47 protein-coding genes and 1 pseudogene (2 of these 48 cut by a window edge) are annotated in these 57,671 nt (G+C 72.7%); 23 read left to right on the forward strand and 25 right to left on the reverse strand.

Going from position 1 to position 57,671, the window contains the following annotated elements; translation table 11 throughout:
• Positions 1-72, reverse strand: partial view of an alpha/beta fold hydrolase gene (locus tag ACIQMJ_RS26775; protein ID WP_499763741.1) — the 5' end (the start) only. 762 nt of this gene lie to the left of the window's left edge; the window shows 72 of its 834 coding nt (coding positions 1-72); its start codon is at positions 70-72; its stop codon lies beyond the left edge, outside the window.
• A gap of 80 nt (positions 73-152) precedes the next feature.
• The gene (locus ACIQMJ_RS26780) at positions 153-2,903 is read right to left on the reverse strand and encodes an ATP-binding protein (protein WP_499763742.1); all 2,751 of its coding nucleotides are present in this window, start codon (positions 2,901-2,903) and stop codon (positions 153-155) included.
• Positions 2,904-3,476: 573 nt separating this feature from the next.
• On the opposite strand from ACIQMJ_RS26780, the pseudogene ACIQMJ_RS26785 reads away from it, so the two are divergent.
• The 3 genes and pseudogenes from ACIQMJ_RS26785 to ACIQMJ_RS26795 form a co-directional block, all read left to right on the forward strand.
• Positions 3,477-3,569 (forward strand): annotated as a pseudogene (locus ACIQMJ_RS26785) (class III lanthionine synthetase LanKC N-terminal domain-containing protein); the annotation flags it as partial.
• A gap of 128 nt (positions 3,570-3,697) precedes the next feature.
• Positions 3,698-3,994 (forward strand): hypothetical protein, encoded by a 297-nt coding sequence (locus ACIQMJ_RS26790; protein WP_499763743.1) that lies wholly within the window; start codon positions 3,698-3,700, stop codon positions 3,992-3,994.
• A gap of 52 nt (positions 3,995-4,046) precedes the next feature.
• Entirely contained in the window at positions 4,047-4,172 is a 126-nt protein-coding gene (locus tag ACIQMJ_RS26795; protein ID WP_499763744.1) for a hypothetical protein, read from the forward strand.
• A gap of 46 nt (positions 4,173-4,218) precedes the next feature.
• Here ACIQMJ_RS26795 and ACIQMJ_RS26800 read toward each other — a convergent pair whose 3' ends face one another.
• On the reverse strand, positions 4,219-5,418 hold the full coding sequence (locus tag ACIQMJ_RS26800; protein WP_499763745.1) for a hypothetical protein: 1,200 nt from the start codon (positions 5,416-5,418) through the stop codon (positions 4,219-4,221).
• 148 nt (positions 5,419-5,566) lie between these two features.
• Between ACIQMJ_RS26800 and ACIQMJ_RS26805 the strand changes: the two genes are divergently transcribed.
• The 5 genes from ACIQMJ_RS26805 to ACIQMJ_RS26825 all read left to right on the forward strand — a co-directional run bounded on the left by ACIQMJ_RS26805 (position 5,567) and on the right by ACIQMJ_RS26825 (position 10,876).
• Positions 5,567-7,033, forward strand: coding sequence for an amidase (locus tag ACIQMJ_RS26805; RefSeq protein ID WP_499763746.1), 1,467 nt, complete (start codon positions 5,567-5,569; stop codon positions 7,031-7,033).
• A 113-nt stretch (positions 7,034-7,146) separates the two neighbouring features.
• Positions 7,147-8,040, forward strand: a complete 894-nt coding sequence (locus tag ACIQMJ_RS26810; protein WP_499763747.1) for a DUF6801 domain-containing protein — start codon at positions 7,147-7,149, stop codon at positions 8,038-8,040.
• Between the two features lie 193 nt (positions 8,041-8,233).
• Positions 8,234-8,971 carry an ATP-binding cassette domain-containing protein gene (locus ACIQMJ_RS26815; protein ID WP_499763748.1) on the forward strand — a complete coding sequence of 246 codons (738 nt, stop codon included), beginning with the start codon at positions 8,234-8,236 and terminating at the stop codon, positions 8,969-8,971.
• Complete coding sequence (locus tag ACIQMJ_RS26820; RefSeq protein ID WP_499763749.1) at positions 8,964-10,256, forward strand: hypothetical protein; 1,293 nt, start codon at positions 8,964-8,966, stop codon at positions 10,254-10,256. The genes ACIQMJ_RS26815 and ACIQMJ_RS26820 overlap by 8 nt, the downstream gene beginning before the upstream one ends.
• Positions 10,193-10,876, forward strand: coding sequence for a hypothetical protein (locus ACIQMJ_RS26825; RefSeq protein ID WP_499763750.1), 684 nt, complete (start codon positions 10,193-10,195; stop codon positions 10,874-10,876). The genes ACIQMJ_RS26820 and ACIQMJ_RS26825 overlap by 64 nt, the downstream gene beginning before the upstream one ends.
• Before the next feature lie 9 nt (positions 10,877-10,885).
• Here the strand turns inward: ACIQMJ_RS26825 and ACIQMJ_RS26830 are convergent, their stop codons facing one another.
• The 3 genes from ACIQMJ_RS26830 to ACIQMJ_RS26840 all read right to left on the reverse strand — a co-directional run bounded on the left by ACIQMJ_RS26830 (position 10,886) and on the right by ACIQMJ_RS26840 (position 13,436).
• On the reverse strand, positions 10,886-11,917 hold the full coding sequence (locus ACIQMJ_RS26830) for a hypothetical protein (RefSeq protein ID WP_499763751.1): 1,032 nt from the start codon (positions 11,915-11,917) through the stop codon (positions 10,886-10,888).
• Between the two features lie 172 nt (positions 11,918-12,089).
• Positions 12,090-12,857, reverse strand: coding sequence for an alpha/beta fold hydrolase (locus tag ACIQMJ_RS26835; protein WP_499763752.1), 768 nt, complete (start codon positions 12,855-12,857; stop codon positions 12,090-12,092).
• Between the two features lie 108 nt (positions 12,858-12,965).
• Positions 12,966-13,436, reverse strand: a complete 471-nt coding sequence (locus ACIQMJ_RS26840) for a MarR family winged helix-turn-helix transcriptional regulator (protein ID WP_499763753.1) — start codon at positions 13,434-13,436, stop codon at positions 12,966-12,968.
• A gap of 70 nt (positions 13,437-13,506) precedes the next feature.
• Between ACIQMJ_RS26840 and ACIQMJ_RS26845 the strand changes: the two genes are divergently transcribed.
• On the forward strand, positions 13,507-14,508 hold the full coding sequence (locus ACIQMJ_RS26845; protein ID WP_499763754.1) for a hypothetical protein: 1,002 nt from the start codon (positions 13,507-13,509) through the stop codon (positions 14,506-14,508).
• Positions 14,509-14,560: 52 nt separating this feature from the next.
• Here the strand turns inward: ACIQMJ_RS26845 and ACIQMJ_RS26850 are convergent, their stop codons facing one another.
• Positions 14,561-17,761 (reverse strand): S8 family serine peptidase, encoded by a 3,201-nt coding sequence (locus ACIQMJ_RS26850; protein ID WP_499763755.1) that lies wholly within the window; start codon positions 17,759-17,761, stop codon positions 14,561-14,563.
• Between the two features lie 239 nt (positions 17,762-18,000).
• Here ACIQMJ_RS26850 and ACIQMJ_RS26855 point away from each other — a divergent pair, with 239 nt between their 5' ends.
• A complete protein-coding gene (locus ACIQMJ_RS26855) occupies positions 18,001-18,489 on the forward strand; it encodes a DUF5980 family protein (protein WP_499763756.1) in 489 nt (162 codons plus the stop codon).
• A 146-nt stretch (positions 18,490-18,635) separates the two neighbouring features.
• Complete coding sequence (locus ACIQMJ_RS26860; protein ID WP_499763757.1) at positions 18,636-18,923, forward strand: hypothetical protein; 288 nt, start codon at positions 18,636-18,638, stop codon at positions 18,921-18,923.
• A gap of 52 nt (positions 18,924-18,975) precedes the next feature.
• On the opposite strand, the gene ACIQMJ_RS26865 is transcribed toward ACIQMJ_RS26860, so the two are convergent.
• Complete coding sequence (locus tag ACIQMJ_RS26865) at positions 18,976-20,313, reverse strand: hypothetical protein (RefSeq protein WP_499763758.1); 1,338 nt, start codon at positions 20,311-20,313, stop codon at positions 18,976-18,978.
• Positions 20,314-20,641: 328 nt separating this feature from the next.
• On the opposite strand from ACIQMJ_RS26865, the gene ACIQMJ_RS26870 reads away from it, so the two are divergent.
• Entirely contained in the window at positions 20,642-22,957 is a 2,316-nt protein-coding gene (locus ACIQMJ_RS26870) for an NACHT domain-containing protein (RefSeq protein ID WP_499763759.1), read from the forward strand.
• Here the strand turns inward: ACIQMJ_RS26870 and ACIQMJ_RS26875 are convergent.
• From ACIQMJ_RS26875 to ACIQMJ_RS26920, 10 genes are read right to left on the reverse strand one after another with little or no spacing between them, the layout of a single operon-like run.
• Entirely contained in the window at positions 22,917-23,609 is a 693-nt protein-coding gene (locus ACIQMJ_RS26875) for a hypothetical protein (RefSeq protein ID WP_499763760.1), read from the reverse strand. The genes ACIQMJ_RS26870 and ACIQMJ_RS26875 overlap by 41 nt on opposite strands.
• Positions 23,610-23,659: 50 nt before the next feature.
• Entirely contained in the window at positions 23,660-24,784 is a 1,125-nt protein-coding gene (locus tag ACIQMJ_RS26880) for a WXG100 family type VII secretion target (protein WP_499763761.1), read from the reverse strand.
• A 52-nt stretch (positions 24,785-24,836) separates the two neighbouring features.
• Positions 24,837-25,832: a hypothetical protein gene (locus ACIQMJ_RS26885; RefSeq protein ID WP_499763762.1), complete on the reverse strand. Its 996-nt coding sequence runs from the start codon at positions 25,830-25,832 to the stop codon at positions 24,837-24,839.
• A gap of 41 nt (positions 25,833-25,873) precedes the next feature.
• Entirely contained in the window at positions 25,874-26,218 is a 345-nt protein-coding gene (locus ACIQMJ_RS26890) for a hypothetical protein (protein WP_499763763.1), read from the reverse strand.
• A 25-nt stretch (positions 26,219-26,243) separates the two neighbouring features.
• Complete coding sequence (locus ACIQMJ_RS26895; protein ID WP_499763764.1) at positions 26,244-27,797, reverse strand: WXG100 family type VII secretion target; 1,554 nt, start codon at positions 27,795-27,797, stop codon at positions 26,244-26,246.
• Positions 27,794-28,099, reverse strand: a complete 306-nt coding sequence (locus ACIQMJ_RS26900) for a type VII secretion target (protein ID WP_499763765.1) — start codon at positions 28,097-28,099, stop codon at positions 27,794-27,796. The genes ACIQMJ_RS26895 and ACIQMJ_RS26900 overlap by 4 nt, the downstream gene beginning before the upstream one ends.
• Positions 28,096-28,515 (reverse strand): YbaB/EbfC family nucleoid-associated protein, encoded by a 420-nt coding sequence (locus ACIQMJ_RS26905; protein WP_499763766.1) that lies wholly within the window; start codon positions 28,513-28,515, stop codon positions 28,096-28,098. Before ACIQMJ_RS26905 ends, ACIQMJ_RS26900 begins: the two co-directional genes overlap by 4 nt.
• A complete protein-coding gene (locus ACIQMJ_RS26910) occupies positions 28,512-29,333 on the reverse strand; it encodes an ESX secretion-associated protein EspG (protein ID WP_499763767.1) in 822 nt (273 codons plus the stop codon). The genes ACIQMJ_RS26905 and ACIQMJ_RS26910 overlap by 4 nt, the downstream gene beginning before the upstream one ends.
• On the reverse strand, positions 29,330-29,707 hold the full coding sequence (locus ACIQMJ_RS26915) for a hypothetical protein (RefSeq protein WP_499763768.1): 378 nt from the start codon (positions 29,705-29,707) through the stop codon (positions 29,330-29,332). Before ACIQMJ_RS26915 ends, ACIQMJ_RS26910 begins: the two co-directional genes overlap by 4 nt.
• A gap of 35 nt (positions 29,708-29,742) precedes the next feature.
• Complete coding sequence (locus ACIQMJ_RS26920; protein ID WP_499763769.1) at positions 29,743-30,900, reverse strand: WXG100 family type VII secretion target; 1,158 nt, start codon at positions 30,898-30,900, stop codon at positions 29,743-29,745.
• Between the two features lie 382 nt (positions 30,901-31,282).
• Between ACIQMJ_RS26920 and ACIQMJ_RS26925 the strand changes: the two genes are divergently transcribed.
• The 4 genes from ACIQMJ_RS26925 (at position 31,283) to ACIQMJ_RS26940 (ending at position 33,094) form a co-directional block, all read left to right on the forward strand.
• Positions 31,283-31,777 (forward strand): RNA polymerase sigma factor, encoded by a 495-nt coding sequence (locus ACIQMJ_RS26925; protein WP_499763770.1) that lies wholly within the window; start codon positions 31,283-31,285, stop codon positions 31,775-31,777.
• Positions 31,778-32,076: 299 nt separating this feature from the next.
• Positions 32,077-32,382 carry a WhiB family transcriptional regulator gene (locus ACIQMJ_RS26930; RefSeq protein ID WP_499763920.1) on the forward strand — a complete coding sequence of 102 codons (306 nt, stop codon included), beginning with the start codon at positions 32,077-32,079 and terminating at the stop codon, positions 32,380-32,382.
• A 5-nt stretch (positions 32,383-32,387) separates the two neighbouring features.
• Entirely contained in the window at positions 32,388-32,660 is a 273-nt protein-coding gene (locus tag ACIQMJ_RS26935) for a hypothetical protein (protein ID WP_499763771.1), read from the forward strand.
• Between the two features lie 170 nt (positions 32,661-32,830).
• A complete protein-coding gene (locus ACIQMJ_RS26940; protein WP_499763772.1) occupies positions 32,831-33,094 on the forward strand; it encodes a hypothetical protein in 264 nt (87 codons plus the stop codon).
• 70 nt (positions 33,095-33,164) lie between these two features.
• Here ACIQMJ_RS26940 and ACIQMJ_RS26945 read toward each other — a convergent pair whose 3' ends face one another.
• The 4 genes from ACIQMJ_RS26945 to ACIQMJ_RS26960 form a co-directional block, all read right to left on the reverse strand.
• Positions 33,165-34,481, reverse strand: coding sequence for a family 2 encapsulin nanocompartment cargo protein terpene cyclase (locus tag ACIQMJ_RS26945; protein ID WP_499763773.1), 1,317 nt, complete (start codon positions 34,479-34,481; stop codon positions 33,165-33,167).
• Positions 34,478-35,338, reverse strand: a complete 861-nt coding sequence (locus tag ACIQMJ_RS26950; protein ID WP_499763774.1) for a geranyl diphosphate 2-C-methyltransferase — start codon at positions 35,336-35,338, stop codon at positions 34,478-34,480. Before ACIQMJ_RS26950 ends, ACIQMJ_RS26945 begins: the two co-directional genes overlap by 4 nt.
• Positions 35,335-36,093 carry a cyclic nucleotide-binding domain-containing protein gene (locus ACIQMJ_RS26955; RefSeq protein WP_499763775.1) on the reverse strand — a complete coding sequence of 253 codons (759 nt, stop codon included), beginning with the start codon at positions 36,091-36,093 and terminating at the stop codon, positions 35,335-35,337. The genes ACIQMJ_RS26950 and ACIQMJ_RS26955 overlap by 4 nt, the downstream gene beginning before the upstream one ends.
• Positions 36,094-37,038: 945 nt before the next feature.
• On the reverse strand, positions 37,039-38,064 hold the full coding sequence (locus ACIQMJ_RS26960) for a saccharopine dehydrogenase family protein (protein ID WP_499763776.1): 1,026 nt from the start codon (positions 38,062-38,064) through the stop codon (positions 37,039-37,041).
• Positions 38,065-38,135: 71 nt separating this feature from the next.
• Here ACIQMJ_RS26960 and ACIQMJ_RS26965 point away from each other — a divergent pair, with 71 nt between their 5' ends.
• From ACIQMJ_RS26965 to ACIQMJ_RS26990, 6 genes are all read left to right on the forward strand, one after another.
• Positions 38,136-39,080, forward strand: coding sequence for a GlxA family transcriptional regulator (locus tag ACIQMJ_RS26965; RefSeq protein ID WP_499763777.1), 945 nt, complete (start codon positions 38,136-38,138; stop codon positions 39,078-39,080).
• A gap of 188 nt (positions 39,081-39,268) precedes the next feature.
• Entirely contained in the window at positions 39,269-40,024 is a 756-nt protein-coding gene (locus ACIQMJ_RS26970; protein ID WP_499763778.1) for a class I SAM-dependent methyltransferase, read from the forward strand.
• A 273-nt stretch (positions 40,025-40,297) separates the two neighbouring features.
• The gene (locus tag ACIQMJ_RS26975; RefSeq protein WP_499763779.1) at positions 40,298-41,536 is read left to right on the forward strand and encodes a PQQ-dependent sugar dehydrogenase; all 1,239 of its coding nucleotides are present in this window, start codon (positions 40,298-40,300) and stop codon (positions 41,534-41,536) included.
• Positions 41,537-41,625: 89 nt separating this feature from the next.
• Entirely contained in the window at positions 41,626-42,426 is an 801-nt protein-coding gene (locus ACIQMJ_RS26980; protein WP_499763780.1) for an alpha/beta fold hydrolase, read from the forward strand.
• A gap of 462 nt (positions 42,427-42,888) precedes the next feature.
• Positions 42,889-44,946, forward strand: a complete 2,058-nt coding sequence (locus tag ACIQMJ_RS26985) for a PQQ-dependent sugar dehydrogenase (RefSeq protein ID WP_499763921.1) — start codon at positions 42,889-42,891, stop codon at positions 44,944-44,946.
• Between the two features lie 79 nt (positions 44,947-45,025).
• On the forward strand, positions 45,026-46,039 hold the full coding sequence (locus tag ACIQMJ_RS26990) for an SMP-30/gluconolactonase/LRE family protein (RefSeq protein ID WP_499763781.1): 1,014 nt from the start codon (positions 45,026-45,028) through the stop codon (positions 46,037-46,039).
• A gap of 49 nt (positions 46,040-46,088) precedes the next feature.
• Here ACIQMJ_RS26990 and ACIQMJ_RS26995 read toward each other — a convergent pair whose 3' ends face one another.
• Positions 46,089-46,655, reverse strand: a complete 567-nt coding sequence (locus ACIQMJ_RS26995; protein WP_499763782.1) for a hypothetical protein — start codon at positions 46,653-46,655, stop codon at positions 46,089-46,091.
• A 114-nt stretch (positions 46,656-46,769) separates the two neighbouring features.
• Here ACIQMJ_RS26995 and ACIQMJ_RS27000 point away from each other — a divergent pair, with 114 nt between their 5' ends.
• The gene (locus ACIQMJ_RS27000) at positions 46,770-47,357 is read left to right on the forward strand and encodes a TetR/AcrR family transcriptional regulator (protein WP_499763783.1); all 588 of its coding nucleotides are present in this window, start codon (positions 46,770-46,772) and stop codon (positions 47,355-47,357) included.
• Positions 47,358-47,445: 88 nt separating this feature from the next.
• Here the strand turns inward: ACIQMJ_RS27000 and ACIQMJ_RS27005 are convergent, their stop codons facing one another.
• Both ACIQMJ_RS27005 and ACIQMJ_RS27010 read right to left on the reverse strand, forming a co-directional pair.
• Positions 47,446-56,118 carry a hypothetical protein gene (locus ACIQMJ_RS27005; protein WP_499763784.1) on the reverse strand — a complete coding sequence of 2,891 codons (8,673 nt, stop codon included), beginning with the start codon at positions 56,116-56,118 and terminating at the stop codon, positions 47,446-47,448.
• 2 nt (positions 56,119-56,120) lie between these two features.
• Positions 56,121-57,671, reverse strand: partial view of a S1 family peptidase gene (locus ACIQMJ_RS27010; RefSeq protein WP_499763785.1) — the 3' portion only. Its footprint extends 399 nt past the window's final position; 1,551 of the gene's 1,950 nt are visible here — the last part of the coding sequence; its start codon lies off the right edge, out of view; it ends in the stop codon at positions 56,121-56,123.

Below are 57,671 nucleotides of genomic sequence, written 5' to 3' on the forward strand. Positions count from 1 at the left end.
GCCGGCGCCGTGGTCCTCGTAGTAGAGCTCGACGTCGGTCGAGCCCTCGGTGCCGACGGTGATGGTGCCCATGGTGTGCCTTCCCTCCCGTCCGCGGGGTGCGGACCGGGTACGGCACGAACCTAAGGAGCGGGCAGGGCCGCTCGCGTCCGTCAGACGACGTCTTCGGCGTACGTAACCGTGCTGCGCAGCACCGCGGCGAGCTCGCCGCGGGAGGTCACGCCGAGTTTGGGGAACATCCGCTGGAGGTGGGTGCTGACCGTCCTGGGCGAGACGTACAGCCGCTCGCCGATCTCCCGGTTCGTCAGTCCCTGCGCGGCGAGCTGGGCGACGTGCAGTTCGGTCGACGTGAGCCGGTCGACGGCGGCCGGGTCCCGGCGCGGGGAGGACGCGCCCGCCGCGCGCAGCTCCTGGCGTGCCCGCTCCGCCCAGGCGGACGCGCCGAGCGCGTCGAAGACCTCGCGCGCGGCTTGCAGGGCGACGCGGGACTCCGCGGGCCGCCGGTGACGCCGCAGCCACTCTCCCAGCGCGAGGTGCACCCGCGCCCGTTCGAACGGCCAGTCGACGGGAACGGCGTCGAGGGCCGCCCGGTAGAGCGGCTCGGCGGCGTGCGGCGGGCTGAGCAGGGCGCGACCCAGGCGCAACCCGCAGAGCAGCGCGGGGGACGGGGTCGGCTCTTCGAGCGGGCCCAGCTCCGCCAGCACGTCCCGCGCCGCCTCCGCGGACTCGCTGCGCACGGCCGCCTCGACCAGCTCGGCGACCCCGTAGAAGCGCAGCCAGGGGTGGAAGGCGGGGTCGGCCGGGTCGAAGACGCGGTGCAGGTGCCCGAAGGCGTCGCCGTAGCGCCCCTGGCAGAGGGCCGCCTGCCCGCGGGCCATCTGCACGATGGCCAGCGCCGGGCGCGCGCCACAGGGGAGGGCGACGCGCTCCGCCTCCGCCGCCCACGCCTCCGCTCGGGGATCGCCGCAGACGGCGGCGAGCTGCGCCCGGATGGCGTTCACCATCGCGTGCACGAGAGGTTGGCCGGTCTCGCGGGCCAGCTCGGCGGCCTCTTCGGCGGCGAGGTGACCGGCGCGCACGTCACCGAGCCGCGCGGCGCTCCCCGCCTGCACGCAGAGGGCGCGGGCCAGCATCGACAGGCGGCCCTGCGCGCGCAGGGCGTTCAGCGACCTCGTGGTCAGCCTGCCCGCCAGGGCGGGAGCGCCCACGGTGACGGCGGCGCCGCCCAGGAGCTGGTCCCCCTCGGCGTCCTCGGACGCACGTTCCAGCTGACCGGCCAGTGCCTCGATGACGGCTCGCCCGTGCTCGACCGGTGCGCAGTACGCCCGCAGGGCCACCACGTCGGCGTTGTCCGCGTCCACGGGCATCCGGTCGACGGCGGCGGCGACCCGTCGGCGGGCGGCCGGCCCCGGCTCTCCCCAGAAGCAGTGCAGGACCGCGCCCCACAGCATCCGCAGCCCCAGCACGGGCTCACCGCCGGCGGCGATCCCGACGGCCAGCTCGGCCAGCTCCGCGGTCGCGGCGCCCTCGCCCTGCGCCGCCCCCTCGACCAGGGCGATGCCGACCCAGGCCGCGCGGCCCTGGTCCCGGACCGAGAGGTCCAGCGAGCGCGCCCGGGCCAGCAGGTGCGCCGCCACGTCGGACCGGCCCGACTCCAGGGCGAGCTCGGCCGCGCGCAGCAGCCGGTCCGCGCGGGCGGTCGGGTCCGCGGTCAGCTCCGCCGCCCGCCGCAGCGCGGCCAGGGCCGCCGCGACACCGCCCCGCCGCAACGCCCGGTCGGCGGTGGAGTCCAGGTCCCGCGCCGCGTGCTCGTCGGGACCGGCGGTGGCGGCGGCGCGGTGCCACGCCTGCCGGTCGGGCTGCCCCTGGAGCTCGGAGGCGAGCGCGGCGTGCGCGGCCTGTCGTTCCGCGGCGGTGGCGGCGTGGTGCAGCGCCGAGCGGACGAGCGGGTGCCGGAAGACCATCCCCCACGCCTCCACCAGGCCCGCGTCGACGGCCGGTCCGAGGGCGGCGACGTCGACCGCCGTCCCGAGCATCCGGGAGGCGGCGGCGAGGCACTCGTCCACCGTCCCGTCACCGTTGAGGGCCGCGAGCAGCAGGACCGCCCGGGTGTCGGCGGGCAGGCGGGAGACCCGCGCCGTGAAGGTCCGCTCCAGCCGTTCGGTCAACGGCAGTGGACCCGGGGTGAGCGCGTACGCCCCACCGACCGACCGCAGCGCGACCGGCAGCTCGGTCAGCGCCAGCGGGTTCCCGGCCGCCTCCTCCAGCAGCCGCCGCCTGACCTGCTGCCCCAGGCCGGGTGCCACCGCGTCCAGCAGCTCGCCCGACACCTCGTCGGTCAGCGGGTGCAGGTGCAGCAGGGGCAGCCCGGCGCCGCCGAGCCGGTCGTCGAGGCCGCGGGTGACGGCGACGAGGGCGAGGGGGTCGGACTCGATCCGCCGCGCGACGAACCCGAGCACGTCCAGGCTGGCCCGGTCCATCCAGTGGGCGTCCTCGACGACCACCAGCAGCGGCGCCTTCACCGCCGCGTCCGACAGCAGGGTCAGCGCGGCCAGGCCGACGAGGTAGAGGTCGGGCACGGTCTCGTCGGCGAGGCCGACGGCCGCGCGCAGTGCGGCGCGTTGCGGTCCCGGCAGGTCGTCGATCCCGTCCCGCAACTGGTGGACCAGCTGGTGCAGGCCGGCGCAGGGCAGGTCCTCCTCCGACTCCACCCCCACCGCCGTGATCACCCGGGTCCCGCGGGAGGCGGCCCGCTGCGCCGCCTCGGCGACCAGCGTCGACTTGCCGATCCCGGGTGCGCCGACGACGACCATCGCGCCACCCGACCCGGAAGCGGCCTGCTCGACCAGGGCGGCCAGTGCGCGGCGCTCCTCCTCCCGACCCAGCAGCGCCCGTTGGTGCATGCCCCGCTCCGTCTCTCGTGCGACTCCCGCTGCTCGCGAGGCGCCGCGTCCTCGCCCGATCGGGCGAGCGCGGCCGTGACACCGCACGATGGCACGCGCGCCGCTCCGAGGAAAGCGAGGGCTCCGGTGCCTGCGCGCAATTTGAGCACCGGCGCGGACATCCCGGGAAATCACCGCTCGCGGAGGTGGTGGGCCTCACACCCCGGCCCGCTGTCGATCTACCGAGGACAGCGTTCCGTCCCCATCGGACCACGCGGGGTGACGAGGGGTCAACCCTTCGCACGTGCAGTAGCCGCTCCCGCTCCCTACGGTCACGTGGGCGTCCTCACCGGCCAGAGTGGACCGTCCACCTGATCGTGTTCTTCCGGACCGCCCGAGTTGGCCTGCGCGGCACTGCTTGTTTCGATCAACACGCAGACACCGGGGTCCGGGTGACGCGGATCGGGAACCACTGCACGGCGGACCCCCGTTCTTCGACACCCCGGCGACCGGTCGAGCGGGACCGACGACTTCTCCATCCGATTCCCCGCTCCCGCGCCCGACTGGACCGCCACGACGCACACCATCTGGAGAATCCTCCAACCCCGAGGTCGCACGCTGCGCAAGCAGGGCTGGAAGATCCACGTCTCCGCCACCGCGGGCAACGCCGAGCGGGTGCTGCGCACCGTGTACGACCACTGCGCCACCCACGCGATCCCCTTCAAGTTCCTGCGGTCCAGCCGCCGGCGTCGGTCGCGCGGCTGCCCGACCTGCTGCGCGCCTGCACCGCCGAGCCGATCATCCACCCCGGACTGGTGCAGGGCCGCGCCGGTCTGCTCGCGACCCTGGCCGCGGCCCGTCGCCACCTCCCCGGACCATGGGTCGAGCAGGCCCTCTCACGCCACCTGCGCATGCTGGGGCTGCACGCCGTGCCCCACGGCACGGGCACCGCGTTCCCCGGTCACCAACTGCTCAGGCTGTCCATGGACCTCGCCACCGGCAGCGCCGGTGTCCTGCCGGCCGTCACGGCCGCGGTGGACCGCGACGCCGCCGTGCTGCCCTTCCTCGGCGAACGCACCACCGCCGACGTCCTCGCCGCATCACCCCACTGACCGCCGGCACACCACCGGCGCACCGTGCAGGCACGAACGCGAAGGAGACACCATGAAGCACATCCTCGACCTCCAGGCCATCGACGCCGCCGAGCCGGCGGACGACGGCTTCGACTTCCGCAGCACCGATGACGACGAGGCCGAGAGCAGCTTCAGCCTCCTGCTCTGCCAGCCCTGACGCGCGGGCGCGACAGCTCCACCCGGAGCTGTCGCGCCACCTCCGCCTACTGCGGCGTCGCCGGCGGCTCGATCTCGGCGAGGTGGCGCCGGACGGCGGTGATGTAGTCGGCGGGCCCTTCGGCGTCGTACGCCAGCACGACGGAACGCCCGTCCTCCTTGAACGTCACCACGGCGCCGGGTCCCGGGTCCCGGCCGAGGCGGTACCCGGAGCCCTCACCCAGCCCGGCCCTGAAGTCGTCCCAGCCCTCGTTGCGAAAACCCCTCATCCGATTGGTCCACCGGACCTGCCGGTCCTTCTCGCCGGGCGGTGTGAAGACGAACAGCCTGCGGTGCGCGCCCAGCTTCCTGATCACCCGGAACTCGAAGCGCAGCTCCGGCCAGTCGCCCGGCGCCATGATCACGCACCGGGCCCCGGCGACCAGTTCGGCGAACTGGTCGCGCCACGAGTCGTCGGTGGCGTAGTGGCGTTCGATCCCGTCGGGCGGGAGGTAGTCGCGCGGGTTGCCCAGGCCGTACCCGCGTCCGAGGTCCGCGGCGATCGCCGGCGCGAAGTACTCCTCGAACGACATCGGATCCTTGCGGCGGCTGAAGATCTTCCGCAACTCCGGCCGCGAGCGCACCTCCTGCTCGTCGCGCCGCCGGACGCCGAACAACCGCCGTTCGTTGCCGAAACCCCTGATCCACACGACGGCCGGGCGCGGGTCGACCGGTGGCAGTGCGTCGATCCGGTCCGCGCGTCGCGCCGCGGCGTGGCACAGGACGAACGCGATCGACATCGGCGCCACCAACTGCGCACCGGCCGTAGCGGGTAGACCGTTCAGCGGCAGCACCACCATCACCACCGGTGGTGTCGCCACCGCCAGGTTGCCCAGCAGCCGGAACGGCGTCCGCGGTCGCCGTCGCCTGCCGGACCGGACGGGTCGTGGGGGCGCAAGGTGAACGGCCAGAGCCGGCCCGCCCACGGCCACCGCGACGCCGAACGCGATGGCGAAGCCGACGGCGGCGATCCCGGCGTCGTGATCCCCTTCGGGTCGGGTGAGGACGATCCCGAGGAACACCCCGCCGACCAGCCCGACGACGCAGCCCGTCCCGAGCACCACCGAGGTGACCGGGCCCGTGTAACCCTTCCCCTGCGCCCGTCGCCACACCCGCATGAAAGCCGCACCCGCGAAGAAGACCAGCACTACCGACACGGCCGCGCCGACTGCGACGGCAAGCAGTGCGAGCACCAGACGGATCTCCATCCGCCCACCCCCTCCCCACGCACACTACGACGGTGTCGTGGTCCGGCAGACCGCAGAACGGCGTAGAAGATGGCAGGGCTCTTGTGGCCTGTCTGTTGCGCAGAGCGGAGTTTTATGACCTCCGAGACAGGCCGCTAGCTTCGAATTCATGGAATGGAGCTTCAAGTCGGCCGAAGAGCTCGTTGCCGCGTTGCGCGCCGGTGCGGTGACATCGGTGGACCTGACCGACGAGGCGATTGCCCGGATCGAGCGCGAAGACGGGGTGGTCAACGCGGTCTGCGTGCCGGACTTCGACCGGGCGCGGGCCGCCGCACGCCGGGCCGACCGGGCACGGGCCCGTGGTGAGGACCGACCGCTGCTCGGCGTCCCGGTGACGGTCAAGGAGTCGTACGACGTCGCCGGGCTGCCCACGACCTGGGGCATGCCGCAGCACCGGAATCACGTGCCGGCCGAGGACGCGGTACAGGTGTCGCGGGTGAAGGCCGCGGGGGCGGTGGTGCTCGGCAAGACCAACGTTCCGCTGGGGTTGCAGGACATCCAGAGCTTCAACGAGATCTACGGCACCACCACCAACCCGTGGGACCACCGTCGCACCTCCGGTGGGTCCTCGGGCGGGTCGGCGGCGGCCCTGGCGTCCGGGTTCGGCGCGCTGTCCATCGGTTCCGACATCGCCGGCTCACTGCGCACCCCCGCGCACTTCTGCGGCGTCTACGCGCACAAGCCGACGCTCGGGCTGGCGGCCCACCGCGGCATGGTCCCGCCCACCGAACCGGCGCTGCCGACCGATCCCGACCTCGCCGTGGTCGGGCCGATGGCACGTACCGCCCGTGACCTCGCGCTCCTGCTCGACGTGATGGCCGGACCGGACCCGCTGACGCTCGGCGTGGCGCACCGGTTGGCGTTGCCACCCGCGCGCCACGGGCGGCTCCGCTACTTCCGGGTTCTGGTCCTCGACGAGCACCCGCTCATGCCCACCGGGTCCGCCGTGCGCGCGGGCGTGCACCGGGTGGCCGCCGCGCTCGTGGACGCCGGCGCCCACGTCGCACGGCACAGCCCGCTGCTGCCCGACCTGACCGAAGCCGCGACGCTCTACATGCAGTTGCTGGTGTCCGGCTCCGTGGCGCGGTTCCCCGTCGAGTCGCACGAGGAGCTGCGGGCCCGCGTCGCCGGGCTGGACGCGGACGACCGGAGCCTCGACGCCGTGCGGCTGCGCGCGATGCTGTTCAGCCACTCCGACTGGATGGGGGCGAACAACCGCCGCGAGGTCCACCGCCACGGCTGGCGGCGGTTCTTCGCCGAGTTCGACGCCGTGGTGTGCCCGATCACGCCGACGCCCGCGTTCCCGCACGACCACGCACCGAATCCGATGCGACGGCGCATCGACGTCGACGGCGTCGAGCACCCGTACTTCGACCAGCTCGTCTGGGCCGGCCTGGCCACCATGCCCGGCCTGCCCGCCACCGCCATACCGACGGGCCGCTCACCCGAGGGCCTGCCGGTCGGCGTGCAGCTCATCGGTCCGATGTTCGAGGACCGCACCCCCTTGCGGCTGGCTGAACTGCTCGAGCAGGAGATCGGCGGCTTCGAGGAACGACGCCCGGGGAACGGCCACTGATGTCGAGGGTTTCGCCGACATGCCACGTCGTTGCGACTGAATGGTCCACACGTGTAGGGGTTGGTCTGCGGAACACTGGATGGGGGCGAGGTAACACCGAGAGGACGCAAAACTTGCGCGCGAAGTGGAACAGATACCGCGTCACCGCCCTGTCCCTGGCCTCCGCCGTGGTGGCCGCCGGGACGTTGGCGGCGGCAGCGGGACCGGCGTCGGCCGCGACGACCGCGGTCCGGCTGGACTACACCTGCACGACGTCGTTGGGCCCGAGCGCCCAGATGACGGTCTGGGTCGTCGGCGGGCTGCCGGACGACGCCTCGGGGCCCAACAGCGTCGCCCGCCACGAACCCGCCTACATCGACGTGGACCTGGACCTGCGCGAGCTGCGGCCGGTGATCTCGTTGGCCGGCGGGGTGCGCGTGGACGGCGACAGCACCGCGGCGCTCGGCGCGAGGATCACCGGGCCGGACGGGACGCGGACCACCGAAGCCCCGTTCACCTTCGCCCCGGCGTGGGTGACGGACGTCCGAGGTGCCGCGCTGCGGGCCAGGGGCGCGTTCCCGGTGCAGTTCCTGAGCACGGCGGGCTACTACGACGTGCACGTGGACGACCTCACGCTGGCACTGCGCCCCGAGCGCGCCGACGGCACGCCCCTCGGCACGGTCACCGCCTCCTGCTCCCACGACCCGGCGCAGGGCGACCTGCTGGGCACCGTGTGGTCGCAGGGCATCATCATCGAGCGGCCGCTGCGCCCGACCGCGCTGCGGGTGGTCTCGTCGACCCCGACGTCCGTGACGCTGGCCTGGGAAGCGAACTCCTGGTGGACCCCGACCCTGGGCTACGAGGTGTACCTGGACGGCGGGCACACCGGCCTGGTCACGGAGAAGCAGGTGACGTTGACCGGGTTGACGCCCGACACGCAGCACCGGGCGAAGGTCGTCACCAAGGACGAGCGGGGCAACCGCTCACCCCAGAGCCAAGGCTTGATCTTCACCCTCCCGCGGGCCTGACCCGCGCGAGGTCGCCGGAGCACCGGGGTTCGCCGCTCGGCGGACCCCGGTGCTCCGGCGCAGACCCGAGGCATTCAGCATCCCCTGCGAGGTCGACGCCCACCGCTCACTCGGGCCCGCCGACCACAGGCTCCGACCGCACGTGAATGATCGTCTTCGTCTGGTCGCACCAACTGCGGGGATCGGTGACTTCGTGCGCGTCCTCATCGACGACGTCGGCTTCCGGTACGGCCGGAAAAGTGTGCTGACCGGCGTGAAGTGGTCCATAGGGCCCGGCGTCACCGGGCTTCTCGGCCCCAACGGCGCGGGCAAGACCACACTGCTGAACCTGCTGGTCGGTGTGACCAAGCCGCACTCCGGGCGGTTGCTCTTCGAAGGCCACGACCACCGACCGGGATCGATCGGATTCGTCCCGCAGCGCTTTTCGCTGGTCGGCGGCATGACCGTGCTGGACACCGTGTCCTATTCGGCCTGGGTCAACGGGATTGCCGAGAACCGGTGCGCCGCGGCCGCCGAAGCCGCCCTGCGGACTGTGCACCTGGAGGAACAGGCCCGCACGAAAGTCCGGTCGCTGTCGGGCGGCCAACGACAGCGCGTCGGTGTGGCGGCGGCTCTGGCGCACGAACCCGAGGTGCTCATCCTCGACGAGCCCACCGTGGGGCTCGATCCCGCCCAGCGGCTGCGGCTGCGCGAGGTCGTCGCGGACATCGGCCGGAGTCGCACCGTCCTGCTCTCGACCCACTTGATCGAGGACATCTCCCACCTGTGCGAGCGCGTCGGGGTGCTCGCGGAGGGCCGGTTGGTGTTCGACGGCACGGAAGCCGAGCTGACCGCCCTGATCGAGGACTCCGACTCGACCGGGGTGCTGGGGTCGCCGTTCGAGCGCGCCTACCGGGCGCTGGTCGACCGGCTGGGAGGCGCTCGTGACTGAACGCCGCCTGCCGTGGCTGTGGCCGTCCGGGCCCGTCGCGGTCCTCCTGCCCGCCGCGGCGATAGCCGTCGTCGTCCTCTGGGGTTCCGGCCCCATGCTGTCCTGGCCGTACCAGGAGTGGATCCGGACCTCGGCGGAGTTCCACCAGCAGAACGCCTTCGCCGCGCCCATCGCGGCTGCGGCGGCCACCTGCGTCGCAGGCCGCCTGACCCCGCCCACGCGCATCTTCGCGCTCCCCGTCGCAGCGCGCTCGGGAACACCGACCGTCCGGCGCCACCTCGCGGTGTTGGTGACGTCGTTCGTCGTCGCCTACCTGCTCGGCCTGCTCCCGCTGGTGGTGGCCACCATCCGCGACGCCGAGCACGGGGGGCCGTCGATCGGCGTCATGGTGACCGGTCTGCTCGGGATCGTCACGGCCACCGCCCTGGGCTACCTGATCGGCGTCCTCTGCCGCACCGCCCTCGCCGTGCCGCTGACGTTCGTCCTGGTGTTCGGCGTGACCCTGCTCGGCACCAGCGGCGACACCTTCGCCGCGCTGAGCCCCGTCCTCCAGCTCGAACCCGGCCTCGGTCGCACCGAAACGCTGCCGTTCGTCGCCTACCGGCTCGCTTTCCTGTCTTCGTTGGTGGTGACCACCGCGTGGGCCGCGGTGAAGGTGCTGCGGAACCACCGGGCGAATTCGCCGCTGCCTCCGCTGAAGACCCTGCTGCCGCTGGTGCTGCCGGTTCTGCTGATCGTTCCGCCGCTGGTCGACAAACCGGCGCTCTTCGCCTACGAGGCCGACCCGGCCCAGGTGTGCCGGACGGAGCGGGACGTGCGGTACTGCGTGCACGCCGGGCACCGGAGCCGCCTGGACCTGCTGGTCGAATCCACCGATGCGAAGCTCGTCCGGTACGGAGCACCGACGCCGAAGATCACCAAGGTGTACGACGAAGCGATTCGCGGCCACATCCCCGGCACCGGGGACGAATGGCGCAGGAACAACGAGGGAATCGTCTGGATCCCGATCCAACCGCAGTCCCCGGCGGAGGCGAACGCCACTCCCGTCGTCAACATCCTGTCCGGGATGAGCACCTGCCACCTCCCCCGTCCCGGCCGACCGGGTCCGGCGGACCCGCAGGCGACCCGACTGGCCTCGGAATTCCGGGAATGGCTCATCCGACCAGGCGACACGACGCCGGGTTCGGCGTTCCACGGAATCCCGGAACCTGTGGTGCGGGAATGGATATCCTCGAACCGGCAGAAGATCGAGGAGTGCTCGCTGGGCAGTGGGGACCTGCCGTGAGGATCGTGCGCGTCATCGCGGCTTCACGGACGGCGCACCAGTGGCTCGTCGCGCTGGCACTGGTGACCCTCCTCAGCTTCCTGCTGGGCACCCGGGCCGTGGTGATCCACCTCTCCGCGGCGTTGACGCCGAACAAGCTCCCCTTTCCCGAACTGTGCTCGGTCGTCGCGGCCGTGGCCGGGGTGATCCTGTTGAGGCCGAGGACCTGGGAATGGGACCGCGTGGCCACGGGTCGCGCCTCCGCGGTGTCCGCCGTCTGCGCGTTCGCCGGTATCGCCGCGCCCGCCATCGTGGTCGTCGCCGGCTCGATGCGCCTTCCGGACGGCGTCCCGTGGGGGTGGCAGGTCGCGAATTGCGTCATCTTCGGAGCGGTCGCCTTCTGCCTCGGCCCGCTGGTGGGTTCCGGACTCGCGGGCGGTCTGACGCTCCTGCTGTACATGCTGTGCGGGGTGGCGAACCACCTGGTGCCGGGACTCCGCCCCTTGTTCCCCGTCGTCGCCTATCCCGGACCGGAGGGCAACTGGATCTTCGCCGTCGCACTCGCGGTCCTGGCGCTCGGGATCAACGCCAGGACACGGGGGTCGACGGCGCGGGCACGTCGTCTGTTCGCGGAGACCTGACCGCGCTGGTCAGCACTTCTCGACGAGCACGGTCGAGACCAGGTCGGGGGTCGGGAGCCGGCGTTCCGACGGTTCGCCCGCGACCTGGAGGACCGTCGTGGCGCCGTCCTGCGCCTTGAGCGCTCCGCAGACCGGCTGCGGCTCGCCGCGCACGACGACCTCCACCATCGGCGCGGTGGACCGCGTCGGCCCGTACCAGGACAGGAGCAGCGCGGCGGCGAGGAGCACCGCGCTGCCGAGGGCCAGCCGGCGAGCGGCGTTCAGGTCGTCCAGCGCCACGTGGGCGAGTCGGACGTTGCGGACGTCCACCCCGCCTTCGTCGATCACGGAGGCCGTGCTGACCACCTCCGGCACACCGTACGCGGCGCGGAGGAACCTCAGCAGCGCCGTCACACCCGCGACGAGGGCGAGGCCGGTGAGCAGGCCGAGAGCGATCCTGATCGGCGTCCCGTAGGCGGTGATGGAGTCCCTGCCCTTGAACACCAGGGTCGTCGTGACCAGTGCGACCAGGCCCGCCATCCCGTTGCGCCAGTTCTCCGCGGTGGTGCGGATCCGCGTCAGGGAATCGGTCACCTCCTCCGCCAACCGCTCCCGGTCACCGATCTGGCGGGGGTCCGGTTTCCGGTCGTGCGGGGGCACCGCCCTGACGGTCTTCACCTCGCCGTCGACTTCCTCGAAGCGCATCCGCCACCGCGCTCCGCAGCCTTGCAACCGCGTGCGCCCGAGGGGATCGGGGTGCTTCCCGTCGCAACGGCACTGGACCGGGAACTCCGCCGGCAGGAGGGAGCCGGGCCCGATCCCCGCGTGCCGCAACGCTTCACCCGCGCGGATCGCGTCGTCCGGCTCGACCACCGGCACGCCGCGGAGGGTGATCAGCCAGTGCGCGTGCGCCATCGCGTCACCGCACCGCGGGCACGGTCCTGCGAGGTCGAGGACGAGCGGGTGCTCGACGCTCGGCGTGACCGCCACACCCATCCGCTCGACCGCCGTGTCGGCCCACGACTCGTCCACGTCGTCCGTGTACTCGACGGGTTCGGCCATGTCGCCTCCTCCGACATGCCGCCTTCGGCGGTGGCAACGTCCCGCGCACTCCGACGCTCGCGGCTGTCACCCCGTATGTCGACCCACGACGACCGTTCGTGACAGCGAATCCGTCACCCGATCCGGTGAGCCCGTGCGCGGCCACGACCGCGCAGGGAACCGCCGCCGCCGGTCACTGCGCGCCGAGTCCGGAGAGGAACCGCTCGACCACCGACACGAGGGCGATGGGGGTCTCGTCGATCGCGTAGTGGCCCGCCTGCTCGAACACGACCACCTCGCAGTTCGGGTAGGACTCCCCGAACGTGGCGCGCACGGTGTCCGGGCCCAGAGCCGGGTCGTGCGCGCCGGCCACCACCAGGACCGGCACGGGGTTGCCGTCCACTTCGGACCGGAAGTCGGTGCGGGCCCACGCGCGGAGGTACCGGCCGAAGGCCGCCGGGTCGGACGTCTCCAGCGAGTGCCGGACCATCGCGTCGAGCCAGGTGCCGGTGAGCCGGTTGCCGGTGGTGAAGTCGATGATCGCGCGCCGGTTGCCCGCCTCCCGCTCGGCGCCGGCGAACAGCTCCCAGCTCTGCTCGTCGAACGGGACGCCGCTCGCCGGCACCGGGGAGATCCCGACCAGCGCGCGCACCCGCGCGGGCGCGTCGGCCAGCACGCGCTGCATCACGCTGCCGCCCATCGAGTGACCGACCAGCGAGAACGTCTCCAGGCCCAGGTCGTCGGCGAGGGCCAGGACATCCGCGGCGGCTTCGGCGATCGAGTGCTCCCCCGGCACGTCCTTGCGCGCGCCGTAGCCGCGGTAGTCGGGGAAGAAGTAGCTGAACGCGGCGCGGTCCAGGTACGGCGTGATCGACTGCCAGGCGGTCGCCGAGCCGAACCACCCGTGCAGTGCGATGACCGCGTGGTCACCCTCGCCGACCCGGTAGACCTCGTCGTCCATGCTTCTCCCAGCGCCGTCTCGTACGAAGATCGCACGTCGCCACATGGTGCGGCAGCCCAGGGCCGGCGGTCAACGCCGACCACTGTGCCACGACGACCGACGAACGGTTCAGCGGCGGGTGGTGGCGGCGGTGATCAGGGTGATCAGTTGGCGGCGGAAGTGGTGGTAGTCGTCGACGGCGCCCAGCAGTGACTCCGACTCCTGCTCCTCGCGGCGGGCCGCGGTCAGGACGGTGCGGCCGGTCGGGGTGATGTCGACCAGGGTCCGGCGGCGGTCGCGGGGGTCGGAGGTGCGGGTGACGTGGCCGGAGCGGTCCAGGCGTTCGATGGTGCGGCTCATCGTCTGGTCGGTGACCTTGCACAGGGTGGCCAGCTCGCGTTGGGCGCGTGGGCCGTCGGCGAGGTGGTGCAGCACGATCAGGCCCGCGTGGGTCAGGCCCAGGCCGTTCAGCACCTCGTCGAACCGGCTCTCCACGACGCGGGCGGCGACGGACAGCAGTCGGCCGGTCGGCCAGGACTCGACGTCGGCGCGCACCCGGTCCGGCCGGTGCGACACCTCCTGCTCGTCACCTTGGCCCACCACCCCATCCTCGCAGAGCAGCCGGGGGGGCGATTGTTCAGCCTGCTGATCGTTTGCCATGATGTTCAGCGTGCTGAACGTTGTGCGTGGTCGCGGTCGGTTGCCGGTGCTCGGGGTGGTCGGGAGCGTCGCGCTCACCGGTCTGGTGTGGCTGCTGGGGCAGCGGCTGCACGGGATCGCCCTGCTGCCGGACCAGGGTGCCTCCTGGTACTACTGGAAGCTGCCCGACCCCACCTTCTGGACGCGCGCGTCGGCGTGGGTCGGTTACGCGGCGCACCAGGTCGTGTCGTGGGGGCTCATCTACTACGCGCAGACCAGGGTCCGCCGCTACACCACCGGCCTGCACCGGGTGAACGTCGTCGCGCTCGCGGCCAACGGCGCGTTCATCGCCCTGCACGCCGTCCAGACGCAGGTGTTCTACGACGGCATCGCCCAGGACGTCTCGATCTTCAGCTCGCAGGGCTCGGTCGTGCTGCTGCTGGTGGCGGTGCTGCTGATGGAGAACAAGCGGCGCGGGATGTTCTTCGGCCGGCGGGCCCCGATCTCGGCCGACGTCGTCGACTTCGTGCGGCGCTACCACGGCTACCTCTTCAGCTGGGCCGCGATCTACACGTTCTGGTATCACCCCATGGAGTCGACCAGTGGTCACCTCATCGGGTTCTTCTACATGTTCCTGCTGCTGTTCCAGAGCAGCCTGATGTTCACCGCCGCCCACACGAACCGGTGGTGGACGCTCACGCTGGAGCTGATGGTGGCGCTGCACGGCACGCTGGTCGCGGTGATGAACTCGGGTCCCGACGGGATCTGGCCGATGTTCCTGTTCGGGTTCCTCGGCGTCTTCGTGATCACCCAGCTGCACGGCGTCGGGCTGAGCGCCGCCGCACGCTGGTGGGCCGCGGGGACCATCGGCGTGGCGGTCCTGGCCGTCTACGCCTGGCGCGGCTTCGACCGGGTCGACGAGGTCGTGCGCATCCCGGCCATCGAGTACCTGCTGGTGGCCGTGCTCGCCCTGCTGATCTGGGCACCACTGCGACTGACCCGCAGGCAGCCCGCCGCGACCGCCGACCGGTGACGCGCGCCGGCGGCGGACCCTTCGCCGAAGGGCCCGCCGCCGTGCCACCTGCCTAACGGAGCTTGTACGCGCGGATCAGGGTGTGCTCGAAGGTGTTGCCCTTGCTGTCCGAGCCCTTCACCCGCAGTGAGACGTACGCGCCCGCCGCCGCGGCGTTGTGGACCATCGCGGTGTGGCCGAGGACCGGGGCCTTGGTCCAGGTGCCGCCGTCGTCGAACGACGCCTCCACGCGCAGGTCCCGCACGTGCCCGCGGTCGTCACCGGCCTGCCGGCCGATCACCAGCGGCACGGCGAGGAGCCGACCCGCCCGGGCCGCGCCGCTCTCGTCCAGCCTCGGGGTGAAGCGGACGACGGTCAGCGGCAGGGCCTGCCGGTCCGCGCCCGGCGCGGTGTCGGAGCGGAACGTCCAGGCCGTGTGCACGCGGGTGCTGAACTCGGAGACGTCGGCCGACCGCGAGCTGTCCGCCTCCAGCCGGTAGGTCGCCGCTCCCGGCGGCACGGGGAACACGCCGATGCCGGGCAGCGGCGTCTCGCCCACCAGTTCCCCGTCGCGGTGCAGGGCGGTCCGGGACGTGCCGGTCATCGAGTCGCCGCGGTTGCCCGCGCCGTCGCCGAACAGCCACAGGTCGGCCACCACGACGTCGCCCACGCGGAACAGGTAGGGCGCCGCCGAGTGCGGCGGCGTCGGACCGATGACCGGGAAGCCGAACGCCTCCGCGTACCCCCGGCCCGTCCGGTAGGCGCGGTCCGGGCTGATGAACACCGCCTCCACCTCTTCCGGCGTGCCCTGGAGCACCTGCCAGCGCCAGGTCACGTTCGCCGCCAGGACGTGGTCGATCGCGCCCGACGGGTGCGCCGCGGTCACGCCGCCGACCCCGTAGATGCCGTCGGCGGTCGTCGCGGCGCCGGAGTGCTCGCCGATCCGACCGGGCCGGCGCGGGCCGAACGCGGTGCGGACCTCGGTCAGCTCGTCCTTGCGGGGGCTTGGCGTGAACCCGGTCGGCGCCTTGCCGCGCTCCTCCCAGGCGAGCCGGTAGGTCACCGGTCTCCCGTCGACCGGCGCGCCGGCGAACTCCGCGCCGATCAGCACGCCGTACTGCGCCGCCGGCAGCTCGGGGCCGCTGGTGCCCAGCGCCATGCCCGCCGGGAACCCCTGCGGGTACACGAGTCCCATCACGGCCATCGTGTCCTCGTGGTGCCGGCCGAACGCGACGTAGCTCAACCCCGGAGTGGCGGCCCCGTCCGGCGGTGTGATCTTCACCGGTGCCGCGGTGCGCGCGTCGAAGACCACCTCGGTGTCGCCCGTGACCGTGAGGTCCGGCCGGAGCAGCAGCGTGGCGTCGGCCTCGCCGTAGCCGTGCTCGGACATGGCGGTGTAGACGCCCTTGGGCACGCGGGCGGTGACGTCGCCGTCCCGGTCGGTGATGACCGTGAACCGGTCGTTGGTGAGGCCGATGAGCAGGGTGGAGTAGGAGTGCTCGGGTTGGCCCGCCCGGTCGAGCTGGGTGAACCGGACGTTGTAGCTCTCCACCTCGCGGCCGATGGACACGGGCGTGCGCAGCAGCGCTTCCCCGCCACTCCTGGCGAGGACCACGCCGGAGTACGCGCCGTCCACCGCGCCGGACCGGCCGTCGCCGACCACCGTCACGGCCGCTTCGCCGCCCGCCGGCACGGTGACCGAGGACGGGGTGACGGAGAACAGGCCGGCCGGGGCGGGCGTGCCGTCCGGACCGCGCGCCTCGGTGGTCAGGTCGAGCGTCACCGGCGCGGGGCCCGCGTTGCGGTAGGTCAGCGCCTTGCTCAGCGGCACGTCGTCGCCGTGCGGCCACTCCTGCACGCCCAGGCTGACGTTCACGGGCGACGTGGTGAGCGTGGTGGTCATGACCTTGGCCGAGTCGACGCGGCCGGAGCCCTGGTCGAACGCGGTCAGGTCGGGGTTGTACCGGGCCGCCGCCGTCAACGCGGCCTTGAGGCGCTCACCCGACCAGTCGGGGTGCTGCTGCGAGAGCAGCGCGGCGGCACCCACGACGTGCGGTGTCGCCATCGACGTGCCGGACATGGCGTGGTGGTCCGCCGGACCGGCGCCGGGCACACCCCGCGACTTGGCGGCCACGATGCCCACGCCCGGCGCGGTGATGTCGGGCTTGACCCCGGCGTCGCCGACGCGCGGGCCGCGGCTGGAGAAGTCCGCGATGCGGTCGTCCCGGTCGACCGCGCCGACGGTCAACGCGGCCTCCGCGCTGCCCGGCGACCCCACGGTCTCGGCCGCGCCGCTGTTGCCGGCGGCGACGACGAACAGCGTGCCGTGCGTGGCGGAGAGGGTGTTGACCGCTTCCTCCAGCAGGTCGACCTCCGGCCCGTCGGTGCCGCCGAGGCTGACGTTCACCACGTCCGCGCCCTGCTCGGCGGTCCAGCGCAGGCCGTCGAGGATCGCCGACTCCGGGCAGCCCTCCCGCCCGCACACCTTGGCGTCGAGCAGCTGCGCGTCCGGCGCGACACCCCGGTACGGCGTGCCGTTGCCCGCGATGGTCGACGCGACGTGCGTGCCGTGGCCGATGGTGTCGGTGGCGTCGGGGTCGGTGGTGAAGTTGCGCTCGGCGACCTCCCGGCCCGCCAGGTCGGGGTGCCCGCCGTCGACGCCGGTGTCCACGACGCCGACCTTCACGCCCGCGCCGGTGTACCCGGCCGCCCACGCGGTGGGCGCGCCGATCTGCGGGACGCTGCGGTCCAGCACGGGCCGGCGCACGCCGTCCAGCCAGACCTTCGCCACGCCGGGTGCGGTCAGCAACGCCTGCCAGTCGGCCCCGGACGCCTTGGCCGCCGTCGTGGCCGCCGCGCGCACGGTCGGCAGCTCCCGGTCGACCCGCAGCGCGCCCAGCGCCGCCACCGGGTCGCCGGAGCGCGTGACGATCAGCGGAACCCGGTCGCGGCGCGCGTCGTCGTAGCCCGCCTCGACCAGGCCCGTGACGTCGAACAGCCGCGGGTCGAACCGACCCTCGGCCAGCGGTCGCACCGCGTCACGCGGGACGACGTGCACGTGACCCCGTCGTTGGAAGGTCACGTAACCGATGTCCTCCCGGCCCGCGCCCGCGGTGACCGACGTGACCCGGTCGCCGTCGAGGACGACCCGGTCCCCGCTGACCAGCGTGACGACCCGTGACGCGCCGCTCCCCGGTGCGCCACCGACCGGTGCCGCCGCCGCGGGTGTCGCCGGGACTGCCGCGGTGGCGGCGACGACCCCCAGTGCCAGCACCGCGGCCGGCCACCCCTTGCGCCTTCTCGATCTCGAACCCGACACGATTCCTCCCGTTCGTTCGGTGATCGGGCCGGACGTTATGGGCCGCGGCTTTGTTCAGGTTCGTGCCCGCCGAGCTGAACAACGTTCTCCGAACAAAAGCGCAGGCCACGCCGGGTGGAATATCAGTGGACGCTGAGATGCGGTCGCTAGCTTCGACCGGACCACTTCCACGCTGGTTCCAGGAGGGGTTTTCCGTGAAAGCGATTCTTCGGGCCGCCGGATCGGCGCTCATTCTCGCCGCGGCGCTGCTGCTGCCCCTGGTCGGCTCGTCCGCCGTCGCGTCGGCGGAGGTCGAGCCGCAGGCCCACACGTGGCACTTGGAGGACTTCGGCGACGCCCAGCGGATGTGCGTCCAGCACACCTCGGGCGGGACCCACAGGTCCTACTTCATCTTCGCGGTGACCGGGACCTGGTCCACGAGCCTCGGCTTCGGGGTGCACGGCCTGCCCCCGGGGTGGACCGCCACGGAGGGCCACCTCGCGCCGGGGTCCAACCACCCCGATCCCGACGACGGCGCGGTCACGATCAACGGGTGGATCTCGCTGGGCGGTCCGTCATCGGTGCCGACCGACGTGTACGACGGCAAGATCTGGGTGTCGGACGGAACGGTGACCGAAACCGCCGCGGTGGAAGTCGTCGTCACGACCGCGTCCTGGCTGGAGTGCATGCAGGCACGGGACTGACCGCGTGCTCGTCCTGCCGGTGACGGGAAACGTCACCGGCAGGACGTGCGCGGACAGGAACCGGCGCGTCCCTGGTCGAACCTCCGGCCTTCAGCCGAGGGCGCACGACGCGTCACCCGATGGGATGCAGCGTTCGTCGGCCGGGCATGTCCGACCACCGCAGGGGTAGACCGCAGTCCGTCACGGCGTCGGGTGGTGCGTGCGGATCTACGGCTTGGACTGCTCGATCCGGACGCCAGGCGGAATACCGGGTCGGCGACAACTTCGTCAACGCGCTTCCCTACGGGTCGATCATCAGCGACAGGGTCGAGAACCGGCAAGCCTGGTTCGTCGACGTCAACGGGGTGAAGCTGAGCCGCAGGAACACGATCTTCCGCTATTGGGAGTCCTACTTCCAGTGCAACACCGCCATCAGCCAGAACGGCAACCCGTAGGCTTCCCGTCCCGCGGACGCCACACCCGCGGGACGGGAAGCCCCGGTCGTGGTCAGGGGCGGTCGTCGAAGAGCTGGGTCCAGCGGCCGTCGAAGCCGCCGTTGGCGGCCAGGTGCCACTGGGCGGGGAGCCAGGTGCCCGCCTCACGCCGGTCCGCGGTGTCGACGACGCCGGTGTGGACGAAGAAGTCGTGCTGGCGCCAGTACGCGTTGTGCGAGGAGAGGTCGCCGCTGACCACGCCCCTGCTGCGGCCGTAGCTGTCGAGGCCGAGCCCTTCGTACCCGCCGAAGTCGTCGGAGCTCGCGCTGTCGTCGGCGTTCGCCTCACCCGAGTACGCGCCGTACAGCCAGCTCTTGGACGGGATGCCCTCGCGGCCGTCGGTGAGGTCGCCCGCGCCGATGTCCAGCGAGGCCGTGTAGAAGCGCTGGAGGCCGGCGGGTACCTCCGCCTGTCCCGCTTCCGACGTCACCGGGGACTCCAGCAGCACATCGCTGGTCTTGGTGTCGCGCCAGTGCAGCTGCCAGTTCTGCCAGTGCGTCGGCAGGACGTCGGCCAGGTCCTGGAGCTCGTAGGTGACGCGCTTGACCGACCGCCACGCCGTGGAGTCGCCGTTGTCGAGCCGGCTGGCCAGGGCCGGGGCCGAGGCGGAGGTGACGGCCTGCGCGCCCCACGTGGAGACGGCGGTCGACGAGGCTTCCGGGACGAACACGTAGTGGACGTTCTTCTTGCTGTCGTTGTTGATGTCCACCTCGGCCTTGCCGGTGCCGTTCAGGGCCGACGCGACGGTGCTCCACGGCGTGGTGGCGAACCGGAGCTCGTGGCCGCGCGTGGTGGTGGGCAGGGCTCCGCTGCCGTCCGCCTGCCACAGCATCAAGTGCTTGCCCGTGGCCGTCGTCATGAACTGCACGGCGCTGTCGGCGGAGCGGCGCATGATGTGCTCGTGGTGGGTGGTCACCGTGGCGTAGGCGACGCTCTCCCCGGTACCGGGGTTCCCGGTGACGCCGCGCAGCACGATCTCGACGCGTTCCCAGTCGTGGATCTGGTCCATGTCCTTGTCCGCCGCGTTGTAGACGTGGTACAGCAGGACGAGGTTCTTCGTCCCGTTCTCCGCGTACTCGAGCAGCGCGCTGTAGAGCGTCGGGCGGATGCGCCAGTGCGCGTTCGCGCCCTGCACGTACTGGTTGACGGTGCGCCAGTTCACCCGGTTGTCGGAGAACCGCCCGTTGCGGTCGAAGTCGTAGTTCGACAACCAGTCGGTGCCCTCCTGGCTGTTGTTCTCGTCGCCGCGCTTGAAGATCAGCGGCGCGTAGTGGTACAGGTACGCCTGCCGCTGCGCCGTGGTCAAGGTCCACCCGGCGGCCCCGGCACTGCCGGCTCCGGACCAGGACACGACCGCGGTTGTCATCACGAGCACGGCGAGTAACGCGCGAACGGTTCTCAGCACCGCACAAGCCCTTCGTCGACGGGTGCGACCCGGTCCGACGGGCCCGGTCGCGGCACAGTGGGCCAGAGTGCCACCCGTCCCGCAGGACGCCACCCGCGATTCACCGGCCCGGACCAGTGCTGTCAGCACTGGGGAGCAACCGGGTCTACGGGTGTCCGCAACCGCGGGCACCGGCAGGATGCGGCGGCCGTGCACCCGTTGTTCACGTCGAAGAGGTGTTTTTGCGGATACAACCGGTCCCTCCTTCGCTACGTTGGGTCGTCGAAGGTGATCGATGGTCGGGGGTGTCGAGGTGGCAGACCGGTTCGGCTCGTTGCTGCGCCAGTTCCGCCGGGAAGCCGGGTTGACGCAGGACGAACTGGCCGTGCGGTCGGGGGTCGCGGTGCGCACGGTCCGGCGGTTCGAGACGGAGGCGCGGGCGAACCCGCAGCTGAGCACGGTGCGCCAGTTGGCGGACGCGCTGGCGCTGTCCCCCGCGGAGCACGCGACCCTGCTGGCCACCGTGGGCCGGGCCGCGCCGCCCGACGAACCCTCCACACCGGACTCCCCCGCGGTGCTCGCCGCGGCGGCGGTGCGGCCCGGGCGGTACGTGACGGCGAACGAGCGCGAGCTGATCGAAGCGGCCGACGAACTGGCCGACGTGGTGCGGGCGCGCTGGCAGCAGGAGGAGAACCGGCGGCGGATCCACGACCCCGGCCCGATGCCGCTGCGCTGGCGCTCGGCCGGCGCGGAGCTGACCGACCCGGACGCGCCGTCCGACCTCGCCGGCGCGCTGGACGGGATCGTGGCCTGCTACCGGCGCGTCCCGTCCGGGCGGCTCGTCGTGCTCGGCCGGGCGGGCGCGGGCAAGAGCATGCTCGCCGTGCGGCTCGTGCTGGACCTGCTCAACCCGTCGACCGCGGCCGGCGCGGTCCCGGTCGTGCTCGGCATCGGCTCGTGGCACCCGCTCCGGACGTCCCTGCACGAGTGGCTGGTCGCCGAGCTGACCCGGCACTACCCCGGCCTGGCGCGGCCGAGCCGCAGCGGTTCGACGCTCGCCGCCCGGCTGATCGAGAGCGGCCGGATCCTGCCGGTGCTCGACGGCTTCGACGAGATCGCCGACGGGCTGCACCGGTCGGCCCTCGTCGCGCTCAACCAGACCGTGCTGCCGCTGGTGCTGACCAGCAGGCCGGACGAGTACCGGGACGCCGTCACGGCCTCCCGGGTGCTGCGCGGCGCGGCGGCCGTCGAGCTGGCCGACCTCACCGTCGCGGACCTCGCCGACTACCTGCCGCGCACCGCGCGCCGGACCGCGGGCGACGTCGCGACGGTCTGGGACCCGGTGCTGCGGGAGCTGGCCGAACGGCCGGACCACCCGGCGGCCGGTGCGCTCGGCACCCCGCTCGTGGTCGGTCTCGCCCGCGCCAACTACAGCGACACGACCGGGCACGACCCGGCCGAGCTGCTGGACGCCGGGCGGTTCCCCACCGCGGAGAGCGTCGCCGACCACCTGCTGGCCGGTTTCGTGCCGACCGCGTACCGGCGCCAGCCGCTGGACCGGGCCGTGGGGCTGGACCAGCGCTGGTCGGTCGAGGAGGCCACGCGGTGGCTGCGCTTCCTGGCCGCGCACCTGAGCCGGCGGCGCACCACCGACCTCGCCTGGTGGGAGTTCGGCACCGCGTTGGGCCGCCGGTCGCGGACCCTCGTGCTCGGGTTGTTCGCGGGCGTCACGGCCGGGGTGGTCGACTGGCTGGTGGAAGGGGTCGCGGGCGCGTTCGGGGTGCGGATCGGCGCCAGTCCCTGGTTCCTCTCCGGCCTGCTGATCGGCTTCCTGGGCGCGGTGCTCATGGTGATCAGCTACGCGGTGACGGTCGGCCGCGGGGTGCCCGCGCCGTTGTACCTCCGGATCAGCGTGCGGGGTGGTCGCCGGCGGCTCGACGCGGCGACCAGGAGCCGGCTGCGGTTGGGCACCCTGTGCGGCTTCGTGTTCGGGGTGTGCCTCGGCACGGCGCACCGGCTGCTCGACGTGGTGACCACCCGCTCCGCGGCGGCGCTCGGCACCTGGGTCTTCGACGCGGCGGCGTTCGGGATCGTCTACGCCGTCGGGGTCGGGCTGGTGTTCCGGGTCCTCGGCATGATCGAGACACCGGTGGACCTCACCTCGGCCAGCCGGCCCCCCGACCTGATCCGGGCCAACCGCGCGCTGCTGGCCTGGCCGGTGCTGGTGCTCGCGCCGTTGTTCGCCTGCTTCATCGTGGCCGCAGCCGAGGTGGTGGACGCGCTGGACGTCGGCCGCCCGTTCGGGGTCGACCTCGACTGGGCGCCGTCACTGGTGCTGGCGGCCGGCCTGGTCAGCGCGATCGCCGGCGCCGCCGGCTACGTGCTCGGCATGACCCCGTGGGGCCACTGGCTGGTGTTCGCCCGGATCTGGCTGCCGCTCACCGGTCGACTGCCCTGGGCGGTCGTGGCGTTCCTGGAGGACGCGTGCCGGCGCGGCGTGCTGCGCCAGTCCGGCCCCTACTACCAGTTCCGCCACGCCCGCCTCCAGGCCCACCTCGCCGACCCGGGCCTCACCGACCGGGACCCGTCGGCAGGCCGGGAGGGGCGCTGACCGGGAGCGCACCTTCGTGGTGCTTGACCTCCGACGAGCCGTACATGGTGAACTCCCTGGCCAAGCCCGCCGTGTGCAGGCCGCCCATCTCACGATCGGTGAAGGTCATCTCGGCGATCGTGGTCGCCTTGTCCCCGTCCCAGTTGTAGCGGTCGTACAGGTGGCTGCGGTAGTCGAGGGTGATGCGGGGTACGGCGCCCTCCGGGTTCGGGACGTGCACCGCGACCACCCCGCTCACCGACACGTGCACCGCGCCTATCGCCAGGAACCAGTCCATGGTGGTGCACTCGTACCCGTACCACTCCGACTGGAACGGAACGGGTTGCCCGTAGCCGTTGTTCGCGGCCACGTCCCCCGCGATCCGCTGCGCGACAGCGGTGACGATGAGGTCGACGTGCGCCTTCAGCCCCGGCTCCGCGTCGGCGATCCGGTCCGGTTCGAGTGTCAGGTCGTCGCCCGTGTTGCCCAGGTAGTGGGACAGGTGGCGACTGGCGTTGGGCAGGCCCGCCGCGGCCGCCGCGACTTTCATCTTCACCGCGGTGTCCAGGAACGCCAGGTCGTCGAGTCGGCTGTAGAGCGGTTGTGAACCGTGCGTCCCCTGCCCGGGGTCCACGGGTGGCGGTGGTGGCATTCCGGGGATTCGCGGCGCCATGACAGACCTCCTCCATCGCACGGGTGCGGCTTGTTCCGTTCTCGTCCCCCTCACCCGGCGAAGTCGATCCCCTCCTCCCACCAGGTGTTGTCGCCGAACCCGTACCTGCGCACACCCGGGTCGGCCACGACCTTGTCCGCGATCCGGAAGTCGTCCTCGGTGAACGACGGAGGCGTGCCCGCGGGCAGTCGGTCCAGGACTTCGGCGATCCGCTGGACGACCGCTGCCATCTCGCTGTGCCGCGACCGCGCCGACTCCTCCAGGGCGTCGGCCGCCGAGACGATCTCCGACCTCATCGCCTGGTCGATCGGCTTGTGGATGTGCGGCACCCACGCACCGAGCGGGAAGGTGGCGCCGAAGTAGGTCATCGGCCGCAGGACCGCGCTGGTCAGGCCCACCGCCTGGTTGTGGGCCAACCGTTCGAGGCAGGCACCGCCGCTCTCCACGACCTTCGCCGCGCGGTCGAGCAGGTCGCCTCGCTCGGCGAGGGACCGACCGAGGTCGTCCGCGCTGCCCCCGAACGCCCGCGATGCGTCCCCCGACCAACCGCCGCGCAACCACGTGCTGCCGTTGACGATGTTCTCCGAGGTGATGTGGTCGTTGATCCCGAGCAGGCCGATCCGCTTGCCGACGGCGCGCAGCGCCTCCCAGTCGGCCACCACCTCGGAGAGGTGGTCCGCGACCGGTCTGACACCGATCGCCTCGTCGAACCGCTCGTCGTAGACCGCGATCTGCTCGATGGCGGCCTCGACCACCCGGCGCACCGCGTACGGGTGCTCCGGCACCTCCGGCAGGCTGGGCAGTTGCCACCCACCGAACCGGCTGACCCCGTGCTCGGCGGAGCCGGGTGGTCGCGATCCGCCGAGGAGGTCGGACCCCGCCGTCGAGATCGCCCGGGCCGACGTGTCGTCGGTCGACCGGTACGTGGCCGCCGCCGAGGCGATGTCCGCGGCGAGGCGGCCGACCGCGGTGAGGTCGGCTCGCCCCGCCGCGGACATCGAGGCCCGGAACCGGTCGAACGACGGTGCGAGGGTGGCCATGAGCCCTGCCGATCCCGGGGCGAGGCACACGCCCGCCAGCAGGCGCGACGCGTTCGCCGAGGAGTTCGTCCCGAGGTCCTGGAGGTCCGACGGGAAGCCCGCGAGGCTGTCCGGGTCGACCGTGATGTCGTTCAAGGTTCCTCCTCACCCGGTGGGGGTTCGGCCGGCCCCTCCGGGCCGGAGCGGGTCACCGGTCCGGCGTGAACTCGGAGTCGAGCGTCGGCAGGTTGTTCCCCTGCTCGTCCAGCGCGTCGACCGCGGGCGGGGCCGGGAACACGAACAGGGAGTGGGTGGCCGGGTCCTTCAACCCCGCCCCGAGGTGGTTGATCGCGGCGACGATGTCCTGCTCCTGGTCGTGGTAGGACTTGGCCGCCTCGCTGAGGAGGCTCTTCATGTCGGAGTCGGCCTTGTTCGGGCTGTCGTGGCTGATGACCCGCGAGACCTGCGGGCTCACCCGGATGTTGTTGAACCCCGCCACCACCGACGCGGCGTCCTTCGCCGAGACCGCGGCCAGCCCGCCCGCGGCCACGCCGCCCCAGACGGTCCACGCGGTCGCCGCGGCGATGCCGACGAGCAGGACCACCTGGGCGGCGTCACCGAAGCCGACCTTCGCCACCTTGTTGAACGCCTCGATCGACTTCTGGCCGACGTTCCAGACGTCCTCGTTGAGCTTCTTGCGCAGGTGCATGTGCATCGACAGGGACGCCGCCAGCAGGTTGACCGCCACGACCTGGTTGTCGACCTTCTCCTCGAACTTCGTGAGGACCTTCTCCTGGAAGGCGTCCTTGGCGTGGCCGTGCCAGCCCCGGATCTTGTGGTCGATGTTCTGCGAGATCTGCATCGGCGTGTCCTTGCCGGCCAGTTCCCCGATCCCGCCGCTGATGTCCGGCACCGGGACCTCGCTCCCTCCCGGGTTGAGGGCCGGGAAGTCGTGCTTGAGCGCGAACGACGTGCGGCCGAGCGTGTTCAGGGCTCGACGCATCTCCTTCGGGTCCGGGGTGGCGAAGCTCTCGAACAGGTCCGGGTAGTCCAGGTAGAAGTCCGTGTCGGGAAACAGGTCGAGAGGATTGCCGCCGCCCAGGCCGAGCAGTTTCATCTCCTGCTCGCGCAGCACGGCGGCCCGCGCCGCGTCGGCAACGTCCTTGCCGAGTCTGCGCAGCTCGTCTTGGGTGTGGAAGGTCATGGTCGGCTCCTCGTGGTCTTGCGGTGTCCGGCTCAGCCCGGTCAGGCCGGGGTGTGGTTCAGCGATTCGGTCTGGCGGGCCATCGCGTCCGCGATCCGGGCGTCGGTGGCGGCGTAGGTGTCGACCACGTGCTCCATGGCCTTCCCGATCACGACCGCGTTGCCCGCGCAGGCGTCCAGGACCTTGACGACCTCCTCGCGCAGGCTCGCCCAGCTCGTCGCGAAGGCCCCGCCGTCACCGCTGACCGGCGGGTCGGCGGCCATGTTGCCGTCGGCCAGGTTCGTGTTGCGCGCGTCGTTGGCCAACACCGCATAGGTGTAGGACAGGTCGCGGAGGTCCTTCCGGGCGACGTTGTTGAGCGATTCGAGGTTGGTCTGGAACGACATGCGCTGCTCTCCTGGCGTGGACGGGTCACCGGTTCTGGGGCGGCTCGGACACCGGCGTCGCCTCGAGCGCGCCGTTCTCGCCCAACCGCCAGACCACCTTGGCCGGACGCGGCTCGGCCTCCTGCGGCGCGGGCGGCGCCTGGACGGGCCACTCGTCGGCCTCCGGCGCGGCGGGGCCACCGATGACGCCGGCGTCGCCCACGACACCCCGGTCACCGGCCGCGAACGTGTCACCGTCGGCGTTGACCTCGTAGCGGCGCTGGTGGTCGGTGTCGTCGGCGCCCGCGCCCCGGGCGGCGAGGGGCATGGACAGCGGCATCATCGGCATCCCGGCCGACGAGGTGCCGCCACCGGTGGTGGCGGTGGACGGTTGGTTCGCGGCCTGTTCCTTCGGCGCGCCCACGCCGGTGGAGCCGCCGGCGGCCAGGCGGTTCGGCGTGCGGGCGCCCGACGTGCCGGTGTTGGACCAGGCGGCCATCGGGGCCACGCCGCCGAGCGGCGTCGTGCCCGTGCCGAGGGAGGACGTGGTGGTGGACGGCAGGCCGAGGCTGGGACTCGGCGTGCTCGGCGCGGACGGCGCGCCGACGGCGGTCGTGGTGCCGGCGGGGAGCGACGCGGGCCGGTCGGTGTCGCCGGGCGTGCCGGCCGTCGTGGCGGTCGGGTCGGTTCCGGCGGACGTCGCCGCCTGGCCGGCTTCGGCGGACGTGGGGGTGGCTTCGGTCGCGGGGTCGTCGGTGGCGGCGGGTCGGTCCTCGTCGGTGGCCGTTCCCCCGCCCGGTTCCAACGACTCCGGTGAAGCGCCGCCGGTGGCCGGCGTGTCGCCGCCGCTGCCCTGGGCGAGCTTGGCCAGCTTCTGGAGGAGCTGGACGACCGCGTCCACGATCGTCAGCACCATGGTGACGAGCTTCATCAGGTTCGCGGCGTTGGCCAGCAGGTTGGCCATGACCTTCGCGATCTCCGCGCCGCACTCGTTGGCGATGACGACGCACTTCGCGATCGCCTCCGGAATGCTCGCGCCCATCGTCAACGGGGCGCGGGCGATGCCGTCCGCCATCACCGGGACCATCTTGCCGACCGCCTCGCCGATGAGCCGGACGATCTCGGCGAGCGCCTTGACCACTTCCTCGCCCGCGCCCGAGATCGCGCCGGCGATAGTCTTCGCCGCGTCGGAGATCGCCGTGACGCCCTCGGCGAACTGAGCGCTGGTGACCCGGTGCTCGTCCGCGGCCTCACCGGTCCACCCGCTGGTCTCGGTGGTGCCGGTCTGGCGGAGGGTGTCGGCGAGCGCCCGGATGTCCGTGGCCGCGGTCGCCATGCCCTGGACCGGGGAGCTCACCGCGCCCGAGTCGCCGCGGAACTGGTCCAGTGGCTTGGCCAGGAACGACACGTGCGGGGTCAGCATCCCCACACCCGAGCTGCTCAACGTGGCCAGCGGGTTGGGCGACGAGATCAGCGCGCCGAAGTCGGCCGGTGCGGGCAGGCCGGCCAACCGGCCGGTGGACCACCGGGAGTCGCGCACCGCGGTGGACACCTCGGCGAGCTCGGCCAGCAGCTGGGTCGTCGTCTTGTCGGCGCTCATCGGTCGTACTCCCGGACGAGGTGGTCGGCGGAGTTCTCGTCGGTGCGCTGGTAGCCGTCGGCGGTGCGGCGGATCCCGACGCTCATCGTGTCCACCGCGGCGGACACGGCGCCGATCGCGGCGTTGGCCTGCCCGACCGCGCCGGACAACCCGGCGGTGAGGGACTGGGCGAAGCTGCCGAGCGCGCCGTCGGCCACGCGGTCGGGCGCGCGACCGGACACCCCGGACAGCTGGTCTGCGATGCCGGCGACCGTGGTGGCGTGCCACCGCAGCTGCTCGACGTCGACGTCGAAACCGCTCATTCTCCTCGTACCTCCGGGTTCTCGAAGTAGTCGTCCTCGTCCGCGGCGGACCGGCGGGGACGGCGGCCGGTGTCCGCGGTCTCGGCCGGCAGGTGCGCCTTGACCAGGTCCAGCGCCGCGCTCGGGCCGACGAAGTCGGTCATGATCTCGGTGATCTGCCCCGCGGCCGACCGCTGTGCCGCCTTGGCGGTCGCCACGATCAGGTCGGCCAGCGCGTCGGGTTCGAGCGCGCGGGCGTGCGCGGTCAGCCGCAGCCGCTCCAGCGCGCCGCTCACGCCGACCCACGCCTCGACCTCGCCCCGTGGTGCGACGGCGTGCCCGCCGACCTGGCGCAGCCGGGCGTTCGCCCGCACCGCGCCGTCCACCGCGCCGGCCAGCTCCCGTTGGTAGTCGGCCAGCCACTGCTCTGCGCTCACTGTCGTTCCTCTCCTGTTCCCGGTTCCGCGCCACCGCCGGTGAGCTGGTGGATGAAGCGGTGGATGTCCTTGGGGTGCAGCGGGTTCACGCTCACCCACCCGTCGCGGCCGTGGTCGACCCGGACCCGCCCGGACGGACCGTCCAACCAGGACAGCTCGTGGGTGCGCCGGCCGGCGACGGTCCCGCCGAGCTGTCCCCGGCCGGTCACCGCCGGCAGCAGGTCGGCCAGCCGGTCCAGCTCGTCGGGATCACCGCCGGCAGCCACGGTCGTCGCCCGCAGCCCGTCCCGCGTGACGCCCCGCGCCTGGCCCGCCGCGGCCACGGCACCGGCGTCCAGCGAGATCGGCACCACGAGCGCGCCGGGCAGCCTGGGCACGTCCCGGTACACCGCGTCGGCCAGCTCGTCCCAGGCCAGGCGGGTGACCGCCACGGGGTTGGCGTGCCCGCGGGTCAACGTCTGCCGGCACACCAGCGCCGCCGACCCGTGCCGCAGCGCCAGCACGCCGACCGGCCCGCCGTCGACCCCGGTCACGACCAGGTCGACCGTGCTCCGCCGGGCGCGCAGCGCTGCCACCAGCTCGGCGGCCACGCCGAGCGGCCCGGTGTCGTCTGCGAGGCCGCGCGCGGTCAGCGTCGCGCCCGCCATGGCCAGCACCGCGGCGCGTTCCGCGGCCGTCCGCCCGTAGCACGGCACCCGCACCGGGTACGGCATCCGCACGCCGGCGTGCGTGGTGAGCAGGTCGAGCTCGGCGAGCCCGAGGTGGGCGGTGCGGGAGCGGCCGGCGAACTCGTCGACCGGGTGCTCGGTCGCGATCACGGGAGCAACCTCCCCGCCACGTCCTTGGCCGCGTCGAGCACGGTCGTCGCGGTGTCCAGCGTGGCCGACACGGTCTCGTCGAGGTCCACGTAGCCGGACAGCGCCGAGACCAGCGACCGGTGGTAGTCCCGCAGGTGGCGTTCCGCGGCGCCCAGCTCGCCGGTCAGCCCGACCTCGCCCGCGGTGGCGCGCAGCCGGTCGGCCAGCACCAGCGCGAACGGCGAGGTGCCCAGCAGCGGCGGTCGCTGCCCGAGCCGCTCGGCGGAGGCCAGCAGCTCCCGGACCGCGTCCGCGACCTCACCGAGCGTCTTGACCAGCGCGTTCAGCTCCTCGGGCGCGACCACGTAGCCGCGCCCGGAGTCCTCGTCCGGCATGTCGTCTCCCCCTGTCCGTGCGTGCGCCTGGCCGGTCATTCGCCGATGATCGGTTTGCTGGGGATCCGGTCGTCGTCGAACAGACCCCGGACGACGTTCGGTTGCTGCCGCTTGTGGTCCCTGTCGCCGTCCGACCTCGTCATCGGCGTCATGAACGGCGCGAACCCCGCGCCGACGGCACCGCCCGGCCCGCGACCGGACGCCTGGAGGTGGTGCACGGCGTTGAGCAGCGAAGGCGTGCCGGCTCCGGGAGGGACGGCGAGCCGACCGGTCGCGCCGCCGTGGTCGGGCGCCCCGCCGTGGGTGAGCTGGGACCACGGCACGCCGCCGCCGGCGCTGCCACCGCCACCGCCGGGCACGCCCGGAGCGGCAGCACCCGGCGTGGAGCCGGCCGCGGTCGTCACGCCGCCCAGGTCACCCTGCCCCACCGCGGCCTCGACCGGCGGCGTGATCAGCGCGTCGCTGCCGTGCAGGCTCGACTCGTAGCCGCGCATCACCTCCTCGGCCCGCGACTTGGCGGAGCCGGAGAGGAAGTCGGCGTCGAACATGCTCGTACCGCCGGTGAACACGGCCCCGACCGCGAACACCACGCCGTCGTTCCCGGTCGCGGCGGTGCCGCCGGGCGGCGGCACCGCGTCGGGGCCGTCGCCCGCCGCGGTCAGCGGTGGTTGTCCGGGCGGCGGGGGCATGGTGTTCCGGGCGAGCGCGAGCGCGTCCGCCGAGTCCTGCGCGGCCTGCCGGACCTGGCGGGCCCGCGCGCCGATGGCGCCGACGAGCCCGGCCAGCTGGTCGATCCGCTCGGTCGCCCGTTCCGCCGCCCGGCCCTGCCAGTTGGCGGTCAGCGCCGCGCGCTGCTCGCGCAACGTCTCGGCGTGGCCGGTCAGGGCGTCGGCGTGGCGACCCCACTCGGCGGCGATCTCGCTGACGCCGCCCACGTCCGCCTGCTCCCGCAGCATCCGGTACAGCTCTTCGTGGCTGTAGGCCGCCCAGTTGGTCGGCCCGGCCGAGGCCGCCGCGGCCACGCCGGTCGGGTCGGTCGGGTACCGGGTGCCCGCCAGCGCGGCGGTCAGGGCGGCGACGACGGCCTGCCCGGCGACGTCGATCTCCGTGAGCATCGCCGTGATGGCGTCGGTCATCTCCGCCACCCCCGCGGAGACCTCGCCCGCCATCGCCGCGACCGGGTCGTCGATCATTCGTGCGCTCCCACCAGTTCGTCGGGGCTTGTGGCCACCGATGCTCGGCCCACCGGGGAGGCCATCACCAGGCCATCCCGAGGCCATCGACCGGCCACGCATGTCCGGTGCCTCCGACCTGCGCGAACTGCCACCGGCCGCGGCCCTGCGGACCTCGTCCGGCCACCGGCCGCGCGCCGGACCCGGCTGGGACGAACGAGTGAAGTCCCGCGGCCCCCTGGACGAACCGGCCCGGCGCGACGGCATTGGGGGTGAACGGTGGACGACAGCCGGTCGAACGCGGTGGGTGATGGTGGGTGAGGTGGTCGTGACCAGCATGAGCACTTGTCCGCACGCGAGCTGCGCGTGTCCGCGTGACGCTCCGGCCTGCCGGGACCGGAAGTTGCCGGACACGTGGTTCGCGGAGTTCCACCGCGCGCACCGCGTGAACTTCCTCAAGTACCTGGCGCTGCACGGGCTGACCCGGCACGACGCCGAGGACGTCGTCAGCGACGCCTTCCTGGTCCTGTACCGGGCGCGAACCCCGCTGCGGGCCGCGCGGTCCCCGGAGGCGTTCGCCTTCAAGGTCCTGCGGGACTCGCTCGTCGACTTCCGGCGCAAGCGCAGCAGGCAACCGGTGCCGGTGGCGGAGCAGGTCGACGGGTGGACCGCGCCCGACGACGTGGCCGGTCTCGTGGCCCGGCTCGACTTCCAGCGGATGCTCGACCGGCTGACGCCCCGCCAGGCCGAGTGCCTGGAGATGCACGTCCTGCTCGGCGAGGACGTCGCGGAGATCGGCCGGTACCTGGGGATCAGCCCGTCCGCCGTCCACTCCCACCTGTCCGACGCACGACGACGACTCGCGGAGCACGGCGACCGCCGGAAGGAGGAGCGGTGAACATCGACGACACGCTGCGACGCGTCGCGGCCGACCTGGACGCGCGTTACGCCGGCTACGACCTGGACGCGGCGCAGGAGGACCTGGAGAACCGCATCCACGCCGTCGAGTCGGCCGGTCAGGGAGCGCCCCGACGGCCGGCCGCCCCGAGCAGGTCCGCGGTCGGAGCCGAGGCGGCCGGGGCGCGGATGGCGCCCGCGGAGCTCACCGACCTGCTGGTCGCCGTCGCCGTCGACCTCACGGAGGACCCGTCCGCGGGGGTCGAGGGATGGGGCCCCCGGCTGCCCACCGCGACCCTCGTGCGCCCGCCGGCACCGCCGGACGACTGGCGAACGCGCGCGTCCTGCCGCGACGAGGAGCCGGACCAGCTCTTCGCCCGCGGCGCCGGGCAGCGCAGGGCGAAACTCCTCTGCGTCGGGTGCCCGGTGCGGACCGAGTGCCTGGCGGAGGCGCTGGACAACCGGATCGGCTTCGGCGTGTGGGGCGGCATGACGGAGCGGGAGCGGCGGGCGCTGCTGCGCCGCAGGCCGGACGTCACGTCGTGGCGGGAGCTGCTCGACCGCGCGCGGCAGGAGCCCGGCACCGACGACGCGGCGGCGAGGTGAGGACGGTGGCCACCACTCCCGCCCGCCGCCCGGAGCGCCCGGTGCACGGCCTGATCGGCTACGTCCTGGCCGACGACCAGCGCACCCGCAACGCGTTGTCGCTGCTGCGCTGGACGCTCGGCGGCGCCGTGCTGGCCGTCGCGGTCATCGCCGCCGCCCTCGCGGTCCTCGCCGTCCACGCCCCCGGCGCGGCCTGGTGGTGCGGCGGGGCGTCGGGACTCGCCGCGGGTGGCGCGGCCGTGGTCACCCGACGCGGTCGTGCCCGCCGCCGGCGGTGACATCACGAGCCGTTCATCGGCACAGCACGTGATGTCCGCGGACGCGATTTTCACGGATCGGGGGAAATCGCGGTGCGGAGGTTTGATCCCCCCGCGCTGTGGTGGCGGGCTCGACGGGTGGTGCGTGTACTGAGTGCCGTCACACCGGACGAGCTGTGTTGGGAGACATCGTGGGATCACTGTTGTCGAAGGGCCTGGTAGTGGGTGCCGCTTTCGCGTTGGCCGGGGCTTTCACGCCCATGTCGGCGTACGCGGTCACCGCGCCGCGCGACTTCGGCCACTGCATGGACATCGCGATCGACCACGACGCCGATGCTTGGGTCGCCCACGACGCCTGTGACTCGGACACCCTCACCGGCTGCTATCGCGTCTTCTACCAGCAGTACGGCCGGCAGGAGTGGGCGTTGCAAGCCTGTCAGGCCCGCACCGAGTAACCACCACGAGCGCTCGGCGGGCGGGCCGCGGCCCGCCCGCCGGCGGAAGAACCTCGCGGTCACCTACCGGTCAGGACCTGGTCCGGTAGCGCGGGTTGGTGTTGTGCCACTCGAAGCCGCCGCCCATCCAGGCGCGCAGGCCGCGCAGGAACCGCTGGAGTTCCGGTGACGGCACGACCGCCAGTTCCTCGTGCAGCTCCTCGAAGTCGTGGACGAACTCGTTGTGCAGCGCCACGGTGGCCTCGGTCGCCTCCTCGATCGAGCAGTTCCGGTCCGCCGCGATCTGCAGGACCATGTTGCAGACGGGGTTCTCGTCCGCCGCGTCCTTGGCCACCGACAACAGGTCGTTGATCAGCACCGACGCGGTGCCGGCCTGCGTGATGGCGCGTCGCACGCGGGGGTCGTAGTAGAGGTTGGCGGGCACCTCGTAGCCCCCGACCGGGTCGATCAGCGTCATCGACGTGGCGAAGGTGTCGTGCTGCCGGGTGGCCAGGTACTTCCACGCCGGCGGGTACTCACCGGTGTACCGCCACGCCGCGTACGTGTTCCAGCTGACGAACATGGTGAAGGTGGAGTAGCAGATCCGCTGCACCTGGGCCGGGGTGCCGGCGCGTTCCAGGTGCTTGACGGCCGACCGCAACGCCACCAGCACCGGTTCGGCGCGCACCGCCTCCTCGAGCGGCTCGTCGAACTCGCCCGCGGGCGCGACCGGGTCCATCGCCGCCATCGCCAGCGCCAGGCGCGGCGGCAGTTCGGCGGGGGTGGCGCCCATGTCGGTGTTGTCCGCGAACAGGTCGTCGGCGGCCCACCACGCGGCGTTGAGCCGGGCGGCGATCAGCAGGTGCTCCGGGTCGTCGCTGTCGGTGTGGGTGAGCACGGCCAGCCGCCCGAAGCCGGCCTTGCGGAGCTGGTCGAGCTCGTCGCCCCGGAAACCGCACTCCTCGCCCCACCGGACGAGCCGGTCGTCCACCTCGTCGGCGAGCGCGTCGTCGACCCGCTCCACCACGGGCACGTAGACCGGGGACGCGGTCCCGTCGCCCCACTCCCGCTCCACGTAGCCGGGGCCGGCCGCGGGAGTGGCCGGCGGGGCGGGCACGGCTTCTGCGGTCCCGGCCGCGAAGTGGGCCGCGAGCCGGGCCGCCGCTGTGCCGAGCCCGGACGGCCCGACCGGAACCGCGCTCGACGGCGCACCGCCCGACAACCCCGCGCCCGACAACCCCGCGCCCGACAACCCCGCGCCCGACAACCCCGCGCCCGACAGCACCGCGCCGGGAAGCCCGCCCGGTGCCAGGCCGGTGGCGAGCAGCCCCGCCGAGAGCGCCTCCACCGGCCGGGCGGGACCGCGTGGCACCCGTCCGGCCGAACCCTGCGTCGCCTCCGCGGTCATCGCACCCGGTCCGCCACGATCAGCAGGTAGTGGAAGCTGCCCTCCCGGTACGCCGTGAGGAACGACTTCTCCACCCCCGTCGCCACCGACGACCGCTCGCGCAGCTCCCAGTACGGGATGGTCTGCGGCGTCAGGTCGACCACCTCGATCGGCACCAGGTTGTTGGCGGTGAGCGCCTTGAAGTACTGGCTGCGCGCGTGGACGCTGCACGTGTAGCGCTCGTCGATCTGGCTCACGGCCTTGGACCGGCCACCGGTCACGTCGTTGTAGCACCCGGTGATGCACACGTACCGCCCGCCGTGGCGCAGCAGCCGGGAGAACTCGCCGAACAGCTCGTGCAGGTCGACGTACATGGTCGTCTCGTTGGTCCAGACGGCGGCGAAGCCACCGGTCTCGAACCCCGTGTCCAGCATGTTCTTGAAGTGGAACGCCACCTTGTCCGCCACACCCCACCGCGCGGCCTGGGCGTTGGCGAAGTCGACCTGCTTCTGCGAGATCGTCACGCCGTCCACCCGGCACCCGAACCGCTGGTGCGCCATCAGGCTGGTGCCACCGCGGCCGGAACCGCCGTCGAGCAGCCGGTCCTCCGGCAGGATCGGGCCCAAGTGGTCGAGCAGCACGTTGGCCTGCGCGCTCTCCAACCGGTGCAGCTCGGCGATGACGCGCGCGTCGCGGGTCTCCTCGGGACCGGACAGCACCGACTCGTCGTACGCGCCGAGGCCGTAGTGGTGGTGGTAGATCCCGTCGACCTCACCGAGCTTGATGTTCACCGGGTCCTGCTCGTTGTTCCAGTACTCCGCGATGGACCGCTGGTAGTCGGTGCGCAGGACGGTGGACGCCGGGGTGGTCGTCGTCATGTGGGGGTTCTCCTTCGGGTTGTTCGTCGGGCGGAGGTGACGCGCTGGGTCCGCGAACGGGTGTTCAGCGGGTGATCTCGACCGTGCTCGTTGCGGTCCTTCCCGCGGTGCGCCACGAACCAGCGGAGTCGGTCGCGCAACGCCTCCGACCGCTCCAGCACCTCGTCGAAGCCGCGCTGCGGCAGCACCAGCGCGGTGCACCGGGTGGCCGCCGTGACGGTGTGGTCCCACGTGCTGCGCGGGTCGGTCAGGCTGTCGTCACCGAAGTGGTCGCCGTCGGCCAGCACGCCCAGCGCGGTCGGGTCGCCGTACTCGCCGACGCCGATCCGGTGCAGCCGGCCGTGCACGACCAGGAACGCCTCGTCCGACAGCGCGCCCGCCCGCACCACGACGTCGCCCGGCTCGTACTCGCGCCGCTCGAACCGGTCCGCCAGGGCGGCCAGCACGTCCGGCTCGTCGAACCCGCGCAGCAGCGGCAGCTCGCCCAGCTCCGCCGGGATGACGGCCGGTCCCGAGCCGGTGTCGACGAACGTGACGCGCCCGTCGCCGACCTCGTGGCTGAGCCGGCGGTTGACCCGGAACACGCCGCCCTTCGGCTCGACCCAGGGCAGCACCCGCAGCAGCCAGCGCGAGGAGATGGCCTGCATCTGCGGCACGGACTTGGTCGTGGTGGCGAGGTTGCGCGCGGCGGCCGGCCCGAGGCTCAGCCGGGTGTGCGGCGGGTCGGGAGCCTCCACCGGTTCCGCGAGAGTCACGAGCACCACCCAATCCACGTCACGGACGATTCGCCGACCACGCGGCCACGACGAATTCGCGCTGCGGATGGTGATTGCGCGGCGCGATTCCGTGGCCCGACCGATTCGACGCTAGCAGCGCGATTCGACCGCGTGAAGTCACCCGAACGAGGAGAAAAGAAGTAGCGACACGGTGTTCCGTGCGAGTGATCCTTCTCCTCGAAACGGTGAATTGTCGAGGCAATACCCACGCTTGAGTAGCACTCGTTCCGGAAAGTGACTATCCGTCTCGAAGATCCGGCATCGCCCGTAAACCTCTGCGGTACGGCACCTATGCCGGTGGTTGGACGGCGCCGACCTTCTCGGCTCCTAGGGTCGTCGGGGGCATCAGAAGCGTTGGGGGACACCGGAAAGCCGGTGTGGCGACGATCTGGTGGGGCGGAGGGGGACGGTCGACGTGTTCGGTCCCGGCAGATGGCGTAACAGGGTTGGACGCGTAGCGACGTTGCTGGGCACGGGCCCGGCAGGAACCCTCCGGTTCCCCCGCGCGCGGATCGGCAGTTCACTGGAGTTCAACGGCACGGCCATCACCAACGGCGAGGGTCCCGCCATCCACGCGGAGTCCGCCCACGTCGGCCACTCGCTCTTCACCCGCGACGCGACCGTCCGCGCCTCTGGCTGCACGTGATCCGACACCACGGGTCCGCCTACCGACCGCAGCCGTACCAGCACCTCGCCGCCCCCGAACGGTCTGCCGGGCAGGACAACATCGCCCGTGAGGTCCTCATCGCGCAACAACACCACATGAGCCGGACCCCGGCCGGTGTCGGTGGCCTGCCGGCGCGGGCCATCCCCCTGTTGTGGGGCGCGCCGGCGGGCTACGGGACAGCTCCGCGCGTGACGCGTCGGGCGCGGTGTGCGGAGCTCCGCCGTACTCGCCACCTCGCCCGGACGGGCCACCTGTCGCTAACCGTGCGACCGGACGGTGATGGCACCGGCGTCGCGGTCCAGAGTGGACAGCACGTCCGTGGCGTCGAACGCCTCGCCGGGCGCCACGGCGCCAGGGCCCCGGGACCGACCGTCGAGGAGGCGGACCGCGCCTTCGACCACGATCGGGGCGCTGACGGCGTAGATGTCGCGGCCGGTGACCGCGGTTCGACGGGTGGTCGTTCCCCAGCGCACGACGACGTCCACGACGAACCGCTGCGCCGAACGCCCTCGCTCGTCGGTCGGCGTCGGCGCCGGGGTGGCGGTGTCGCGGAGGTCGTCGAGCGAGGCGGTGGTGAGGTAGGACCGCAGCTCGCCCACGTCGAGGTGGCGGGCGATCGTGATCACCTCGGAGAACGGCAGCTCCACGACCGCCTGGTCGCCCAGGGGTGACGGGTAGGGCCAGGTGCCCGACGGCGCGGGGCTCTCCAGCTCGGTCAGCTCGCCGCCGCGGATCACCACGCGGGGCGCGGTGTTGCGGTCCCCGGTGATCCGGGTGCCGGCGGTCGGCCACCAGCGGTCCAGGCCGATCGCGACCTCGACCTCGTCGGCGCGCGAGCCGCCGTCGAGCGCGGCGGTGACCACCAGGTCGGCGAGTCCGCCGTAGAAGGCCATGGCCGGGACGACGGCGACGCCCGCGGCCCGCGCGGGGGCGTCGAGGTCGCGGTACAGCGCCCGCACCACCGGCTGCTCGGCGGTGACGTCGAGGTAGTGGGCGCCGGCCCCGACCGCGGCGCGGGCGAGCGGGAGCGCGGTGTCGAGGAACGGCCCGGCGCAGTTGACGACCGCGCCGACACCGGCCACCGCACGCCGGAGCAGGTCCGGGTCCTCGACACCCACGACCCGGCGTTCCAGGTTCGCGTGTCGTGGGGAGAGCGCGGCCAGGCGCTCGGCGCTGCGCCCGGCCACCACGGGGGTCAACCCGCGCCGCAGCAGCTCGTCGACGACGAAGCGCCCCGTGTGACCGGTGGCGCCGTAGACCAGGACTCGATCGTTCGCGTTCACCGGATCATCGTCGGCCGCGACACCGGCCCAGGGCGAGTGTCCGAAACGACGTGCCACGTACAGTATGAGACATGCTCGGGATCGCGCTCGTCCTGCACGGCTCCGCGATGCTCTACGAGATCGCCATCGCCGCCGAGGTCTTCGGCGTGGACCGCTCGGAGCTCTCGCCCACCGGCAGGTGGTACGACCTCGTGGTATCCACCGCCGACGGCGCCCCGCACCCCTGGCTGCCGCACCTGCCCACCACGTCGTACGACGGGATCGCCGAGGTCGACACCGTCCTGGTGCCCTCGTCCGACGACCTGGACGACAACCCCGACCCGGTGCTCCTCGACGCGCTGCGCACGGCCCACGATCGCGGCGCCCGCGTCGCCTCCCTGTGCACCGGCGCGTTCGTCCTGGCCGCGGCCGGGGTGCTCGACGGCCGGGTCGCCACGACGCACTGGCTGCACGCCGACGACCTCGCCCGCCGCTACCCGCACGTCGACGTCCGGCCCGACGTGCTCTACGTCGACGAGGGCGACGTGCTCACGTCGGCCGGCAAGACCGCCGCGCTCGACCTGTGCCTGCACCTGGTGCGCCGCGACCTCGGGGCCGCCGCCGCCAACGGGATCGCGCGGAGGCTCGTGGTGCCCGCCCACCGCAACGGCGGTCAGGCGCAGTTCATCACCCCGCCCCCGGCACCGCGGAGCACCGACGGGCTCGCCTCCGCCCTGGAGTGGGCCCGTGCCCGCCTCGACCAGCCCCTGACCGTGCGCGACCTCGCCGAACGCGCCAACCTCAGCACCCGCCAGCTCGCCCGCCGGATGCGGGCGGAACTCCGGCTCGGGCCGCTGGACTGGCTGCACCACCAGCGCATCGCCCGCGCCCAGGAACTCCTCGAACGCACCGACGCCCCGATCGACCGGATCGCCGCCGGCTCCGGCATGGGGAGCGCCGCCACGCTGCGCCGCCACTTCCACCGCGTCCTCGGCGTCACCCCCACGGCGTACCGGGCGACGTTCCGCCTCGGGTGACACCGGCGGCGGAAAACCGCTCCCCCGATCCGGTCGGCCACTGCTAGCGTCGGGGCAGACCGCTGATCGTGGAGGAAGCCATGGTTGCCCGGGACCTCACACCGGGCCACCGCACCGAGGCCGTGTGACGGCCGGTGCCGCCCGGTGACATCGCCCTGAGAAACCGATGCACCGCAAGGAGCTTCCCCATGTCCGGAAAACCCTCCTCCACCTGGTACGAGGACTTCTTCACCGAACTGCCCAACGAGTTCTGGCGGCGTGCCGTGCCGCCGGAGGTCACCGTCGACGAGATCGACTTCGTCGAGCGACGTCTCGGCCTCGCGCCGCGCTCACGGGTCCTGGACGTGCCGTGCGGCAGCGGGCGGCACAGCCTGGAACTCGCCCGGCGCGGGCACCGCGTGACCGGCGTCGACCTGTCCGCCGAGGCGATCGGGCACGCCCGGCGCGCGGCGGCCAGCCTCGACGTCGACTTCGTCCACGCCGACATGCGGGCGATCCCGCGGGACGGCGGTTTCGACGCCGCGGTGTGCCTCGGCAACAGCTTCGGCTACCTGGAGCTCGACGGCCTGCGGGAGTTCGCCGCCGCGCTGGGCGCCGCCGTGCGACCCGGCGGCGGGCTGGTCGTCGACTTCGCCACGGCGGCCGAGTCGGTCCTGCCCGGCTACCGGGCCGAGCCGCGGACGATGCGGACCGGCGACATCACCGTGCTGGCGACCGGCGAGTACGACGTCGCCGGCAGCCGAATGCTCAGCCGGTACCGCTTCACCCGCGGCGACGAGGAGCTCGACGTGACCGCGATCCACCACGTCCACACGGTGGCGCAGATCGTCGACCTGCTGTCCGACCGCGGTTTCACCGACGTCGGGCTCTTCGGCGGCACGGACGGCGAACCGTTCGGGATCGGGGACGGACGGCTCCTGCTCGTCGCGCGCCGACAGTCCTGAGTGGACGCTCCGGCCGAGTGGCACCCGGCCGGAGCACCGCGGCGGCCGGTGGCCTGCCGCGGAGATCATCGCGGTGGGTGCGCGGACCGCCGACCTCTCCACCCCCCTGACCGAGGCCGGACGGGAGCCGGACGACCGGACCTTTGACGCGGCGGGCGACCCCGATCCCGGCGGAAGACCCGAGACGGCGGCTGGATGCCCTTGACAGGGCGCGGTACGTTCGGGAGCGCTCCCAGAATGTGTCTTCGACCCTGCTCGAGGAGCCGAACCATGATGCGACGGCGCAGTCGCCCGGCCACCCTGTCGGCCGGCCTGCTCACCCTGGCCCTGTCCGCGTTCCTGCTGCCCTCGACATCGGTGACCGGCAGCGCCGCGACCGGTGCGCCCGGCACTCGCGCGGTGCCGCTCACCGAGCTGACCGTGGTGTCCGAACAGGTGGCGTCCGGTCTGCGGCGCCCAATTGCGATCACCGGGCTGCCGGACGGCCGGATGTTGGTCGTGGAGAAGGCGGGGACGGTCCGCGCCTACCACCCCGACACGGGGCTGGCGGCCGAACCGGTGCTCGACCTGACCGCCCGGATCGACTCGTCGGACAACGAGCGCGGCCTGCTGGGCATCACGCCGGCACCGGACTTCACCCGGACCGGGATGCTCTACGTGGCGTACACGAGCCTGCCCGCCGGCGCGCTGACGCTCGCGCGGGTGCCCATCGGCGCACCCGAACGGGTGCAGGTGCTGCTCACCCAGGAGCACGCCGAGTACGGCAACCACAACGGCGGACAGGTGGCGTTCGGCCGCGACGGCTACCTCTACTGGTCCCTCGGCGACGGCGGCCACACGAACGACCCGTTCAAGGCCGGTCAGAACCTCGGCACCCTGCTCGGCAAGATCGTGCGGATCGACGTCAACCGGGCCTGCGGGGCCAAGCCCTACTGCGTGCCCCCCGGCAACCCGTTCCTCCGCGTGCCGGGCGCGCGTCCGGAGATCTGGCTGTACGGGCTGCGCAACCCGTGGCGGTTCTCCGTGGACCCGGTCGACGGCTCGCTGTGGATCGGCGACGTCGGCCAGGGCCTGGTCGAGGAGATCAACCACATCCGCCCGTGGCAGGGCGGCGCCAACCTGGGCTGGTCGTGCAAGGAGGGCACCCCGATCTTCGACCCGCAGCAGTGCCGGGCCGGCGGGCGGTACACCGACCCGGTGTTCGAGTACGACCACTACAACGACAACTGCTCGGTGACCGGCGGCGTGGTGTACCGGGGCTCCCGGACCCCGCAGGCGTGGGGCACCTACGTCGCGAGCGACTACTGCTCGACCCGCGTGTTCGCCGTGCGCCCGAAGCTCGACGGCAGCTACGAGTCCGCCGTGATCGGCAACTTCCCCACCCAGCCGACCGCGATCGGCACCGACGTGCGCGGCGAGCTGTACGTGCTCAGCGACCTCCCCGGATACCTGAACCGGGTGCGGTTCGAGCACGTCGCGCCGGCCTCCGGTGACCGGGCGGCGATCCGCTGAACACGCGAGGGGACAACGGGTCGGGTCGACCTCGGAGCGGCACGCCCGCCGCAGCCGGGGTCGGACCCGCACCCGCACCGCGGACTTCCGTGCTGGTGGTGGACGACGGCACCGAAATCGCCTACCACCGCTGGCAACCCGACGCCGGCGCGGAGCCGGACCCCGTACCGGTGGTGCTCCAGCACGGCTTCTCGTCCAACACCCTGGTGGAGTGGGCTCGTCACGGCACGGTGGCGGCGCTCACCGCGGCCGGGCGCGCGGTCGTGGGGATCGACGCCCGCGGTCACGGGATGTCCGGGAAGTCGGCGGACCCGGCCCGGTACGGCGAGCCGCGGATGGCCCGTGACCTGCGGGCGGTCGTCGCCACGCTGGGCGTGCCGGCCGTCGACCTCGTCGGCTACTCGATGGGCGCGGTGATCGCCCTGCTCACGGCGGCCGAGGAGGACGCGGTGCGCAGGCTGGTGGTCGGCGGGGTCGGCGCCGGGGTGGTCGAGGTCGGTGGCATGGACACCCGCGTGCTGCCCCACGACGTGCTGGCCGACGCGTTCCTGACCGACGCGTTCCCCGCCGGCGGCTTCCCGGCCGACCGCTCCGGCCGCACCCCGCCGCCCGAGGTCACCGGCCTGGTCGCGTTCGCCGCGGCGACCGGAGCCGACTTCCCCTCCCTGGCCGCCCAGGCCCGCGCCGCGCACCGGGCGGGCGTCGACCTCGCGGCCATCACCGCGCCCGCGTTGGTCATCGCCGGTGACGAAGACCCGCTCGCCGAACGACCCCACGTCCTCGCTGAGGCCATCCCCGGAGCCCGGGTGCGCGTGGTGGCCGGTGATCACGGCACGGCGGTCGGCAGCCCCGCCTTCCGGGCGGCCGTCGTCGAATTCCTGTGCGCCTGACCTCTCCGACGGACCCGCCGGTTCACTCCGACCGGAAACCGGGTTGTTAGCGCTAACGAAATCTGGGTAACCGCTCGGATGGTCTTGTCGACGGCAAACGCGGTGCGCTACCGTCATTCTGGGAACGCTCCCAGTCGTGCTGACCCGGCACGGGACGGTGACCGCAACGCACCCTGCTCGCAAGGAGGCGAAGCATGGACACACGTGCGCGAAAGGCATCCGGGTCGTTCCCGTTCCCCATGAGACCCGGTTCGCCCCGGTCCGCGACCGTCACCCGGCGCGTTTAGGAACACTTCCGCTCGCCGCCTTCGGTGCACGTCAACCGCCATCGACGCGGCCTTCCGCCGCCGCACTCTTGTTAGCGATAACAAGGCGATTGTCCCTGCATTCCGTGAGAGGAAGACAATGCGAGATCCCCTCTCGACCAGGAGGAACGCCGTTCCCCGCCCGCGTCTCCGAGCGGTGGCGGTGGTGGCGCTGTCGGTCCTCGGCGTCGTGCTCCCGGTCCCTGCCGCGTCGGCCGCCACCGTGGACACCAGCGCCTGGTACGTGCTGGTCAACCGCAACAGCGGCAAGGTGCTGGACGTGTACGGGCGCAGCACCGCCGAGGGCGCCAGGATCGCCCAGTACACCCGCAACGACGGCGCGTGGCAGCAGTGGCAGTTCGTCGACTCCGGTGGCGGTTACTACCGGATCAGGTCCCGGCACAGCAACCGGGTGCTGAGCTTCCCCTCGACCGCCGACCGCGCCGGCCTGGTGCAGACGACCGACGCCGACCTCGCCGGACAGCAGTTCCGGCTGGCCGACTCCTCCGGCGGCGACGTGCGGCTGCTCAACCGGGCCAGCGGCAAGGCCGTGGGCGTGCTGGACGACTCCACCGCCGACGGGGCGCGGGTCGTCCAGCTGCCCGACACCGGCGGCGCCGGCCAGCGGTGGCAGCTGGTCAGGCTCGGCGCGGACACCACACCTCCCACCCCGCCCGGGAACCCCCGCACCTCGAACCTGACGTGCACCCGGGTGACGTTCTCGTGGTCGGCGTCCTCGGACGACGTCGCGGTGGCGTTCTACGACGTCTACCACGACGGCCAGCTCATGACCTCGGTGCCGGGCACGGCGCTGTCGGCCGACCTGACCGTCGTGCCGGGCGCCACGTGGGGCCTGTACGTCAACGCCCGCGACGCCGCCGGCAACGTCTCCCAGGCCAGTTCCACGGTCACCGTCGCGGTGCCGCAGTGCCAGGCCGACACCACTCCGCCCAGCACCCCCACCGGCGTGACGGCGACCGCGTCGGGCACCTCGGTCACCGTCCGCTGGTCGCCCGCGACCGACGACGTCGGCGTCACCGGCTACGAGGTGCTGCGCGACGGCGTCCAGGTCGGCTCGACCAGCGGCGCGTCCACGACGTCGTTCACCGACAGCGGCCTGGCCGCGAACACCCGCTACGAGTACCGGGTGCGGGCGCGCGACGCGCAGGCCAACCGCTCGGCCCCGAGCACGGCGGTCGCGGTCACCACCGGCGCCTCCTGCGCCACGGCCCTGTGCTCGGTCACCAGGGTCACCACCGAGACCGACCTGCCCTGGGGCCTGACCACCCTGCCCGACGGCCAGGTGCTCTTCGGCCGCCGCGACACCTTCGAGCTGGTCCGGCTCGACCCCGCCACCGGCGCGAAGACCGTCGTCGGGCGCGTGCCGAACGCGGCCGGGACGGACGGCGAGGGCGGGGTCCTGGGCATCGCCGTGGCCTCCGACTTCACCGCCGACCCGTGGGTGTACGTCATGCACACCAGCTCGACCGACAATCGGGTGGTGCGCATCCGCTACACCGGCGGCGCGCTCGCGGGCACGCCGCAGGTGCTGCTCACCGGTATCCCGCGCAACAAGTACCACAACGGCGGGCGGCTGCGCTTCGGTCCCGACGGCAAGCTCTACATCGCCACCGGGGACGGGCAGAACGGCGAGTGGGCCCAGGACCTCGACAACCTCGCCGGCAAGGTGCTGCGCGTCAACCGCGACGGCAGCGTCCCGTCGGACAACCCCTTCGGCACCCCGGTCTGGAGCTACGGCCACCGCAACCCGCAGGGCCTGGCCTTCGACTCCCAGGGTCGGTTGTGGGAGCAGGAGTTCGGCAACTCGGTCATGGACGAGACCAACCTGATCGTGCGCGGCGGCAACTACGGCTGGCCCGCGTGCGAGGGCACCACCGGCAGCTGCGGCCAACCCGGTTTCGTCGCGCCCAAGCACACCTTCCCCGTGGCCGAGGGCTCGTGCAGCGGCATCGCCGTGGTCCGCGACGCGCTCTACATCGCCTGCCTGCGCGGTGCGCGGCTGTACCGGGCCGAGATCTCCGGCGAGAGCCTGACCAACGTCCAGCAGTACCTCACCGGCACCTACGGGCGGCTGCGCACCGTGGAGCCCTCCGCCGACGGTGGCCTCTGGCTGACCACCAGCACCCGCGGCGACAAGGACAGCATCGCCAACAACAGCAACGAAAGCATCCTCAAGGTCGAGCTCGGCCGATGAACCGGCCGCGGGGCGGTGCGACCGCGCCGCCCCGCGGCGTCGCCGATCACCAGGTCGCCGATCACCAGAAGGAGTTCCCATGACCTACGGCACGACACCGCGTCACCGTCGCACGCGGACGCTCACGGCGGTGGCCATCGCCATCGCGGGCCTCGTGGCGCCTGCGGCGTCCGGCCCGTCCGCCTCCGCGGCGATGGCGTCGCCGTGCACCCCGGGCGCGACCTACGGATCACCGTTACCGACCCGCGCGGTGACGTCCCAGCTCATCCGGGGAGGGTTCAACTTCCTCGAAGGGCCCACGTGGGACCAGCGGACGGGCACCCTGCTGCTGTCGAACATGCAGAACCCGACCGGCTGGCAGGGCGTGCAACCGTCCGCCGTGCTCCGGTTCACGCCGCCGGCCACGTTCGAGACGTTCATCGCCGACTCCGGCAGCAACGGCCTGGCGGTCACCCCCGACGGCACGCGGCTGCTCGCCGCCACGCACGACAACCGCACCGTCTCCGCCTACAGCCTGACCGACCGCAGCCGCACCACCGTCGCGGCCAACTACCAGGGGCGCGCGTTCAACTCCCCCAACGACCTCACCATCGGCCGGGACGGCACCACCTACTTCACCGACCCCAACTTCCAGCGCGGCAACCGCACCGACGAGCAGAACGGCCGCACCAGCGTCTTCCGCGTCCGCGACGGCGTGGTCAGCCTCGTCGACGACACGCTGTCGCAGCCCAACGGCGTCGTCCTGTCGCCCGACGGCACGACGCTGTACGTGGGCGGCAGCAACTCGATCGTGAAGTACTCCGTCGCCGCCGACGGCTCGACCGGCAACCGCACGACGTTCGCGAGCATCCAGACACCCGACGGCGCGACGATCGACTGCGCGGGCAACCTGTACTGGGCGTCCTACAACGAGGGTCTCGTGCACGTCTTCTCCCCTTCAGGCACGCGTCTGGGCACGATCTCCGCGGGTCGCAACATCACCAACGCGGCGTTCGGCGGTCCCGACGGTCGGACGCTGTACATCACCTCCGGCGTCAACGGCTCGTTCGGCCTCTACCAGGTGCGCCTCAACGTGCCGGGGAACCCCTACTGACCGTGCGGCCGGTCTCCGCTCGCCGCCTCGGCCCCGGCCGCCACCGGGGTCAGAGCGCCGCGGTCGAACGGGTGAGGCGCACCGCCGAGACGAGGAAGAACACGCCGCCGAGGGTGGCGTAGCCGGCCAGGTCGAGCAGCGCTGCGTCGGGCTGCGCGGCGTGCAGCACGAAGGTCGTGCCGGCGATCGTGGAGACGGCCCCGCTGAGGATCATCGCCCACTGGCCGCCCAGCGCGCGGCGGCTGACGCCGACTGCGAGCTGGGTCAGGCCCGACGCGACCGCCCACACGCCCCACACGCGCAGCACCGCCGGGATGCCGGAGGCCGCGGCGACGGCGAGGCCGGCGGTCGCGAGACCGCTGACGGCGATGTTCACGTACAGGCCCGGCGTGGGTGCGCTGCCCTGTGCCGAGTTTCTTGACGAGCGGACGTCGACGAGGGCGGCGGCAACGTCGAACAGCGGGTACAGCACGAGCAGCGTGACGCTGAGGGGTCCGGGTTCGGACGCGCTCGTGGCCAGCAGCCCGGCCCAGACGAGGGCGAACCCGAAGCGGACGAAGTACAGGCGTCGGAGCGCGGGCGCGGCGGTGGCAGCGGTGCCGGTGCTGGTGGTCACGGGACTCCTTGGTGACAACCTCAGAAGTGAGGAGAACGTTCGTTCTTGTCGCAGGATGGCAGTCGGACCACGCGCCCGTCAAGAACGAACGTTCTATCTGCTACCGTGGCAGCCGTGACGAACGCTCCCGGTCAGGTCTCCGAAGCGCGGTCGCGGCTGCTCGCCACGGCGACCCGGATCTTCTACGCCGAGGGCATCCACGCCGTCGGCGTCGACCGGATCGTCGCCGAGGCGAAGGTGACCCGGGCGACGCTGTACCGGCACTTCCCCGGCAAGGACGACCTGATCGTCAACTACCTGCGGGAAGCCGACCGGGCCATCAGGGACCAGGTCGACGCCGTCCTGGCCCGGGAGCTGCCGGCGCCCGACACCCTGCGCGCCGTCGCCCGGTTCATCGCGGACGGCATCCGGTCCCCCGGCTTCCGCGGCTGCGCCTTCCTCAACGCCGCCGCGGAGTACCCCGATCCCGCCCACCCCGTGCACCAGGCCGTCCTCGCGCACCGCCGGTGGTTCTCCCGCACGATCACCGACCTGCTGGCCCGCATCGGCGACGCACCGGCCGAACCCGCCGCCCGGCACGTCGTCATGCTGCGGGACGGGGCCATGGCCACCGGCTGCCTGTCCGACCCCGAGCCGATCTGCGCGACGTTCCTCGAAGGCGTCGAAGGTCTGCTGCGGCAGCGCATGGCGGCCACGCCCTGAGCCCGGCGACCGCCCGCCGGGCTCACTCGTGCCGCAGGGCGACGGTGCCGGGGGACGCCTCTGCCATCGGCGTAATCCGGTGCCGGTGTCACCGCACCTGAGCCAGTCGCTTCGCATGGGGTTCGCGCCCCGAGGGGTGGGGCCAAGCGGGAGCGAGCAGCGGGAGCGGGTACGAGGCCAGTTCGTTGAGGGCCATCCGGAGGAGGTCGCGTTGGTGCGGGAGCAAGCGTGGTTGGGCGGTCGCCAGGTTCCTCGGCGGGACCAGAGCGCGTCCCAAGGGGGCGAGCACCGACAACTTCGCGGTCGCCGCATACGCTGGAGGAGGAGCGTGCCTGCCGACAGCCGTGAGCAGGCCCCAAGCGGCGAAGTCGAGGTCAGGGCTGGGACGGACGCGGGAGCGGCTCAGCACACCCCGGCAGACGTCGGCGACCGTGTCGGCGTCCTGCTGGGACACGCTGGAGCCCAACTCGGACGTGACCTTCGCCAGGCGCTGCCACTCGCCGCCGTCGAGGCGGGCGCGGTGGCGCGCCCAGGTGGCGACCACGGGTTCGACGTGGCGTGAGCGGATCGCCCGCACGCCCGCCTGCCAGGCGAGCCAGACCGACAGCGGACCGAGATCGGCCGTGTCCGGGTCATCCTCCCGCGAGTCGCCGAGGTCCGCCGCGACCAGGGCGGCGGCCACGATCGCTCCGGCGTCGACGCAGGAATCCGTCAACCCGACCGCGGCCTCGGCGTGCGCGTCCAACCACGTGGCCAGGGCGAACCGGCCACCCGGATCGCCGACGGCCTCGATGACGCGCTGGTCGACCGGGTCGCGGCCCAGCGCTTTGCCGGCAACGGCGGCCACCACGGCGGCGGGCAGGTCGACGGCCGACCGGCGTTGCCCCCGCTCGACGACGGTGAGGTGGCTGCCGGGCACCAGGGCGCTGACTTCGGCGATGACCGGATCACCGGCGCACGTCACCGCCACGGGGCTCTCGAACTCGACGAGCGTATCGGACTGGTTCAAGGCGGCCAGATAGCGATGGACGCCGTTCTCTTCGAGCGGCACGCGCTCGACCAGCGGCACCACACGCAGTTCGTCGCCCAGGCGGAGGGCTGCGAGCCGCTCCGCACCGCCCCGCGCGGCGGGCAACGACACGGTGCCGTCCGGCAGGACCGCGCAGGTCACCTGACGGCCCCGGTGGACGTCGACCAGACTGCGCAACTCCGCTTCCTCGAGCTCACCTGGCCACCCGAGCCCGTCCGCAGGCAACCACCGCGGCCCGCCGGTGTCCACCTGCATGCACAGCAACCCCAGGGCGCCGTCCGCATTCACGATGACGTCCTCCAACAAGACCCGCACCTCCCCCGTCTGCGACGCCGCGGGCAGCCCGGCCACCGGTCGCCCGTCGACATCGACGTGGAACCACTGCGGTCGCCGATCCTTGGCCAACCGCGAGACCAGGGCGGGCACTGCGGCGGCAGGCGCTCCCGGGACGACCGCGTGCGCCGGGGCCCGCAGCAGCGAGGCTCCCACCCGCAGCAGGACGTGCTCGTCGTCGAGTGCTCCGCGCACGCGACCGCGCAGCCAGAGCCCGGCACGGGGCAGTCCGTACGGCTGGTGGCGCCGCGAGACGACCACCACGCGATCCCCCACCTCCTCCACCGTGACGACCAGCGAGCCACCGGCCAGGTCGAGCACCTTGCCGGGCTCGTCCCCGGTGAGAGAGGAGCGCAGCCAGGTGCTGCCCGGCCACGCCTCGTCGTCACCGCCGATGGTGGCGGTCCAGCCCTGCAGTCCCAGGACCCGGAACCCGGTCCCGACCCGCGCCGGTTCGATGAGGACGGTGTCACCGGGCATCGGGGAGTCGGTGGCGAAGGTGAGCGAGTTGTCCGCGAACAGCCACATCGCCTTGGGGTCGGAGCTCTTCGGCAGCTGTGCGGGTACAGCGGGGTAGTCGAACCGGTTGTCGCCGTGGCCGAGCCGGATCTTCATCTCCACGCTGTCCGCCTTGGCGGGCAACAGGGTGCGGCCGGGACCGAACGCCGCGCGCGGTCCGGGAGACCAGGAGTGCAGAGCGACGCAGGAGACCTGCGTGTTCACGTTGTCCGGTTGGTGCAGCGACAAGCGCACCTGGTCACCCGGCCCGAACCGCGTCCAATCCAGGTCGCGCAACGGGCGGTGCCCCTCCACGGCGGCTCCGACCAGCAAGTCGGCGGGCAGCTCGAGCACCCTGCCGGGGAACACCTCGATCCACAACCCACCCGCGCCGCCACGCACGGGTGCGGCGACCGTGTACTCGGAGGGGGCCTGCCCCAGTTCCCCGGACAGGGCTCCCACGGCCTCACCTGCGGAGAAGCCGAACGTCCGCAGGTCGGTTTCCGGGTAGCGCAAGACTCGTCCCTCGGCGAACATCAGCGGCCCGGACCCCACCGACACCTCGTGGCGCCCCTTCTTGGCCAGCATGTCGACGCGCACGTCGACCTGCCCGTCCTCGCCGACGACCCAATGGCCGGTGAGCCGGTCGTGCAACGTCCACCGACGGTCCGCCCAGCGCTCGACGAGGCTGAGCGCTCCCTGGTCGGCGAAGGTGAGCCGGGACCACGTGGTGGGGATCTCGGCGGCGTCCCGGGCGTTCGGGACGATGAACGGCACGCGCCTGCCCGTGTCGTAGCGGATCGAGCCGACAAGGTGCTGCTCCGGCGCGGCACGGCGCAGCACCACGTCATTGCCCTCGCGCACCGCCAGCGCCACCTTGGGGTGGCGGAGCCGCATCAGCGCGGCCCCATTCAGCTCCGGACTTGATGCGGTGGCCTCGACGCCGGGCAGCCCGGCGAGCGTGAACATCCTGGTGCCGCTCGCCGAAGCCGGATCCACGTCGTCGTGGAGCAAGGGCTGCTTGGGAAGGACGACAACGGGCCGTCCGGTCGCCGTCACGTAGTCGCGGTCGTCCTGGACCGCGCAGAACACCTGGATCTGTTCGCCTTCGAGCGCCAACCGCACGATAGACCGCTCGGGCACCCGCCCGCGCCTGCGCACCTTGCCCGCCGGCACGGCGAAGTACACGCCGGGGCGGAACTCCAGGCCGAACGCCGACTTGCCGGCGGACACCATCACCGCGTAGCAGCGGCCGCCGTGGTGGCGGATGTAGTTGTCCAGGTGGGAGATGCGCCTGGACAAACGCAGGCTGGTGGCCGTCTTCCAGAACTTCTCGTTCCCCCTGCCATCGGACAGCACCTCGACGAGCATCACGTTGCCACGCAGCGACTCCGGTGTGCGCCGCAGGTTGCGCAGCGTGCTCTCGCGCACGGCGAAGTTGCGCTTGTAGACCCTGGCCACCGGCGGTGTGGCGTACCAGCGGTCCAGACCAGGCGGCAGCGTCAACTCCAGGTACAGGTCATTGCGACCACGGTCGACCACGTCACCCGCCACCATGAACAGCCGCTCACCGCGGCGCAAGCTCGCCGCCCGCTCGAAGACGACCTTGCCGCCCAGGTGCTCGGCGAGCTTCCTGTGGTCGAGTCGGGCCAGCAGCTCGTACCGCCTGGTCCCCTCCGGGTGTCCCGCCTCGGCCCGAGCCTGGTCGAGCAACCACGCCGCGGTGTCCGGCTCGAGTTCCGCGCGGTCGAGCCGCAGTGCCTGGGAGTCGTCCACGTCTCCCTCGGCGTAGCGGCGTTGGCGCCCGTGCACGGTGAGCACCCGAACCGATTCCCGCAGCAGGGTCACCTCCACCTCCAGCCGGTGCACGATGCGCTCTTCGGACGCCTCGACGTACAGCTGGCGAACCGGGGACACGTCCTCGTGCTCGACGGAGAACTCAGGCAGGTCGAGGGTCAGCACGCCGTTCTGGTCGGGCACGAACCGGGCCCGGCGCACGATCTCGCCGAAGAAGAGCGGGAACTTTCCCGCCACAGGTCTGCCCAGCACCGTAAGCCGGTGCTCGGGCACTTCCATCCGCCAACCGAAGCCCCACTCGAAGCGGTGGACCGGCGGGCTGCCCGCCACCCGACCCGCATAGCGGAGGTCCACCCGCAACGACGAGTGCGACGCCGTCACCGACGCGCCGCGCGAGGCGACGTGGGCGGCGAACTCCGCCACGGTCAGCGGGGTGGTGGCGTGGTAGCTGGCGTGCCAGCCGCCGTCCCGCTCAACCAGCACGACCCGCACGTCGTCGCGCTCGTAGTCCTGGGTCACCCAGCACGTCTGGTGCTCGTCGAGGGGCACCTCACTGGACCACCCACCGGGCACGGGCACGTGCAGGTCGTGCAACCGCACGCGATCACCGCGCAGCACGCCGAAGCGGTGCTTGTCCTCGGCTGCCTCGTACTCCCGCCAGGCTGCGCCGTGCTCGGCGGAGTCGGAGCTCCGCGCGGCGGAACGCGAGACCGGGCGCAGCGTGAAGTGCCTGCGCAGCCGCCACCCGGTGCTGCCGTCGCGGAGGAGTACGGGTTCACCGGTGACGGCGACCGACTGCACGCGTTGGTCGGTGTACTTGTCGACCGGGTAGGTGGTGCCGTGCACGCGCCCGCCGCCGGTCGTCACCTCGACCCGGTTGCGGCGGACCGCGACTTCCGGTGTGTCACGGACGCGGCCCACCACCTGCCCGTCGAGGTGTCTGCGGGCACGACCGTCAGTGGGCGCGAACAGCAGCACGGCCCGGCGACCCCTGCCCCGCTCGTAGACCTCCGCGGTCCGGCCGTCGCGCTCGACGGTGCCCAGGTAGTGGTCGTCGCGGCCGGGTCTGCCGCTGCCCTCGCGCCACAGAGCCTCAACCTGGACGACGCGCGGTTGGGCTTCCACCACCCATCGGCCGTCGTGGCCCCTCGTGGCCCACAGCGGGTCACCCGCCGTCGCGGGCAGCACGGTGAACGCCCTGCCGGGGGCGACGCACAGCCGAGGTTCGCCGTCGACGCGCAGCCACAGGGCGTACTGCCCGTCCGGGTTGCCCCGTGGTTTGGCCACGCAGATGCCCGGCGTGCCCTCTACCCCCTCGAGGTCGCCTTGTGATCCGGGCTCGACATGGCGGAACAGCTCCCAGGTCTCGAGGCCACGTGCGCGCCTGCGCTCGACCTTCCGCCGCGACCAGCTGTCCACCACGACGACATCCCTCTTGGCGGCGCGAGCCCGCTCGTCCCGGTTGCCGGTCAGCGGCGCCATCGAGATCGACTCCGCCAGCACCTCGACGACCAGGCCGTCAGTGGTCATGGCACGCCACGTGTCGTAGCGAGGCGCATCCCCCATCACCCAGTCCAGGGTGAACAACTGGCCGTCACGGGGTGTCAGCAGCCGCCGGAACCGCTCGGGGTCGGGGTTCTCGTGGTCCGGGATGTTGTGGACGGGCTCCTGCATGGCCTGAACACGACCGACGCGCTGGTGGCGCGCGGTCCACTCGCCCACCGTGAAGGCGCATCGGCCCAACCCGACCAGCCCGTCGAGCCCGTCCACTGCCAGGACGTCCGGAAAACCCTCCGGAGCTGCGGCCATCGGCAGCACCCACCGCTCCCCGTCCGGGTCCACCACCGCTTCCAGGCTGGCACGGTCGTCGGCGAACGCGTTCGCCCACTCCAGGTTCCGCCGGTCGACCGCGTCGACCAGGGCCAGGAACACCCGGCCGCCGTCCTGGACCGGGGCGACCCGAACACGCAGTCCGGAAACCTGTCCCACGCCCAGGCGCGACAGGTCCGCCAGCCGCCAGTCGCGGTCGGCGACGAAGTAACTCACTCCGGGCGACGTGGACAGCACCCATCCGTCGGCGTTGCGGGACGACACGGTCGCCCAGGCGCTGCCGCGGCGCAGGTCCGCGACCAGCTCGGTGAACCCGCGCTCGACCGGCAGCCAGCAGCCGTCACCGACCGACCAGCGCGCCAGGGTCCACGTCCGGCTCGCGGGCCGGTACGCGGCGGAGGTGTCCGGGTCCCAGGCTCGCAGCCACTTGTCACGCGCGTGCGCCGGCGCGGCGTCGTGATCGTGGGCCACCTCGCGTCCCAGTCGGCCCACCAAGGTCAACCGGAGCAGGTCGCCGTCCCCTGCGCGGGCTTCGACCACCGCGGTGCGGACCTCGTCCGGACGGGGCGCCGGCGGACCGGCCGGTCCCAGGGTGAGGACGCCGCCCCCGGGCCGCAGCGTCACCACAACGGAGTCACCGATGGCGAACTCCCGGAACGTCGCCACCCCGACGACCGGCTCCGCCAGCCCGCAGTTCACCCACACCTCGCGCGGGTCGGCGTCCGGCTCTTCCACCGCGCACACCACGCCCGACACCCGGGCTCCGGCTCGTACGTGCTCCGCGCGTTCCTCCGCGGTCAGCGCGAGCAGGTCGATGACAGCGTCGACGCCATCCGCCAAGTCGTAGTGGACAGTCTGGGTGCCGTGGTCCACGGTCACCCCCTCGACCCGGCGCTCGTCGACCGGGAACGTCCCGTGATCGACGGACAACGGGGCCGGTCGGAGCACCGCCTCCTCGAAGAGGTCGTGCTGCACGTCGCCCAGCGTGGTACCGGACGTGAGGGCGGTGAGCAACGGCTCGTTCGCGGTGCGCAGGAGGAACATGCGGACCGCCTCGGTGCGCACTTCCCGCGAGCGCCGCATCTGCAGCGACGTGTACGGGCTGCGGACTCGGCGACGCTCGACGGGGCCGGTGCCGAGCGTGGTCACGGTGCCGAGGAAGGTCGCGCGGAGGTGCTGCAACGTCTGCAAGCCGACGCCGTCGGGCGCAGGCGTCGACAGGGCCGCGGCCAGGGACCAGAAGTCGTTCGGCGCGTCGAAGGAGAACTCCACGATGCCGTGCACGACCTTCTCCAGCACCAGGCGCAGCGTCCGCTCCTCCGCAGTGTCCCTGGCGTGGAGGCCGAACAGCTGCACCAGCCTCCTGCGGAGCTCGCGGCGGAACTCGAACGGCCGGTGGATCGCGTCCATGCCCCGCACCCACTCGGCGAGCCACTGCCGGGGAGTGGAGTCCGGTCCGTCCCACGGTGGCGGGGTGAGGTCGAACAGCGCGGCGAGCCGCTCGGTGGCGACCGCCAGCGGGGCGCCCTTCTGGGTGGCCTGCTTCGCCAGCGCGGTGGCGTGACGCGCCCACTCGGCGGCTTCGACCTGCTTGCTGGTCAGCAGTTCGAGCGCGCCGATGGTGCGATTGCTGTTGATCCCCACCCGTTCGGTCCACTTGGCGGTTTCCGGGACGTCCTCGTCCGGCCAGAGCTGCTTGAGCATCAGGCTCGGCTGGTTGGCCATGCCCAGCACGTGCTTGTCGGTGCGGGACTGCTTCACGATGCGCTGGACCAGCCATCGCAGGAACGACCGGGCAGGTGGCACCCGGCCGGGATCGGCGGCGAACCACCGGTTGGTCAGGTCGGTGCCCGACGACTCGGTCCGGTCCGACACCGCGTCGTTCACCCAGTTGGCGACCAGCAGGCCGGCGGCGGAGTAGTACAGCTTGCCCGTTTCGGTGTCGTCAGCCGCGGTCTCCGCCCGGCGCACCACCATCAAGACGAACCTGTCGGGAGCCACCGCGGCGGATCTGCCGGTGCCCAGCCGCTCGGTCAGGGCGCGGGTGTGGACCGCGAGCCCGGCCAGGGGCGGCGTGAGCTTGCTGCCCGCCGGCGGCATCAGCACCATGTTCTTGTAGAGGTTCTGGACGTCCTCCCGGTACGGGAGGTCGCTCAACACATCCGACGCGTGGAGGATGAACTCGGCGAACACGTCGTTCCCCGGGTCCGGCTCGGCATCGCCCGGAGCGAGCGTCACCGCGAGGAGCCCCGCTGCCAGGACGGCGAGCAGCCGGTCATCACCGGTGTTGGGGAAGACCGCCTGGGTCTTGTGCAGGAAGCTGCTGCCCACCCGGGGGACCAACCACGGCCGCTGGACCTCGAACGCGACCTCGTCGTCCGGAGAAGGCGCGGCCAGCCACGACCGCAGCCACGCCCGGTCGGCCGCGTCGGGTGCGGCGGCGGCAGCGGCGGCCACCGTCGCCGCCCAGACGACCGTCGCCACCCTGCCGAACGGCGCCTTCCGCACACCCAGCGTCGCCAGGACGTCGTAGGTGCGAGGGTCGGGCGCACCGCCTTCGACCTGCAGGGACCTGCGCAGCTCGTGGTGGGCTGCCTCCGCGGCCAGCGCGGTGTAGTCGGTCGAACCGGTCGCCGAGAACTCGGCGTGCACGGCCAGCGCGGCCAGGTCGGGTTCGACGGTGGCGAAACCGTGCGCGGTCGAGCCCAATCCCTTGAGCACCCGTCCCGGATCGACCCGCACCAGCACGCGGCAGGCCAGCACCCGGCACAACCGGCCGTACTCCCCCGCTCCCGCATCGGACAACAGCGTCCACAGCGCCGAGTCGGCGACGGCCCGCTCGACCGCCTCAGGGTGCACGTCCACCAGGTCGAGCAGCGACGCGAGCGTCAGCACCTCGGTCACGAAGTCCGCGGTGTCCAGGTACGGCCGAGTGGTCCGGATCTCCGCCGGGTCACGTCGCTCCCTGGCCGACGAGACCAGGGCCCGCAAGCGGTCGTCGACCGCCCCGTCCCACGGCACCTCGCGTCCGGCCTCGGCCAACCGTGCCGCCGCTGCGGTGCGCACTCTCTCGTCGTCGAACGCACGGCGAGCGTGGAGCACGTCCGGCAGCGCGTACAGCAGCTGGCTCGTCTCGACGCGCTCCAACTGGTCCAGTGCCTCCACCGCCACTTCCGCGTCCTCACCGCGAAGGGCCGTGAGGATGTCCAGGAAGGCGTGGGTCGCGGCGGGAGCCAGCCGGACGGCGCCGCAGAAGTACCAATCGGCGAGCATGATCATCTCCGGTGTGCCAGGTGGGGCAGTTGAGCCCGCAGGTCCGAGACGAGAGCGCGGAGCTCGGCGTCCAGCTCGACGTCGTCCGCGTCGATCACGGCCCGGTGGTGCCGATCGAGGTTGTCGACGAGCCTGGTGAGGGACTGCGTGTACGGGGTGCGGGTCAGCAGTGCCCAGAACAGCGGGTCGCCCGGATCCACGTCGGTCGGTCCGACACCGGCCGCCGAGGCGATGGCAGCCACGGTGGGCGCGGCCTCGTCACCCACGACCCACGACCCGTCGACCGCGAACCGCCAACCGCCGTCATCACGGGTGAGCCGGTCGCGGAGCAGCCGCATCGCCGGTCCGCCGTGGTCCAGCCAAGGTCGCACCGCGGCCCGCGGTGCCGCCGCGCGTACGAGAACCGGCACGACGGCCGCGGCCAGCAACGCGTTGGGCTGCCCAGGGGCGGGGACGTCACGCACCTTCGACAACCACCCGCCGAAGTCGAGTCCGCAGTCAACGGCGACCCGCAGAGCGGTCGATCCGCAGTTCGTGCGCGCCAGCAACGGCAAGACGGCCGCCACTGTGTCCGGCATGCTCGTCCACGCGGTCAGCAGCAGCGACCGGATGTCGGCGCGGCTCATCGGCGTCCGTGCCAGGGCATCGGCGATGGCCGCCGGCGCCGGTGGGCTCTCCTCCACCTCGCCCGGCACCTCCGGCACTTCCCACACGAGCCCGCGCTTGACCAGGCCGTGACGCGCCAGAGCAGCCAGGGTGGCCAGCGGATAACGGCCGCCCAGGCCCGCATCGAGGTCACCGGGTTCGTCGGGTCGCAGCAGGAACGCCCGGCAGTCGAGCCGCTTGCCCAGTTCGGCAGCCGTGCGCGCCGCGTCGTAGGGCGTCGGTCCGATCGAGCGCACGAGCACCACGGCGTCGGGCAGCAGCGACCTCAGCGTCCGCACGGTCCGCTGAGCCGTGGCGGAGGTGGCCGCGCCGACACCGCCGACCGCGCCGCGCACCAGCGGCACCACGACGCCGGTCCGCCCGCTCGGCCGCCAGTCGCCGCCGACGAGTGTCCGCAACGCCTCCGGCGAACCCGGGTCGCCGATGTCGAGGTCGGGAACCGTGATCCACCGCCTGCCGCCTAGTCCGTCGAGCGCGTCGGCCGTCCCCCTCCGGCGAGCCGCGCCCGAGGCGCTGTCGGCCACCACCGCGGTGAAGCCCCGGAGCGACGTGGCGACGAGGGTGTCCAGCCGGCACCTGCCCGCGGGGTCCAGCCGGAGCGGGGTGGCCTCGGGATCCCAGTCGACGGGCAGCGGATCGGCCTCGTACACCGCGGGGAGTGCGGCGACCACCGTCGGCGTCGGTGTCCCGTTGACCTTCACCCGCTCGCCGAGCTTGTCCTCGTAGTCGAAGGCGAAGAGCGGATCTTCCACGATCGCGGTCATCCGGACCGCGCGGAGGGCGTTCGTCCAGGACCGCGGGACGCCGCGCACGACGCCGACCAGCACACCGTCCTCAGTGACCAACGGCCCACCGGACATGCCCGGCCAGCCATCGGCCCCGTCCGC

Source organism: Actinosynnema sp. NPDC091369, from assembly GCF_044757065.1.
GTDB lineage: Bacteria > Actinomycetota > Actinomycetes > Mycobacteriales > Pseudonocardiaceae > Actinosynnema.

Coding starts and splice junctions, on each gene's coding strand:
- ACIQMJ_RS26965 (WP_499763777.1), top strand. CDS start 38,136: ATGCTCGGGATCGCGCTCGTCCTGCACGGCTCCGCGATGCTCTACGAG.
- ACIQMJ_RS26895 (WP_499763764.1), bottom strand. CDS start 27,797: ATGAGCGCCGACAAGACGACGACCCAGCTGCTGGCCGAGCTCGCCGAG.
- ACIQMJ_RS26990 (WP_499763781.1), top strand. CDS start 45,026: ATGACCTACGGCACGACACCGCGTCACCGTCGCACGCGGACGCTCACG.
- ACIQMJ_RS26900 (WP_499763765.1), bottom strand. CDS start 28,099: ATGAGCGGTTTCGACGTCGACGTCGAGCAGCTGCGGTGGCACGCCACC.
- ACIQMJ_RS26870 (WP_499763759.1), top strand. CDS start 20,642: ATGGTCGGGGGTGTCGAGGTGGCAGACCGGTTCGGCTCGTTGCTGCGC.
- ACIQMJ_RS26890 (WP_499763763.1), bottom strand. CDS start 26,218: ATGTCGTTCCAGACCAACCTCGAATCGCTCAACAACGTCGCCCGGAAG.
- ACIQMJ_RS26950 (WP_499763774.1), bottom strand. CDS start 35,338: ATGACGACGACCACCCCGGCGTCCACCGTCCTGCGCACCGACTACCAG.
- ACIQMJ_RS26795 (WP_499763744.1), top strand. CDS start 4,047: ATGAAGCACATCCTCGACCTCCAGGCCATCGACGCCGCCGAGCCGGCG.
- ACIQMJ_RS26805 (WP_499763746.1), top strand. CDS start 5,567: ATGGAATGGAGCTTCAAGTCGGCCGAAGAGCTCGTTGCCGCGTTGCGC.
- ACIQMJ_RS26915 (WP_499763768.1), bottom strand. CDS start 29,707: ATGCCGGACGAGGACTCCGGGCGCGGCTACGTGGTCGCGCCCGAGGAG.
- ACIQMJ_RS26835 (WP_499763752.1), bottom strand. CDS start 12,857: ATGGACGACGAGGTCTACCGGGTCGGCGAGGGTGACCACGCGGTCATC.
- ACIQMJ_RS26875 (WP_499763760.1), bottom strand. CDS start 23,609: ATGGCGCCGCGAATCCCCGGAATGCCACCACCGCCACCCGTGGACCCC.
- ACIQMJ_RS26885 (WP_499763762.1), bottom strand. CDS start 25,832: ATGACCTTCCACACCCAAGACGAGCTGCGCAGACTCGGCAAGGACGTT.
- ACIQMJ_RS26825 (WP_499763750.1), top strand. CDS start 10,193: ATGGATATCCTCGAACCGGCAGAAGATCGAGGAGTGCTCGCTGGGCAG.
- ACIQMJ_RS26920 (WP_499763769.1), bottom strand. CDS start 30,900: ATGATCGACGACCCGGTCGCGGCGATGGCGGGCGAGGTCTCCGCGGGG.
- ACIQMJ_RS27005 (WP_499763784.1), bottom strand. CDS start 56,118: ATGCTCGCCGATTGGTACTTCTGCGGCGCCGTCCGGCTGGCTCCCGCC.
- ACIQMJ_RS26860 (WP_499763757.1), top strand. CDS start 18,636: ATGTCCGACCACCGCAGGGGTAGACCGCAGTCCGTCACGGCGTCGGGT.
- ACIQMJ_RS26975 (WP_499763779.1), top strand. CDS start 40,298: ATGCGACGGCGCAGTCGCCCGGCCACCCTGTCGGCCGGCCTGCTCACC.
- ACIQMJ_RS26780 (WP_499763742.1), bottom strand. CDS start 2,903: ATGCACCAACGGGCGCTGCTGGGTCGGGAGGAGGAGCGCCGCGCACTG.
- ACIQMJ_RS26945 (WP_499763773.1), bottom strand. CDS start 34,481: ATGACCGCGGAGGCGACGCAGGGTTCGGCCGGACGGGTGCCACGCGGT.
- ACIQMJ_RS26970 (WP_499763778.1), top strand. CDS start 39,269: ATGTCCGGAAAACCCTCCTCCACCTGGTACGAGGACTTCTTCACCGAA.
- ACIQMJ_RS26830 (WP_499763751.1), bottom strand. CDS start 11,917: ATGGCCGAACCCGTCGAGTACACGGACGACGTGGACGAGTCGTGGGCC.
- ACIQMJ_RS26800 (WP_499763745.1), bottom strand. CDS start 5,418: ATGGAGATCCGTCTGGTGCTCGCACTGCTTGCCGTCGCAGTCGGCGCG.